This is a genomic window from Corynebacterium lehmanniae, from assembly GCF_043161975.1.
Lineage (GTDB): Bacteria > Actinomycetota > Actinomycetes > Mycobacteriales > Mycobacteriaceae > Corynebacterium > Corynebacterium lehmanniae.
The window spans coordinates 2489061-2546731 of record NZ_CP170998.1 but is presented as its reverse complement, the minus strand read 5'-3'; the positions used below and the strand labels follow the sequence as shown (position 1 = coordinate 2546731).

The following is a 57671-nucleotide window of genomic DNA, read 5'->3' as shown; positions in this document are numbered from 1 at the left end:
GGGCTTCGAAACTGCGGGGCATCTCCGATCCGGACAGGGCGGTCAGCGGGAACTGCCTGGTCACGACGGTCTGCGCGGGGTCGTCGCAACGCAGCTGCGCGGTGTAGCCCGCCTCGTCCGCGCCGACGAGGTAGCCGGAGTTGAACACCGCCAGACGCACCGGGGTGGTGCGCCGCTCCACCTTGTTCACGAAGTGGAGGTCCGCCGGCGCGGTTTCGCCCGGGTTGGGGGCGTAGCCGCGCACGACCTTCTGCTCCGGGGCGATGGTCAGCGCCTCCGGCACGTTGGCCGCATCCTGCTCGTTGAACGTGCACAACGACCCGGCGGGGACCTTCGCCTCGCCGGAGACGAACGCGCTGTTACTGAAGTCGCCCTTGCGGATGCTCGCCGGGATGACGTAGCCATCTGCCGGGCGCAGCTTCTCCGGGATGAAGGAGGTCTCGCCCACCGAGCTGGTCTGATAGCCGATCGCCTTGCACTGCAGCGCGAAGTTGAACGTGTAATCGTCCGGGATCTCGTCGAGGTTGCCCGCCGCTCCGGCGAGCTCCTTGCTCAGGCGCACCTCGGAGGTTTCGTACTCGTAATGGTTGTCCAGGCGGACGTGGTTCTTCGCCGGGTCGTCCACGGTGAGGAACACCGGCGACGTGGTCGTGTCGTTGTCCAGCTTCTGGTCCGGGTAGGCGTTACCGCCTTCGCGGTCCACAACCCAATCCACAAAGGCCGGGCGCAAGAACGCTTTCAGGTCGTCCTGCCCGTCGTTCATCGCCAGGGCGAGGGAGCCGAACTTGTCGCCGGTGAGTTGGCAGTCGGCGCCGACCGGGACGCCGTCGAAAAGCGCAGTGCCCTCACCCTTGATGGACTTCTGCTGCTCCTGCAGCACCGCGGTGTCACCCGTCTCCGGGTCGCGGCACACGAGGGTGAACGAGTGGTTGTACAGCGCGTCCTGCAGGTCCTTTCCGGCATTCGCGTACTGGGTGCGGATGCTGTCGGTGGGCAGGATCGCTTTCTTGTCCAGCTGAATCTGGGTGACTCGGCGGGAGTAGGTGTTGATGAACAGCAGCGTCGTGCCGCCGTCGCTGACGACGAAGTCGGCGGAGCCGCCGTTTACCTGCGCACCGTTGACCGCCATGGACTTGTCCAACGTGATGCCCACCGCGGTGGAGGTCTCCCCCTCGGTGGCAGTACAGCTGGAGCCGACCGCCGCTGTCGTGCCGCCGGGCGCCTGGCCCTGCTGCACCGTGGTGGACAGGCGCGGGCCTTCCGTGCCGTCTGGGTTGGTGCACGTCAAGGTCACCGGGAACACGCGGTTGGTCTTGATGTCCCGGCGCGGCTGCGAGATCAGGTTGTTCGGGTCGTTGAACCGCACTTCCTTGGTTCCCTGCACCGGCGCCTGGATCAGGTCGTACTCGTGGTGCACGTCCATGGTGGACTGCTTGCCGATGGTGAACTGCCCATTCGCCCCCACATCCTTGCTGCCACCAGCGTCAGCGGCGTAGAGATACTCGGACGTGCTGCTGATCGGGTACTGCCGCCCGTCCTTCGTTGTCCGGGTCGCGCTGTCGCCGCTTTCCGCGAGCGTGCATTGCGTGCCCTGCGGCACCTGCCCGGCAGTGAACTCGGCGCTTCCGCCGGGTGCGAGGTCAAAGCGGTCGGTGAAGCCATTGTCGCAGGTGAGCTCATAGCTTAACGACGATGGCGCCAGCGTCGTCCGACCACCAGTGCGCAAATTGACCGTCAACCCATTGCCCGCCGGAGCGAACGTGTTGGTCACCGTGGCAGTGGTGGTGTCCTGGGAGATCGTCGGGGTGATGCTCTGCGCGTCCGTGCTGAACAGGATCCCGCCCGCGACCTGCGGGGTCTCCTCCGTGAAGGTGCACGTGTTGCCGTAAGGCACTCCCATACTACCGCCGAGGTCGTTTGCCGCGGCGTCGTCCGCCTTCAGCGTGACGGTGCCGTTCGCCGCGACGGTGGCGCGGCCGGTGAGCTCCACGGAACGGGACTGCCCCGCCACGCCCGTGGCAACATTGCGCGTCCCGCAGCGGAACGAGAACGCGTACGTGCTGGGGAGCTTGCCCGTGACGGTGGAGTTGACCACCTTGTTCAGCTGCACCGTGCCCAGCTTCGGGTCGAAGGTGTTGATCACAGTGACCAGGTTGCGGTCCGTGCCGGAAACCGGCCGGATGGTGTAAATGGCCCGGTTCTTCGCCTCCGCGTTGGTCAACGTGGTCACTTGGTCGCCAGCGTTGGACGCGCTGACCTGCGCACCGACGAACTTCGTGTTCGCGGTTTCGCCGGGTTCGTCCTCCCACACCTTGCACGCGGCGCTGGCTGGCACGCCCTCGACAACCGCTTCACCGTCGGAGCCGGTTAGTGTGACGGTCCCTTCCTTCGCCGGGTGGCCGGCGACCTCGCACCGGTAGTGCACCGTGTAGGTCAGCTTGGCCACATCGGGGTCGCCAGCGGCGAGACCGTTGACCTGGTTCCGGATGTGCAGGGGGAACGTGAGGTAGGCGTAGCTCGTGGTGAAGTGGAGCTCCGGCGTCGTGCCTTCGTGGAGCGTGAAGTGGTATTCCGCGCCCGACGGGTTCAGCGGCGCGCCGGCGAGCTGGGAATCGCGGCCGGTGAACTCGATGGTCTTTCGCTGCTCCTCGGTGAGGTCCGTCAGCGGCGTGATCGAGCAGTCCCGCTCCACCGGGATGTTGTCCAAGGTGATGGAGTTGGACGGCTTCGCCTGGGTCAGATCCAGCGTGAATTCTCGGCTGATGTTGGTCCCGGCGCACGTCAGGTTGAAGCGGTAGGTCCCGCCAACCTTGCCGTCTGTGACCGGGTCGCCGACGATCGTCTTGCTGAAGACGAGCTTGCCCGGCGTGTACGTGTAGGAGTTGTTGGCGTTTGCCGAGCCGATAGCTGTGGGAGCAGCCGCCGTGGTTGGCAGCTGGACCGTCACCGGTGCCGAAGCGGACGGCGCAGCCGTGCCGTTCCACGACAGGGTGAGTTTCGTTCCGGCAGGCGGCGCCGGGACCTTCTCCGTGATGGTGCAGGTGCTGCCCTGGGGCAGGTTGTCCACGCTGGCGGAGCGCCCCTTTTCCACAACAACGTCGTCTTCGAGCTTGACGCTTGGATATGCAGTTTCGAACCCCGTGGGCACAGTGCACTTGTAGTGCAGCGTGTACTTCTGCAGGCTGTTTTCCGCGAAGTTTGCGGCATTGCCGTCAACCGTTTTGGCGAGGTTGAGCTTGGCTGGTTTGAACCGGGATTCCCAGGTGACCGAGCAGTTTGGCACTCGAGTTTCGGCCGCGGGGATCAACAGCGTGGACGTTCCGGTCTTCGGGTTTTCTGAGAGCGTGAAACCAGCGGGGACGGTTCCCTTTCGGATCAGATACGTGTCGCTTGTAGTTCCGCCCGAGGTGAGGGTGCACTTCCACACTGGGTCGTAGCGGTCGAACGCGCGGTCTGCCGGGTCGAGCGTGGAGGTGTAGCCCAGCTGGTCAAGTGGGACGCCGTCGGATCCGACGCGGCGAAGCGCCGTGGTCGAACCACCCGCCGGGGTGGATAACGTGGTGCGGTTGGAGCCGTCCTGCAAAAACGCCGAGTAGCTGGCAGTTCGCGCGGTGGGGTCCGCCACCTTTTCAAAGGCGTTCTGCACCGTGGCGGAGCCTTCTTTGTCGAAGGCGATGCGGCTCAGCGCGATGCCGATAGCCACGCCCTGCGTTCCGGTGCTGTTGGAACCCATGCTGACCTGCAGCGTCTTCGGGTTGTCAACGCCAACCACCCACGTGCCGTACGTGCCGCTTGAGCGGGAGAAGCACACGAACCCGCGGGAGCGGCCGTCGGACATGCTGCCCCAGTTTTTCGGCTCGTTCCCGGGACCGAACTGCGGGTCCCTGCCGCCGGTGCAGGCATCTTTCGCGTTCGGCGGGGTGAGACGGACCGCCTGCCCCACTGTTCCGCCGTCGACGCTGATCATCTCGCCGTCTCCGCCGGCACCGGTGGACTCGCCGTCCACCACGGCGAAGCGGTACGACGCGAGCGGATCGGCCACCCCGTTTCGCTTCACCACAATGTCCGACAGTGTGAAACGGGCGAACGGGTCACCCGCACCTTCCATCTGCAGAATGTCCTGCGACGTCGAGCTTGGGTACCGCTCGAAGAACCCGGTGTTCGTTTTAGCGAATGCCGTGCCGGACCAGCTGGGGTTGGAATTGGCGGTGAACCGGGTGCTGGTGTTTTTCGTTTCAATCCCGAGGTTGAAGGTGATGGTGTAATCGCCCACCCTCTTCGTCTTTGCGCCCGGTGTGGTCAAATCCGAAACATCCAGCCAGCACATCTGGTTGGCCCATGTCTCGGCAACTCCCGTACCTCTGCGGAACGAGCAGTCCCCAAAGTTCACGCCGTCATTTGAGGTAGTTTGGGCCTCCGCCTGCTGCACTCCCGGGGACACGACACCCGCGACAAGCGTCAGCGCGGCAAGAATCAGCGCTGCCCAAACCGCCACTGCGCCATGCTGGCGGCGGCTGGATGTGGGGTGGACAGTCTGGGACATGCATCCTCGGATCATTGTGAACCTATTTATTGCGTCATGGATGCTACGCGGTAAACGTCAGGATGAAAACACAGCGAAACCAGCGTTTAAAAGTTGGACACACTGCCTGCCCACAGCCTTTCCCCAGCCTTCGCGTTGTCCAACCCGTTTCCGCACGTTAAAAGATTATGCAACTCATGTCAGGGCCTTGGTGCGAAAGCGAAAAGCTCTCCGCACGCACCCTCGCCGCCAACGTGTTTTCCGTCACTACCCGCTGACCACACTGAAGATTTCGAGTTCCACCTTTCGAGGATCAGCCCAATTTCCATGGTTTTCGAAATCCGCTCTTCGAAACCTTTGGGCAGCCGCCCCCACGGATAGACAGCAAAACGCCCGGCTGACGGAATCAGCCGGGCGTCGAAAAGCGATAAGCCCCTAGTCGCCGATCTGGTCGCGGCCGCGCTTCACAATGAGCGGATCCGGCTCGCCGACAACCTCGTGGTCCTTGTTCGTGTACTCGAACTTGGACAAGATGTAGCGCATCGCGTTGAGGCGGGCGCGCTTCTTGTCGTTGGACTTAATGGTGATCCACGGCGACTCGTCCGTGTCGGTGTAGCGGAACTGCTCCTCCTTGGCGCGGGTGTAGTCCTCCCACTTATCCAGGGACGCCAGGTCCATCGGCGAGAGCTTCCACTGACGCACCGGGTCCACCTGGCGGATGGCGAAGCGGGTGCGCTGCTCCTTCTGGGTCACGGAGAACCAGAACTTGGTCAGGGAGATGCCGGAGCCGAGGATCATGTTCTCCAGCATCGGCACCTCGCGCAGGAACTCGGCGTGCTGGGACTCGGTGCAGAAGCCCATGACGCGCTCCACGCCGGAGCGGTTGTACCAGGAGCGGTCGAAGAAGACGATCTCTCCGGCGGCCGGGAAGTGCTCGATGTAACGCTGGAAGTACCAGGAGGTGGACTCCCGCGGCGACGGCTTCTCCAGCGCCACGGTGCGTGCACCGCGTGGGTTGAGGTGCTCGTTGAAGCGCTTGATGGTGCCGCCTTTGCCGGCCGCGTCACGGCCCTCGAAGAGGATGATGTGGCGCTGGCCGGTGTCCTTGGTCCAGTTCTGCCACTTCAGCAGCTCAATCTGCAGGGCGCGCTTTTCCTTCTCGTAGTCGTCGCGAGAAAGACGCTCGTCGTAGGGGTAATTCTCGCGCCATGTCTGAATGGCGGTGCCGTCCGGCATGAGCAGGACGGGATCGTCCTCGTCGGTGTCGTCGACGACCCAGCCCTCGGTCTCGGCGAGGTCGATCATCGGCAGTTCGTCGTCTTTATTGTCAGCCATGACTCTCAGTGTATTCGGCGCGGGCGAGGTCTGCTCAGGTATGCAGGAATACAAAAAGGCCCCGCCGCTTTGCGACGGGACCTTCGGCTATGCGCGTTACAGTTACGCGACCAGGCCGATCAGCTTGGAGACAGCCTCAGCCAGCTCGCCGAGGTTGCCCAGCAGCTCAACGAGAGCGCCCGGAACCTTGGTGATGCCGTTGGCGCCGGTGCCGGAGGACAGTGCAACCCAGTTGGTCAATGCTTCCATGATGATTCTCCTTTAGAAAAGTTTGTGTCGAGTGAGGTGAAGGCTTACTTAGCCGGCGCGACCTTGGTAGCGAAGTCCAGGAGGGTCTTCGGGGTCTTGGTGAAGAGCTTGGAGAGGTTCTTCGCGAAGGTTGCGAACTGGTCCAGAGCCTTCTTAGCGGACTTGAGATCGAAAGGCATTGATTTCCCCTTTTCGATAGGTGCCAGTGATTGTCTGGCAAAACTTGACAGGTACTGACACCCGGTGGGCGTCACAGGAGGAATTTTGCCACATCGACCAGCTACGTCAAGCGCATTCTCAAAATAGGATTTGCACCACACAGGCAGCTTTAAGCTGGTATGCGTTCACCGAAACGTAACCTTTTCGCGACCGGGCCGATAACCTGCCCCGACTGACGGTCGAAAGTTAACACCAATTGAATTGGTCGCGGAACGTGTAACTCATTCGGTTGCGAGGACGATCTGTACACGCCCAAAACCACCGTCCCCCTGTGACTTTTTACACCAATACGGGGGTGGGGCGGAGCTGACGTCGATAAGCATGAAAAAAGCGCGCCCCGAAGGACGCGCTTTCGAGCCTTAGGGCTGATTTACATCATGCCCATAGCTTCCGGGTCCATGCCCGGGTTCGCAGCACCAGCCGGCTCCGGCTTGTCGGCCACGACAGCCTCGGTGGTGAGGAACAGCGCGGCGATGGACGCGGCGTTCTGGAGCGCAGAACGGGTCACCTTGGCCGGATCGGCGATGCCGCTGGCCAGCATGTCCACGTACTCGCCGGTGGCGGCGTTGAGACCTTCGCCGTCTGGGAGGTTGGCAACCTTGTCGGCCACCACGCCCGGCTCCAGGCCGGCGTTCAGCGCGATCTGCTTCAGCGGGGCGGACAGGGCCTCGCGGACGATCTTCACGCCGGTGGCCTCGTCGCCCTCCAGGCCGAGGTCGTCGGCGAGCTCGTTGGCTGCCTGCAGCAGTGCTACGCCACCGCCGGCGACGATGCCTTCCTCAACGGCAGCCTTCGCGTTGCGCACAGCGTCCTCGATGCGCAGCTTCTGCTCCTTCAGCTCCACCTCGGTGGCGGCGCCGACCTTGATCACCGCAACGCCGCCGGCGAGCTTGGCCAGGCGCTCCTGCAGCTTCTCGCGGTCGTACTCGGAGTCGGAGTTGTCGATCTCGGCGCGGATCTGCTTCACGCGGCCGTCGATCTGCGCCTGGTCGCCAGCGCCCTGGACGATGGTGGTCTCGTCCTTGGTCACCACAACCTTGCGGGCCTGGCCGAGCAGCTCGATGCCGGCGGTCTCCAGCGACAGGCCGACCTCCTCGGAGATGACCTGGCCGCCGGTAAGGATTGCAAGGTCCTGCAGCATCGCCTTACGACGGTCACCGAAGCCCGGCGCCTTCACAGCCACAGACTTGAAGGTGCCGCGGATCTTGTTCACCACGAGGGTGGACAGGGCCTCGCCCTCGACATCCTCGGCGATGATCAGCAGCGGCTTGCCGGACTGCATGACCTGCTCCAGCACCGGCACGAGCTCCTTGACGTTGGAGATCTTGCCGGAGACCAGCAGGATGTACGGGTCCTCGAGCACGGCCTCGCCGCGCTCCATGTCGGTGGCGAAGTATGCGGAGATGAAGCCCTTGTCAAAGCGCATACCCTCGGTGACCTCGAGGTCCACGCCGAACGTGTTGGACTCCTCAACCGTGATCACGGATTCCTTGTTCACGCCACCGTTGCCCACGGCGTACATCGCCTCAGCGATCTTCTTGCCGATCTCCGGGTCAGACGCGGAAATACCGGCGGTGGAAGCGATCTCCTCCTGGGTCTCAACTTCCTTGGCCTGGTCCAGCAGGTATTTGGACACCTTGTCGGTGGCGGCCTGGATGCCGCGCTTGATGCCCATCGGGTTGGAGCCAGCAGCGACGTTGCGCAGACCCTCGCGCACGAGCGCCTGGGCGAGCACGGTAGCGGTGGTGGTGCCGTCGCCGGCGACGTCGTCAGTCTTCTTGGCAACTTCCTTGACCAGCTCGGCGCCGATCTTCTCGTACGGGTCCTCGAGGTCGATCTCCTTGGCGATGGTCACGCCATCGTTGGTGATGGTCGGGGCACCCCAGGACTTCTCCAGCACCACGTTGCGGCCCTTCGGGCCCAGCGTGACCTTCACGGCGTCAGCCAGGGTGTTCAGGCCGTTTTCGAGGCTGCGACGTGCTTCCTCGTCGAATGCAATCATCTTTGCCATGCGAGTGTGTCACTCCTTATATATAGGCGTTCATGGACGATCACTCAGGTCGTCGGTGCAAGCAGGCGCCCGCGACGGCACGGCTGACGAGTGGTCTCAGCCTCACCCGCTTTATCGGTTTGTTTGGCACTCGGTTTGCGTGAGTGCCAGCCACATTTTTAGCACTCGACGGGGTTGAGTGCAAGGAACGCAAGGGGTGTGGAGGATGCCGGGGCGAGGATGCTTACCGCTAGATGCTTACCGGCCCGAGGATGCTTACTGCAGGATGCTTACTTCTCGAGTAGCACGGGCGAGAACGCCGGGGGTTACTCGAACAGTAAGCATCCTGGGGTAAGCATCTAGCCCGGCACCGCCCAGAAATTCCGCCGAGCCGGCCCCGCCAACGCTGCTAGCGTGGTGCCATGACTGACAACACAGCAAACGCCTCGTACACCCCGCAACGCGACCGCATCTTCAACGACCTGTCCAAGCTGGTCTCCTTCAATTCGGTGCACTCCACGCCTGAGCTGGCGGACCAGCACGAGGATGCCTGCGCCTGGACGGTCAACGCCCTGGAGGATCTTGGTCTGGACGTGACTCGCTACCCGACGGTGGATGACGCTGACACGATCGTCGCCAAGCGTGAGCCCAAAAACGGCGCACCGACGGTGCTGCTGTACTCCCACTACGACGTGGTCCCCGCGAACAACCCGGACGCCTGGACGAACAGCCCGTTCGAGCTGACGGAGCGGAACGGCCGTTGGCACGGCCGCGGCGCCGCGGATTGCAAAGGCAACCTGGCCATGCACCTGGAGGCACTGCGCCTGCTGGAGGAAAACGGCGGCACTGACCTGGGCCTGAAGGTCGTGGTCGAGGGCTCGGAGGAGCTCGGCGGCAAGGATGGGCTGGGCAAGCTCATCGTGGAAAAGCCGGAGGTGTTCGAGGCGGACGCGATCCTCATCGCGGACTCCGGCAACGTCGCCGCAGGCGTGCCTACGCTGACCACCTCGCTGCGCGGCGGCGCGCAGGTGAAGGTCACCGTGGAGACGCTGGCGAACCAGGTCCACTCCGGCAGCTTCGGCGGCGGCGCCCCAGACGCCGCGCACGCGCTCGTGGTGATTGCGAATTCGCTTTTCGACGAGCACGGCCGCACCACCATCGACGGCGTCGACACCACATCGAAGTGGGACGGCGACCCTTACGACCGCGAGTCCTTCCGCGCCGACGCCACCGTGCTCGAGGGCGTGCAGCTGCTCGGCACCGCGGACGACGACCCCGCCGACCTGGTTTGGGCGCGCCCGGCGGTGACCATGATCGGGTTCACCTCCACCCCGGTGGCCGAAGCGATGAACGCGGTGAACTCGCGCGCGGAGGCCCAGTTCAACCTGCGCGTGCCGGCCGGCCAGAGTGCAGCCGAGATCGCGCAGAAGATGGAGGAACACATCAAGTCCCACACCCCGTGGGGCGCGAAGGTCGAGGTTGAGGTCAGCGGGGTCAACGAGCCCTTTGCGACGGATCCGTCGGCCGGCGCGGTGGCCGCACTCGGCGAGTGCCTCAAGGAGGCCTACGGCGCCGACAAGCTGTCCGTGGTCGGCTCCGGCGGCTCCATCCCGCTGACCATTACGCTGCAGAACACCTTCCCGGACGCGGAGATCGCACTCTACGGCGTGGAGGAGCCCATGTGCGGCATCCACGGCGTCGACGAATCGGTCGATCCGACAGAGATCGAGCGCATCGCGGTGGCGGAGGCGACTTTTCTTCAGCGCTACGGCAAGTAGCATCAAAAATCGCTACAGTGAATTTCTAACGGCCGCGCCACCGGTGTTGACGCGTAGATACCCAGTTGTCGCTGGAGTGAGTATTTTCTGTGTGAACTCAATGAGCTGCCCCGCTTGAGGCGCGGTGTGCCCTGCACGCACACGACCAGAGGAGGGCCGCGCACCCCGTGCTGAAACTGCTCATCGCGCTCACCGCCGCCACGCTGGCCGCCCCTGTGCTCCTCCGCACGGTGGGCCGCGCCGCGTTCGGCTTACTCGCGCTGGTGCCGCTGGGCGGGTTTATTTGGGTGGCGCGCCTGTTCGCCACCGGGGTATTCCGCGACGGCGGCGAGGTCAAGGCGGCGTTCACGTGGATGCCGTCCACAAACCTCAACTTGGAATTCCGCCTGGATGCGCTCGCGGGGCTGTTCAGTCTGATCATCCTGGGTATCGGCGCACTGGTGCTGTTTTATTGTTGGGGCTATTTCGACTCCAACCCGCGCCGCCTGGCCAAGTTCGGCTTCGAGCTGACGTTTTTCGCCACGGTCATGTACGGCCTGGTCATCGCCGACAACTTCCTGCTCATGTACGTGTTCTGGGAGTTGACGTCGGTGCTGTCCTACATGCTCGTGTCCTATTACGGCGAGCGCGCATCTTCTCGACGGGCCGCCATGCAGGCGCTGATGGTGACCACCCTCGGCGGGCTGGCCATGCTCGTGGGCATCAACCTGCTGGGCTTCAAGGCACAGATTTGGAAGCTGTCGGACATCCCCCAGATCACCGACATTGAAAACACGCCGGCGATCTCCGCCGCCATCGTGCTAATCATGCTGGGCGCGCTGACCAAGTCCGCCCAGTCTCCCTGGCACTTCTGGCTGCCCGGCGCGATGGCCGCACCCACCCCGGTGTCGGCCTACCTGCACTCCGCGGCCATGGTGAAGGCCGGCATTTACCTGGTGGCGCGTCTGGCGCCGGACCTGTCCGCGGTGAACACCTGGCACCTGGTGGTGCTGTCCACCGGCGGGTTCACCATGCTGCTGGGCGGCTGGATGGCGCTGAAGCAGCGGGACCTGAAACTGATCTTGGCGTACGGCACCGTCAGCCAACTGGGCTTTATCACCACCGTCATCGGCGTGGGCTCACGCGAGGCCACCATGGCGGGGTTGGCCATCACGTTCGCACACTCGCTGTTCAAGGCCACGCTGTTCATGGTCGTCGGCGCGATCGACCACACCACCGGCACCCGCGACATCCACGAGCTGTCCGGGCTGGGCCGAAAGCAGCCGCTTTTGGCCACGCTGGCGATCATCTCCGCCGCCTCCATGGCGGGCATCCCGCCGCTGTTCGGGTTCGTGGCGAAGGAGACGGCGCTGGACGCCATCCTGCACGAGGAACTGCTCACCGGCATGCCCGGCAAGATCACCCTCGTGGCGCTTGTGGCCGGCTCGATCCTCACCATGGCGTACTCCCTGTACTTCGTCTACGGCGCATTCGCCACCAAGAGCCAGCCGTGGGAGGACGGGCAATCCGAGGCGGTGCGCGAGATGCACGCCATCAGCCCAAAGCTGTGGCTCTCCCCCGCCGTGCTCACCGCCTGCACCGTGGCCTTCGGCGTGGCGCCGGCGGTGCTGTCGGCGCCGATCAACGAGTACCTCAACGTGCGCTTCCCGGATGTTGCAGGCGCGGACCTTGCGCTGTGGCACGGGTTCACGGTGCCGCTGGTGCTCTCCGGCGTGATCATCTTCGCCGGCGCCATCATGTTCTGGCAGCGCGACGTAGTGGCCAAGGCGCAGTTCGAGCGCCCCGCGCTCGGCGACGCCAACGCGGTGTGGGACACCATCATGAACACGCTGCGCCGCTGGTCGCTGAAGCTGACGGCGTCCACGCAGCGCGGCTCGCTGACCATCAACCTGGCCGTCATCTTCACCTTCCTGGCCGTGGTGCCGCTGGCCGCGCTGATCCTGGGCGATTCCAACAACATCCGGATGCAGGTGTGGGACAACGTCTGGCAGGGCCTGGCCGTCACCGTCATGGCGGGGCTGGCGTTTTTCGCCGCCGTGCAGCGCAACCGCCTCTCCGGCGTGATCCTGGTGGGCCTGACCGGCTACTTCATGGCGCTGATCTTCGTGCTGCACGGCGCGCCGGACCTGGCGCTGACGCAGGCGCTGGTGGAGACCATCGTGATGGTGGTGTTCATGCTGGTGCTGCGCAAGATGCCCACGGAAACGGAGCAGCGCAACGAGGACAACCGCCTGCGCGCCTGGCTGGCCATCGGCACCGGTGTTTCCGTGGTCACGGTGGCGATGACGGCCATGTCCGCGCGCGTCGCCGAGCCGATTTCCAAGTACATGCCGGAGCTGGCCTACGAGATCGGCCACGGCCGCAACACCGTCAACGTGCTGCTGGTGGACCTGCGCGCGGCCGACACGTTCGGTGAGACGCTGGTGCTGGTGGTTGCCGCCACCGGCATCGCCAGCCTGATCTTCGGCACCTTCCGTTTCGACCCGGAGTCGCGCCGGCCCACCCTGTCCACCACTAAGGCGCGCTGGCTCGCCTCCGGCGTGGAGACGGAGACCGCTCAGAACCGCTCCATCCTGGTGGATGTGGTCACGCACCTGCTCTTCCCTTCGATGATGCTGCTGTCGGCCTACTTCTTCTTCTCCGGCCACAACGCCCCGGGCGGCGGGTTCGCCGGCGGGCTCGTCGCCGCGCTTGCGCTGACGCTGCGGTACCTAGCGGGAGGACGTCGAGAAGCAGAAGAAACGCTTCCGGTGCACCCGGGCAAGGTGCTGGGCATCGGCATCATGTTCACCACCGCGGCCGCGGTCGCCCCGATGTTCTTCGGGATGCCGCCGCTGACCTCCTCGTACGCCGAGTTCGACGTGCCGCTGATCGGCGACGTGACGGTGCCGTCCGCGCTGATTTTCGACGCGGGCGTCTACATCATCGTCGTCGGGCTGATCATGCACGTGCTGGCCTCCATGGGCGCCTACCTGGACCGCGAGGAGGACACTCGAAAGCAGCGCGCCCGCGACCGCGCGCGCAAGCTGCAGGCCAAAAACGAGCAACGCCGCAGGCTCATGTCCAGGAACCGCAGAGCCCGTTACAACGAGCGCAGGGCGGCGGCGGCCAGCGGATCGTCCATAAGCAAACGCGAAAGGAGAGGCGAGTAAATGGAAGCGAACCTGTTCCTGCTCATCGGCTCCGGCGTGCTGATCGCGTGCGGCGTGTATCTGATGCTGGACAAGTCCATGACCCGCATGATCATGGGCGTGACCCTGATCGGCAACGGCGCCAACCTGCTGCTTCTGCAGTCCGGCGGGCCCGCCGGCTCCCCGCCGATCATCGGGCGCGACTCCAAAGCGGCCGCCGACAGCGCGGACCCGCTGGCGCAGGCGATGATCCTGACCGCGATTGTGATCTCCATGGCCATGGTCGGGTTCATGCTCGCCCTGGCCTACCGCCAGTACCGCTACCGCACCGACGACATCGTGGAGCGGGACGAGGAGGATCGCGCAATTGCCGCGCGGCCGAAGTCCGCCTCCCCGGACCGCGACAAGTCCGACGACGCGCAGACCGGCAAGGCCAGCCCCTCCGGCGACGAGTTCGGCCCCAAGCCGTTCGAGGACCCGGTGAAGGAAGTCAAGGGAGGCCACGATGCGAAATAGTTTCATGGCCTTCGCCGACTGGGTGCTGCCCGCGATGCCGTACATGATCGTTATGCCGATCATCCTGCCCGCGTTCGCCGCCGGGCTGATCGTGCTGTTCCGCGGCGTGAACCTGCAACGCTTCATCGCCCTGGGGACCCTGGCGGCGCTGACCGTGATCGCCGCGGTGATGATCATCGTCGCCGACACCCACGGCATCCAGACCGTGCAGATGGGCGGCTGGGACGCGCCGGTGGGCATCACGATGGTGGCGGACCGGCTGAGCTCGATCATGCTGTTCGTCTCCTCCATCGTGCTGTTCGCGGTGATGTGGTACGGCATCTCGCAGGGGCTTCGCGACGGCGACGACGACGACCCAGTCGCCGTCTTCCTGCCCACCTACATGCTGCTCAGCATGGGCGTGAACCTGTCCTTCCTCGCCGGCGACCTGTTCAACCTCTACGTCGGCTTCGAGGTGTTCCTGGTGGCCTCCTACGTGCTGCTCACCCTGGGCGCGTCCCCGCAGCGCGTGCGCGCCGGCATCGGCTACGTCATGGTCTCCATGGCGTCGTCCATGGTCTTCCTGTTCGCCCTCGCGCTGGTGTACGCGTCGGTGGGCACCGTGAACATGGCGCAGGCCGGCATCCGCATGGAGGAGCTGCCCAACGGCACCCGCGCCGCCATCTTCGCCACCTTCATCGTGGCCTTCGGCATCAAAGCGGCGATCTTCCCGCTGGACGCGTGGCTGCCGGACTCCTACCCCACCGCTGCCTCCATCGTCACCGCCGTGTTCGCCGGGCTGTTGACCAAGGTGGGCGTCTACGCGTTTATCCGCGTGCGCTCCACCGTGTTCACCGACGGCGCCCTGGATTCCACGCTGATGGTCATTGCGCTTTTGACCATGATCGTGGGTGTGATGGGCGCGATCGCCCAAAACGACATCAAACGTCTGATGTCCTTTACCCTGGTCAGCCACATCGGCTACATGATCTTCGGCATCGCCCTCGGCTCCGTGGCTGGCCTGTCCGGAGCCATCTTCTATGCGGTTCACCACATCCTGGTGCAGACCTCCCTGTTCCTGGTGGTGGGCCTGGTGGAGCGGCAGGCGGGCTCCGCGCAGCTGCGCCGCCTCGGCTCGCTGCTCTACACCGCGCCCGTGATTGCGGTGCTCTACTTTATCCCCGCGCTCAACCTGGGCGGCATCCCGCCACTGTCGGGCTTCCTGGGCAAAGTCATGCTCATCCAGGCCGGCGCGGAGGACGGCTCCTGGCTGGCGTGGGTGCTCATCGGCGGCGCGGTGATCACCTCGCTGCTCACCCTGTACGCCATGATGAACGTCTGGTCCAAGGGGTTCTTGCGCGACCGGGCCGACGCCCCCGAAGGCGACGTCGTCCTGGCGCGCCCCGCGAATCTGGCCGCGCGCGACGAAACCGTCTCCTCCGGCGACCGCGACGACGTCGGCCGCGTGCCCACCGGCATGCTTTTGTCGACCGCGTTCTTGGTGCTTGCGTCGACAAGCATCACGTTCCTCGCTGGCCCGATCTCCAACATCACGGACCGCGCCGCGCAATCCGCCCAGGATCTGTCCATCTACAGAAGCGCCGTGCTTATCGACGACCCTTCGGCCCCCACACGCAACCTCGACGCCTTCCGCGAACAGACCGGCGCCGGCGGCGGCCGGGACTCTCTGGAACACAGGGACTCGTCCCGCCCCGCCGGGCCCACCAGCACCGGTGTGACCACCGAGGTCGTGCCGGAGCCCGTGGACGCTGAATCGAACGAGGTGACCCGCTAATGCTCCAAGGAGTCGCCCACCGCTTCCGCCCGCTGACCGTGGCGTGGCTGACGTTCATGTGGATCCTGCTGATGGGCCAGCTCAGCTGGGGCAACCTCGTCGCCGGGCTGGGCCTGGGGTTGCTCATCGTGCTGGCGCTGCCGCTGCCGCCGGTGCCGCGCAGCGGCAACCGGGTGAACTGGCTGAAGCTCGCCGCGTTCATGGTCGAGTGGTTCTTCGACCTGCTCGTGGCGTCCGCGAAGGTGGCGTGGCTGTCGCTGCGCCGCGCGCCGCAGCCGCGCAACGCCGTGCTGCGCGTGCCCATGCGCCTGAGCAACGAGCTGGTGTTGTACCTGGCCACCTGCGCCTACAACCTGCAGCCCGGCGGCACCGTCACCGACATCGACCTGGCCAACCGCGAATGGACCATCCACGTCCTCGACGCCGAAGGCGACGCCGCCATCGCCCGCGAAATCGCCAACGTGCAGAAACTGGAGCGCCAAATGATCGCCATCTTCGAAGGAGGCCGCTGACATGCACAGCACCGCCTACACCGTCTGCCTCACCGTGGCCGCCGTGTTCCTGGTCGCCGGGTTCTTCATCTTCGCCTGGCGCGCCATCGTCGGCCCCGACTCCATGGACCGCATGCTGGCCAACGACGGCATCACCGCCTCCCTCCAGTGCGCCCTGGCCCTGTACATCTGCTGGACGCTGGACACCACGGTGGTCAACGTCATGATCGTCATCGCCCTGCTCGGCTTCATCGCCACCCTGTCCGTGGCCCGCTTCCGCAAGAGGGACGGTTCCCTATGATTTCCGACATCATCTCGCTGGTGTTCATCCTCCCCGGCGCGTTCATGGTCTTCTCCGCCGCCGTGGGCACCGCCCGGTTCAACTCCACCCTGGCGCGCGTGCACGCCATCACCAAACCCCAAACCACCGGCCTGGTGCTGATGATCACCGGCACCATCATCCGCGTGGTCACCGCCGAGGAATTCAGCGTGCACGAACGCGGCGACATCGGCATGATGGTGCTGCTCGTGATTTTCGCCCTGATGACCAGCCCCGTTACCGCGCAGCGTCTCAGCCGCATCGCGCGACGCGAAGGCCTCTACGGCGACGACGAGCAGCTCACCCGCAACGACCGCCCCGCCAGCTACCACCCGCGGCGCGTCAACCCTAAAGGCTGAGCTCCCACATCTCCGCGCAGGTTGCGTCCACGACGTCCTTCCAATCCCCGGTGCGCTGGTAGATCGCGCGCTGGCGCTCATAGCCAGCGCCGCGCTCGATGATCTCGCGGACCAAGTTCAGCTCGTCGACGCAATCGAGGTCGGCGGCGACGGGCGTGAGCTCGTCGATAAGCAACTGCAACTCGTTTTTGATCCAGTCCTCGTCGGTGTCGCGACTCGTGATCACCAGGGCGTCCATGCCGTAGCGGGCGCCGCGCCACTTGTTCTCCGCGACGTGCCACTGCTGCAGCGTGGGCAACTTCTCGCCGCGCTCGAGCATGCGGTCGTAGTGGACGACCAGGCAATGCGTCAGCGCCACGACGGCCGCGAGCTCGCGTAGGTTACTCGTGGCGTCCGAGATGCGCACCTCGACGGTGCCCCACTTCGCGGCCGGGCGGACGTCGAAATGCATGGAGCCCGTGTGGTTGATCACGCCCGACGTCTGCTGGTCGCGCATGAAACCGACCCACTCGTCCCAGCTCTGGAATTGATACGGCATGCCCGCGGTGGGAAGCTGCTGGTACAGCATCGTGCGGTTCGACGCGTAAGACGTGTCGATGCCGTCCCACCCCGGGCTCGACGCGGAAATGGCCAGCAGGTGCGGGTACTTGGTCATCACCGCGTTGATGATCGGCCACACCTTGTCCTCGTGACTGATGCCGACGTGGCAGTGGATGCCCCACAGCAGCATGTGCTGGCCCCAGTACTGCGTGCGGTTGACGATCTCCTCGTACGTGTGCTTCGGACTCAGCGGATTCGTGCGGAAATCCGAAAACGGGTGGCCGCCACTTGCCCAGAGTTTCAGGCCCATCTCGTCGGCGACCTCCTTGACCGCGTTGAGGTCTTTTTGCAGGGCCTGCACCGCTTCCTTAGTGTTGGTGCAGATCGGCGTGACCAGCTCGATGGTGTTCTGCAGGAACTCCGGCTCGAGATGGACGTCCGGGTGGCGGGCCTGCACCTTTTCAATCACTTCGGCGGCGCAGGGCACCAAGTCGCGCGTGACCGGGTCGACGAGGCAAATCTCCCACTCGACGCCGAGGGTGGGGCCGTCGGACCTGGCAAAATCGCGGAATGGATCCATAATGGACGAGCCTATCCTCTGCGGCGGCTGGGGCGGGTGCCGGAGGCGGGTTTATATGCGCGGGGTGGGTTGGGCTTTCGGTGCGCTGGCTTGCGGGGGCGCGCCGCCCCAACCCGCCAATGCGCCGAAACCGGCTACCTAGAACCGGTTACCCGCTTGATTGGGAGCGCGGACAAAAAGTTGGAGTGTTGGGGGCTGGAAGGTATTCCGATGCCCGCAGGTTTTCCATCTGATATCCGCGTTGGTGCGGTTGAGAGGTTTTTGGCTGGGTCGTCTGCCCGTGAGGTCTGCGACTGGGCTGAACACGCGTGTGGTCGCCGACCGTCGGTGGCCACGGTCGGCAACTGGGTTGCGGCCAAGCGTCGTGGCCAGAGCTTGGACGGTACGCGACGCGCCTACGACGCTGAGACCATCGCAAAAGTTGTCGCACGCAGATTGACCTCGCAGGCGACAGTGCGTGACATTGCCGTGGAGTTCGATGTCCACGACACCGCGGCACTGACCTGGACGAAGCGGTTTTGGCCCGACGATGACGAACGCGATTCGGCAGCGTCGATGACTTTCGACGAGGCCTATGCGGCGACAATGGAACGCGTGAGCAAACACCGCAAAGTCCAACGCAACCATCAGCAGCAGCGAGTCGATGAGGCAGCCAATGCGAAGAAACCACCCCGGCCAGTCAACGAGTGGCTGCCAGGGCCTGGGCCGATAGACGATATCGCTGATTTACCCAGTGACATGGACGAGCTGAAAAAACTCGTTGTTGAGATGCGCGACCGGGAAACGGTCAAAGACGCCATTATCCACGTGCTCATGAGCGATGGTGAGCCACGGGGAAAAGACAACGTCCGCGACGGTGAGTCGCGGGGAAAAGACGACGTCCGTGACGGTGAGCTGTCCACCGCGGCGAAAGCCGCAGTGGTGGTTGCCCTCACGGACGCCCACGAGTTTTCCATCGCTCGAGCATGCGCGGTCGTTGGGATTGCGCAGTCGACGTTTTACTACCACCGACACAAACACACGCAGGTAGTGCAACAGCGCGAACAGCGCCACGCTGCACTCAAACCGCTGATCTTGCAGGCAGCCGCCGAATCCGGGCAAAGCTACGGCTACCGGCGCATCCACGCCTGGTTAAAGATCATGGGGCATACAGTGTCGGAAAAGATCGTGCGCACCCTCATGAAAGAGCTTGGGTGCCGCCCGCCGGCGAAGGCGTCGGGCAAGTACTCCTCCTACACCGGTGAAACCGACCACAAACCGGCAAACCTGCTGCTGATCACCCCACCCGACAGCAGCGACGGGGATGCGGATTCGGATGCGGCCCGGCCGGTTGTTGCACCGTCGCAGTATTTCATCGACCACGCCGACACTCAGGGGCTGACCCACGATTTCCACGCGGATGCCCCGTGGGAGAAAATCGGCACCGACGTCACCGAAATCCACTGCCCAGACGGGAAGTTGTTCCTGTCGGCAGCGATCGATTTCTACGACGGGATGCCGATTGCGGTCACCATGTCGACGTCGCCGAATCACGACTTGGTCGCCGAGATGATCGCGCGAATCGACGAGGTAAAACCCGACGGTGCGCAACCGATTATCCATTCCGACCGTGGCGGGCTCTACCGCAGTGAACGCTGGGTCAGCCTGATCACCGACCACACCCACAACATCCTGGATTGCCCCGACTGCCAGGCCGATGCGTGGTGCGACACCCGGTGGCGATACATCCCGTCACTGTCACGCAAAGCCACCAGCGGCGACAACGCGCGCACCGAAGGGTTCTTCGGCACGATGAAACAAGAACTGCTCAAAGGCAGGCCTGTGGTGTCAACGATGACGGTGGAGCAAATGCGCGACTATATTGACACCTACATCGACTTCTACATTCACAGACGATTGAAGTCGACACTCGGCGACGGCTACACCACCATCGCCGAACACCGACAAGCACTGAGTGCATAACAACGAGACAAAGTCCCCCAAATGCACTCCAAGAATTTGTCCGCATCCCCTAAAACGCCTGGTAGCCGGTTGTAGGTAGCCGGTTTAGCGGTGGGGGCGAGGAGGCGGAGGCGGCCGGGCCGGGGCACCACCGCGCACCACCGCGCACCACCGCGCACCGCGACCCCTACTGCAGCGCCGACGTCAGCTTCATCACGTTGTCCACGTACCGCCGGTACCAGGGCCTGCGCGCCCACCGCTCCAGCGTCAGCTCTCGCGAGACGGCCTGGTAGTTCGCGCCCAGCTGCTCCAGCGCCGGCAGCAAAGCGCCGGACGCGACGAGCAGGGAGGATTCGTAGTTCAGCGAGAACGAGCGGATGTCCATGTTGGAGGACCCGAGCACGCCGACGGCGCCCTCGCGCCCGGGATCGGCAAGCACGAACTTTGTGTGCAGCACGTACGGGGCGGGGAATTCCCAGATGCGCACCCCGGCTTCCAGCAGCGCCTCGTAGTACGCGGACTGCGCGTGCTGCACCATGAACTGGTCGGCCTTTTCGCCGACGAAGAGGTCCACGCGCACGCCGCGGTAGCACGCGGAGGTGATGGCCTCCAGCAGCGATTCCTCGGGCACGAAGTACGGCGAGCACAGCGTGAGCTGCTCTTTCGCGTTGTGGACGATGGAGTTGAACATGCGCAGGTTCGGCTCGGTGAGGTATCCGGGCCCGGAGGGGACAAGCTGGAGCACATCGCCTGTCGACGGCTCCGCCACCCCCTCACCAGCCCCAGCACCGGAACCAGCCACCACGTCGAGCGTCTCGCCGGATTCGGTGTACCAGTCCACGGCGAACATGGACTCGACGGACTCCACGATCGGCCCCTCCAGCTCCACGAAAGCGTCGACCCACTGGCGCCCGGCCTTCACATGGCCGGGCATGAGGTAGCCGCGGTCGATGAGGTTGAACGAGCCGACGAACGCCACCTCAGAGTCGATGACCACCACTTTGCGGTGGTTGCGCAGGTCGGGGCGGCGCCAGCGGCCGCGCAAGGGAGCTAGGGGCAGCATCATGTGCCAGTCCACGCCGATGTCGGTAAGCCGCTTCTTCAAAGCCCGGAAGCCGGGGTATTTGGCGGAGCCGATGTGGTCGAAAAGCAGCCGCACGTGCACTCCCCGCGCGACGGCGCGCTGCAGCGCCCGGAACACCACGTCCGTTGTGTCGTCCCAGGCGACGGCATAGATTTCGATGGAGATGGTGGCGGATGCTTCGTCGATAAGCTTGGCTATCCGCAGCATCGTTTTGCGGTAGTCCGCCCACAGCGCGCGCACCTCGCCGCGGACGGCGGGGTAGCCGGTGAGTTCGCGGTTGAGGCGCACCAGCGAGGCGGTTTCGGGCGGCAGGTGGGCGATGGTGTCGTCGGGGCCCGCCCACGCGCCGTCGAGCGCGCGGCGCGCCTGGACTTGGATGCGGTGGCGGCGGCGCGAGACGAATGTGGAGCCGAACAGCAGGTACAGCGGCAGGCCCACTACCGGCAGCAGCAGGATCAAAAGCAGCCAGGCGTTGGCGGAGGAGGGTTTGCGCCCGCCGGGGACCACGCCGATCATCACGAACTTGATGGCGTAATCCACCACCATGGCGGCGAACTGCCACCAGGACAAATCCAGGCTCATCGCACCTCGTCGTAGGCCAGGCCGCGGGTGTCGTAGTCCACGATCACGGGCGCGTGGTCGGACGCGCCCTTGCCCTTGCGCTCCTCCACGTCAACGAACGCGCGTTGGACCCGGTCGAACATGGGCTTGGTGGCCAGCTGGAAGTCGATGAGCATGCCCTCGTTCTTCTGAAAGCGCATGGCTTTGTAGTCCCAGAACGTGTACTGCTGCTCGTGCGTGACCTCGTGCAGCCCGGCCTCCAGCAGTATCTGGAACGCGGCGCGCTCCGGCTCCGTCACGTGCGTTTTGCCCTCGAACCAGGCGACGTCCCACACGTCCTCGTCGCGGGGTGCGACGTTGAAGTCGCCCATGTACACCTGCAGCTCCCCGGGGTCGACCTGGTCCGCCAGGGACCACAAAAACTGCAGCTTGTAGTCGTAGTGCGGGTCGCCGATGTCGCGGCCGTTGGGCACGTACAGGCTCCACACGTCCACCCCGCCGCACACCGCACCCACCGCGCGCGCCTCCACCGACGGGTCGCCCTTTTTGGCAAACGCGGGCTGGCGGGTGAAGCTGTCGCGGACGTTGTCCAGCCCCACGCGCGAGGCGATCGCCACGCCGTTCCACTGGCTGACCCCCACGTGCGCGACTTCGTAGCCTGCGGCTTCGAAGGTGGCGTAGGGGAACTTGTCGTCCGCGGTTTTGGTTTCCTGCATCGCCAGCACGTCCACGTCCTCGCGTTCGAGGAAGGCGGCGATCCGCTCGGCGCGGGTGCGCACCGAGTTGACGTTCCATGTGGCGATTCGCATGCGGCCTAGCCTAGCGCCAGCCGCCTACGGTGGTGCTCCAGCGCCCCTTCGGGCACTTCGCCTATCGACGCCACGCCAAAGGCCTCCCCCGCAACCCAGACAACCTGCTCGTCCCGGAGCTCCCATGCGTGATCGAGCACCTTCAGCGCCGGTTTGCCGATCCGCTCCGGGATGACCAGCCGCACCGGCAGGTCGCGCTGGTCGTAGAAGGACCGGATGGCGTCGATAGGCAAGGGCTCGAAGCCCGCCGAGGGGCCGAGCGGGACCGCGGAGTTGGCCTCCTCGGTGTCGCCGACGCGCATGAGCCAGCCGCCGGCCCACGCGGATTCGCGCACGTCGAGGCGGTCTGCGAGGCATTTTTCCAGCCCGCGGATCTCCGAGTTGCGCACGGTACGTGGGGAGAGCTTCTTGATGATGTGCAGGTCCGTGACCTCGATCGCCTCCTTGGAGGAGGGGAAGCCGCCGACCTCCTGCGGGCGTATCACCAGCGGGTCGAGGCTGAGGACGTGCCCGATGATGTCGCTGGCGTGCTCGCCGCGGCGCTGGCGCACCACGACGCGATCGCCCACCGCGACGTCGTCTGAGCGGAAAATCCGGGACACGCCTACTTGCGGGCCCCGCGCGGGCGGATCGCGCCGGTCAGCACCAGGGCAGCGCCGATCATCAGCGAGAGCATGCCGATGGCGATCAGGGCGCGCATCGGGGTGCCGGTGTCGGCGAGGTCGTCGTCGCGTTCGTCATCGTCCTCGGTCGTGGTGGCCGACGACGTCTTCGACGTGGTGGACGAGGATGAGGTGGGTGTGGTCGAGCTGGACGTCGCCGACGTGGTGCGGTTTTCCAGCACCGTGCGGCTGCTCGACGTGGTGGTCGAGGACGCGGTGGTGGTTGCGGAGGTGTCCGTGGTGGTGGACGAGGAAGAGCTGGTCGACGAGTCCGTGGTGGTGGACGAGGTCTCCGTCGTCGTGGTGTCCGTGGTGGTGGTTTCGTCGGTGGAGGTTTCGGTGTCCTGGAGACGCTCCACGCTGTGCGTCACCTCGGGGCCGAACGCGGGGGAGGTGCTGCTTTCGGTGCTGGCCGGCGCGCTGGTGGCCGGCGTAGTGACGACAGCCGGGGACGTCGACGGGGTGGTCGGCTCCTCGACCACCGTCGGTGTGGTCGCCTCCTCCGCATCGCGCGTCCGCTCCGCGCCGGGGATGCCGAACACGATCGGGGCGTCGCCGGTTTCGGAGCGCTCGAACGCGTCGATCGCGGTGGTGCCCAGGATCCCGCCGAGGCCCTCGATGGGGGCGGGCACGACCACGGGTTCGTCGTCAGGCAGAAGCTCCGCGCGCAGCTGGCGCACGCCGGCGCGCTCGCGCTTCAGCGTCTTCGCAGCCTCGTCGAAGGTGGCCTCCTCTTCCTCGGTCAGGCCGTCCTCGGTGGCGTCCTCGCGCAGCTCGGCCAGCTCGTCGGAGGCCGCGATGAGCTCCTTGCGCCAGGCGATGAGCACGTCTCGCACCTCGTCGTCGGTCTCTGCGCTGTTGATGGCGGTGATGGAGGTCTCGTGGGTGGCGGAGACGTCGTCAAGCAATTGCTCGACTGGCTCCGCGGGCGTCGCCGGAGCGAGGGTGAGCGACGCGGCGGCGATGGCGGCGGGGATACGCATGGCGATATCTTAGCGCGTTAGTCGTCGTGGCCGAACGGATCTTCGTCCGTGCCCGGAAGCCAAGTGTGGCCGGCTTCCTTCCAGCCGTTGTCGCGGATCACGCGCTTGGCCTCCTTCTTGTAGCGGCCCGTGAGCACGTCCGTGTACAAAAAGCCGTCCAGGTGACCCGTTTCGTGCTGCAGGCAGCGGGCGAAAAAGCCGGTGCCCTCGATCTCAATCTCGTTGCCGTTTTCGTCCAGGCCGGTCACTTTCGCCCAGTCCGCGCGGCCGGTGGGCCAGCCGTAGCCCGGCACGGACAGGCAGCCTTCGTCGTCCTCGCCGGTGTCGGCGGGCATGGTCTTGGGGATCTCGGAGGTCTCCAGCACCGGGTTGATCACGGTGCCGCGGCGCATCTGATCGCCGTCCGGGCAGTGGTAGACGAAGATGCGCAGCGGCACGCCGATCTGGTTGGCGGCCAGGCCCACGCCGTGGGCGGCGTCCATGGTTTCGTGCATGTCGGCGATGAGCTCCTGCAGCTCCTCGACGGGCTGCGTGACTTCCTTGGTCGGCTCATGCAGCACCGGGTCGCCGTGGATAACGATGGGTCGGATGGTCATGCCAATATATTAGGCATGCTTACCGAGACCGACCTTTCCGTGCTCCGCTTCGCCGCGCGCGCCCCCAGGTCGATCGGCGCGCGCGAGGATGCGGTGCGCGCTGAGCTGGGCATGCAGCCCATCCGCTACTACCAGCATCTCAACCGGTTGCTCGACTCGCCCGATGCGCTCGCGGCCGAGCCCCAGCTGGTGCGGCGTTTGCAAAGGCTTCGCGACGACCAAAGGTCCCCCAACCTCTAGTTCAGCTTTACGGTGTGTTGCGCCTGGATTCCGAGGCGGTGTGGTTAGAGTTGCCGATGTGACTAACGACAACTATGGCAACAACCGTCCCGACTTCGAGTTCGAGCCGGGCTCCGGCTCCACGCGCTACACCGGCAACTCCGACTCGTTTGGCGGCGCGTACGACGAGGCGTACGACGGCTCGTACGATGCCGAGCCGATCGACGCCGAAATCGTCGACGACACCGAGTACCGCGGCGCCCACCGCCGCGACGACGACTCCGAGTACATCGAGGACGTTGATTACGGTGCCGGTTACGGTGCTGGCCAGGCCGGGTACGCCGACGACACCCGCCACCTCCCCGGCGCAGGCGCCGCCGCGGCGGGCGCAGCTGGTGCAGGTGCCGGTGCCGCCGGCGCGCGCCGCCGCTCCCGCAACGCCGACGACGCGATTTACGACGAGCCCTACGACGGCGCCTACGAGGAGGATTACGACGGCGAGCCGAAGGGACGTCGTAAGGCAGCTGCTGCTGGCGGCGCCGCGGAAGGCGGCCTGCCGAAGCGCGGCCTGGCGATGATCCTGATCGCCGTGGCGGCGCTGCTGGCGCTGTGGGGGATTTGGAAGATGACGCAGGACGACAAGGGCGGCGACGGCGAAGGCGCCGCCCCGGCCTCGTCGACCGTGGTGGGCTCCTCCGCAGCCGCCCCCGCCGGCGACGGGGCTGGTCAGAACGGCCAGGGCGCTGACGGCGCTGGCCAGGGTGCCGAGGGCCAGGGCGGCGCAGCAACGGGCGCCGATCAAAACACCCAGACCACCGACGGCCAGCCGGCCCAGGATCCGAACGCGCAGGACCCGAACGCCCAGCGTCCGGAGGGCGCCGAGGGCCAGGGCGAGAACGGCCAGCCCGCACCGGCGCCGGCCCCGGCACCGGCGGGCGCGGGCCTCGACAACGCGTCGGCCCAGGTGTACGTCTACAACAACTCCGGCACCCCGGACCTGGCCAGCCGCACCGCGGACCAGCTGAAGGGCCAGTACAACGTCGCCAACAGCTCCCCCGACGCCGCGGTGATGAACATGCCGGAGCAGGTCTACGGCGTCTTCCCGGAGACCTACGTCTTCTTCGACCCGGCCGTCCCGGGCGCTGAGCAGGTGGCGGCAGACATCGCCCGCCGCGTCGGCGGCGCCGCCCGCGCGAAGGGCGACCTCCCCGAGGGTGCGACGAGCATCCCGGAGCAGGCCGCGAACAACAGCGCCGCCGTGGCGGTGGTCCTGGCGGGCTAGTCCCGCGCGCCCAGAGCGCCCCCTCCCAAAAACCGGCTACCTAGAACCGGCTACCAAGCGAAAATGGGGATGCGGACAAATTCTTGGAGTGCATTTGGGGGACTTTGTCTCGTTGTTATGCACTCAGTGCTTGTCGGTGTTCGGCGATGGTGGTGTAGCCGTCGCCGAGTGTCGACTTCAATCGTCTGTGAATGTAGAAGTCGATGTAGGTGTCAATATAGTCGCGCATTTGCTCCACCGTCATCGTTGACACCACAGGCCTGCCTTTGAGCAGTTCTTGTTTCATCGTGCCGAAGAACCCTTCGGTGCGCGCGTTGTCGCCGCTGGTGGCTTTGCGTGACAGTGACGGGATGTATCGCCACCGGGTGTCGCACCACGCATCGGCCTGGCAGTCGGGGCAATCCAGGATGTTGTGGGTGTGGTCGGTGATCAGGCTGACCCAGCGTTCACTGCGGTAGAGCCCGCCACGGTCGGAATGGATAATCGGTTGCGCACCGTCGGGTTTTACCTCGTCGATTCGCGCGATCATCTCGGCGACCAAGTCGTGATTCGGCGACGTCGACATGGTGACCGCAATCGGCATCCCGTCGTAGAAATCGATCGCTGCCGACAGGAACAACTTCCCGTCTGGGCAGTGGATTTCGGTGACGTCGGTGCCGATTTTCTCCCACGGGGCATCCGCGTGGAAATCGTGGGTCAGCCCCTGAGTGTCGGCGTGGTCGATGAAATACTGCGACGGTGCAACAACCGGCCGGGCCGCATCCGAATCCGCATCCCCGTCGCTGCTGTCGGGTGGGGTGATCAGCAGCAGGTTTGCCGGTTTGTGGTCGGTTTCACCGGTGTAGGAGGAGTACTTGCCCGACGCCTTCGCCGGCGGGCGGCACCCAAGCTCTTTCATGAGGGTGCGCACGATCTTTTCCGACACTGTATGCCCCATGATCTTTAACCAGGCGTGGATGCGCCGGTAGCCGTAGCTTTGCCCGGATTCGGCGGCTGCCTGCAAGATCAGCGGTTTGAGTGCAGCGTGGCGCTGTTCGCGCTGTTGCACTACCTGCGTGTGTTTGTGTCGGTGGTAGTAAAACGTCGACTGCGCAATCCCAACGACCGCGCATGCTCGAGCGATGGAAAACTCGTGGGCGTCCGTGAGGGCAACCACCACTGCGGCTTTCGCCGCGGTGGACAGCTCACCGTCACGGACGTCGTCTTTTCCCCGCGACTCACCGTCGCGGACGTTGTCTTTTCCCCGTGGCTCACCATCGCTCATGAGCACGTGGATAATGGCGTCTTTGACCGTTTCCCGGTCGCGCATCTCAACAACGAGTTTTTTCAGCTCGTCCATGTCACTGGGTAAATCAGCGATATCGTCTATCGGCCCAGGCCCTGGCAGCCACTCGTTGACTGGCCGGGGTGGTTTCTTCGCATTGGCTGCCTCATCGACTCGCTGCTGCTGATGGTTGCGTTGGACTTTGCGGTGTTTGCTCACGCGTTCCATTGTCGCCGCATAGGCCTCGTCGAAAGTCATCGACGCTGCCGAATCGCGTTCGTCATCGTCGGGCCAAAACCGCTTCGTCCAGGTCAGTGCCGCGGTGTCGTGGACATCGAACTCCACGGCAATGTCACGCACTGTCGCCTGCGAGGTCAATCTGCGTGCGACAACTTTTGCGATGGTCTCAGCGTCGTAGGCGCGTCGCGTACCGTCCAAGCTCTGGCCACGACGCTTGGCCGCAACCCAGTTGCCGACCGTGGCCACCGACGGTCGGCGACCACACGCGTGTTCAGCCCAGTCGCAGACCTCACGGGCAGACGACCCAGCCAAAAACCTCTCAACCGCACCAACGCGGATATCAGATGGAAAACCTGCGGGCATCGGAATACCTTCCAGCCCCCAACACTCCAACTTTTTGTCCGCGCTCCCAAATCGCCTGGTAGCCGGTTGTAGGTAGCCGGTTTGGGATGCACTGAGAGGCGCAGAACCCCCTACGCGTCGCGGGTCTCCAGCAGCACCACGCCGATGATCCACGCCGCCACGGCCCACACCGCGAAGATCAGAAGCGACACGGGCAGCGTCCAGTTCGCGGGACTGTTGGTCATAAACGCCATGAGGTTGCCAAACGGCAGGAACTTGGCCACGTCGGCGCCGTAGCGCGGGATGAACCCGACGATGGATTCGATCAGCAGCATCATGCCCATGCCGGTGACCACGGCGCCGGCGGTGTTGCGCGTGATCCAGCCGACGCCCTGCTGGAACAGGGTGATCAGGGCCATGCCGAGGGGGATGGCCCACAGGGCGCGTCGGGAGGCGGTGTTGCTCACCCAGTTCGCGGGCACGGGCGCGGTGAGGTCGCCGACCGTAAACGCGACGGCAAGCCCCAGGAAGGTCGCCAGCGCAGCCAAAACAGCCCCGAGCACAAGCTTTGCGACGGCCACCTGCCACCGCTTCGGCGCAACCCTGAAGTTCGTCGGCGGGATGCCGAACCGGTACTCGGTGGTCACGGCCATGGAGGCCTGCACGATCACGACGATCGCGGTGATCAGCGCCATCGTGGCGGCGACGGTCAGGGGCGCGTACGGCATGCCGCCGAGTTTGGAGGCGAAACCGAACAGAGCACCGAAGAAGGCGCCGAAGACGAGGATCAGCGCGGAGTTCCACCAGAAGGAGGCGGTGGAGCGCAGTTTGGTCCACTCGGCGGGGAACAGGTTAAGCATTACTACCTCCGGAGACGTACTGGGCGTGGCCCTCGGTGGATTGCATGTAGGCATCTTCGAGGGAGGCGCGGCGCTCGGACAGCTCGGACAGGGCGATGCCGGCGGCGAAGGCGACGCGGCCGACGTCGTCGGAGGTGCGGTCCGGGACCTCGAACACGGCGCGTCCGTCCCCATCGACCGCGCGCTTGAACGGCATGGCCACATCGGCGTGCTGCAGCGCGGCGGCCAACGCGGCCGCGGCGTCCTCGGTGGGGGTGCGCACGATGGTGGTCACACCGGAGTTTTCGCGGATGAACTCGGCCACGGACGTGTTGGCCACCAGGCGGCCGCGGCCGATGATGATCAGGTCTTCGGCGGTCTGCGCCATCTCGGCGAGCAGGTGGGAGGACACGAGCACGGTGCGCCCCTCCGCCGCCAGGGACTGCAGCAGCTCGCGCACCCAGCGGATGCCGGCGGGGTCGAGGCCGTTGACGGGCTCGTCCAGGATCAGGTACTCCGGGTCGCCGAGCAGCGCCGCCGCGATGCCGAGGCGCTGCCCCATGCCCAGGGAGAATCCGCCGACGTTCTTGCCAGCCACATCCGTCAACCCCACCAGCTCGAGCACCTCGTCGACGCGGGTGCGCGGCAGCCCGGCGGCTTGCGCTTGCCAGAGCAGGCTGGCGCGGGCGGAGCGGTTGGGGTGGACACCTTTGGCGTCGAGAAGCGCGCCCACTGTGCGCGACGGATTTTGCAGCGAGCGGTAGGGCACGCCGTTAATGTGCGCGGTGCCGGATGTTGGGCGGTCCAGCCCCAGGATCATGCGCATGGTGGTGGATTTCCCTGCGCCGTTGGGGCCGAGGAAGCCGGTGACGACGCCGGGTTTGACGGTGAACGTGAGGTCGTCAACCGCTTGGACGGCGCCGTACCGTTTGGTCAGGCCTTGCACTTCAATCATGCGGTTCAGTATGCACCATGGCTTTGGCGAGCACATTGCTTAGCGACGCCGCAAAGCCCGGGTGCAGCTCAAACCCCGAAACCTCCGCCAGGGGCACCCAGCGCAGTTCCTCCGACTCCTCGTTGGCGGTCACGGCCAGCGGTGCCTCGCACAGCGCGATGACGGTGGTGTAGCTCCACTCCGGCAGGTCCGTGGTGACCAGCTCTTCGACCACGTCGATGCGGCCCGGGTCGATGGCGCACTCCTCCACGGACTCGCGAACGGCCGCCTGCGCTGGGGTTTCGTGGCTGTCGCGGGCGCCGCCGGGGATGCCCCAGGTGCCGCCCTGGGCGGTCCAGCCGGCGCGGTGCTGCAGCAGCACTTTCGCGTCCGCTCCGTTACCGGCGACGAGGAAGAGGCCGGCGGCGCCGAAGCGCCCCCAGAGTCGTGTGCCGTCGGGTGTGGTGACCCAGCCGTTTCCGTCGCCAAGCATGGCCCCCACTGTAGGCGCGAACAGTTATTATTGCGGAATGGTGACGCAAAGCAGGCCGAGCGACGACGCGTGGCTCGACGAGCTTGAAGCGCGCCCTGCGCACCCGCGCCTGCACGGCGTCCTCCACGGCCCGCTGGCCGGTCCCGTTCGCATGGGCCGGCGCGGCCACGCGTTCGCGCGGACCACCCCCGGCAAGCTCATCGTGGTGATGGTGCTGCTGACCGCCATGCTGCTGGCGGCGGGGCTGTCCATGAGCCAGTCCATGGCCGGCCGCAACCAGGCGCTGGACACGGTGCGCGAGGCGACGGAGCCGATGAGCGCGGCTGCCCACCTGCTGTCCACCTCCCTGCTGCGCGCGGACACCATCGCAGCGGGCGGGTTTGTCCAGCCCGGGCCGCTGTCGCACGAGGACGTGCAGGCCTACTCCGCAGCACTGGACACGGCGGTCAGCTCCGCCGGCGAGATTTACAAGGGCGCGGTGGAGGCCGACACGGCCACCAGCGAGCGCATCGAGGAGCTGGTCAGCGACATCCAGCGGGACCTGCCAGTCTACGCCGGCCTGAACGAGCGCGCACGCGTGAACCAGCGCATGGGCAACCCTGTGGGCGTGGCCTACATGTCGGAGGCGTCCAGCATTATGCGCACCCGTTTGCTGGTGTCCGCCTCCGAGATCAACGCGCTGACCCGCGAGGACGTGGCCAAGGAGATGCGGCGCCTCTCCGAGCCGCAGTGGGTGCCGCTGTCCGGCCTCGTGGCGGCGCTCGGTTTCCTCGTGCTCACCCAGTGGTGGCTGTGGCGGGTATTCCGCCGCCGCCTGAACAAGGGCTTTATCGCCGGCACGCTCGCGGTGGTGGTGGCGCTGAGCTGGGCCGCGGTGTCGAACTACCAGTCCTGGCGCAACGGCTCCGTGGAGTACGAGCGCGCGGCGAAGCCGTGGGAGGAGCTCACCGCCGCCCGCTTCGACGCACTGGAGACGCGCACGGACGAGACGTTCGCGCTGCTGCGCCGCCAGTCCGTGGTGCATTCGTCGCGGGCGTTCGACGGCACGTATGCGTCGGTAAGCGCGGCGCTCGAGACCGCAGAGGAGTACGGCGGGGAGCAGCAACTTATCGACGACGCACGCGACGCCCTGCGCACCTGGGCCTACGAGCACAACGAACTCGTCGGCGCGCTGAACACGGGCAGCTACGAGCAGGCGGCGGCGCTGTTGGCCTCCGGCGGCGGGGCGGGCGAGGCGCCGTTCAGGGAGCTGGACGCGACGCTGTCCAAGCTCATCGCGTCGTCGAGGGAGGGCACGCAGGCCTACATCGACGCCTCGCTGGACGCGACGCGGCAGGTCTCCGCGTGGGTGGCGCTGCTGTCCGTTTTAGCCGTGGTCTGCACGTGGCTGGGCATCCGCAGAAGGCTGGGTGAGTACCTGTGAGAAGGACATGGACCGCGTGCGCGGCGGTGCTGGCGCTGGGGCTTTCGGGGTGCTCGGAGGAGCCGACCCCGGTGCGCGCCACCATCGCCCCAGAGCACGAAACCTCCACCACGCGCGAGCTCTTGCCGCTGCCGCCCGGCGCGGCCCTCGAGGACGCGCAAGGGGTGCCGGCGGAGCCGTACGTGCCGGCGAAGCTGGACTGGGAGGGCTCGCTGAACCCCCGCACCGCTGAAGACGACACCCCGAACGTGGACCGCATCACGCGCCGCGGCCGACTGGTGGTGGGCATCGACCAGTCCCTCTACCTGCTGGCGTTCCGCGACACCGCCAGCGGCGAGCTGCGCGGGCTGGAGGTGGATCTCGCCCGCGCGATCGCCGACGACATCTTCGGCGAGGAAACTGCCGGGGTCAACCGCCTGGACCTGCGGTTTGTGGACTCGGCGGCGCGCGCCGAGGCGCTGAACCACGGCGAGGTGGACATCGTCATCCGCACCATGTCCATCACGCCGGAGCGCACGGAGGCGATCGACTTTTCTACCCCGTACCTGACCTCGCGCGTGCGCGTTCTGGTGCCGCGGGACCGGGGCGTGGAGGACATCAACCAGCTCGGCGGCAAAACGGTGTGCATCGTCGACGGCACGAACCTGACCCAGATCGCGCGCACGTACACCCCACACTCGAACATTCTGCGCACCCGCTCCTGGTCCGACTGTTTGATGGCCACCCAACAGTTCCAGGCGGACGCGATCGTGGCGGACGATTCCATCCTGGCGGGCCTGTCCGCGCAGGACCCGTACGCGACGATCCTGCCGGGCACGCTGGCGACGCAGTACTACGGCGTGGGCATCCCGAAGGGCCAGACGGACCTGGTGCGGCAGGTCAATTCGACGCTGGAGCGGATGCGTAACGACGGCACGTGGTACGAGCTCTACTCCACCTGGCTCGGGGGCTCCATCGCGGAGTCCTCCCCGCCGCCGCTGATGTACCGGAAGGAGGAGCAGTGAGCACTGAGCAGGATTCGCAGGACCCGCTGGAGCAGCGCACCGAGGCGGTCGCGTTCGACCCGTTCGCGGATGATGAGGAGGAGGACAATCCGGGCACCGAGGCCGTCGCGTTCGACCCCTTCGCAGACGACGATGACGACGACGGCTGGGACTCCGACGGCGAAACCGACTACTCCGCCATGGGCGAGATGGCCGGCCTGCTCAAAGACTTGGACAAGCTGCGCAAGGGCGGCAACCGCGAGGACCCCTCGCAGCGCTCGCGCCGGCTCGCCCTGGACACGTTCCGCGAGCGCCGCGGCACCCGCCGCGCCACCCGTGTCGTCGCCGACGGCATGGTGGAGCTGCCCTGGGTGGAGCCCACCGAGCCGAAGGAAGCGCTGATCGACCCGGAGCCGGCCGTGGTGAAAAAGGGCATCGCCCCGCCGGTGCTCAACCCGGGCGACGTGGTGGCCAGCCAGTACGAGATCATGGGCGTGATCGCCCACGGCGGCATGGGCTGGATCTACCTGGCCCAGGACCACCACGTGGCGGGCCGCGTGGTGGTGCTCAAGGGCCTGCACTCCACGGACAACCCGGACGAGGCGGCCGCCGCCGCTGCCGAGCGCGAGTTCCTGGCGGAGATGACCCATCCCGGCATCGTGCAGATCTACAACTTCATCGACGACCCGCGCGTGCCCGGCGGGTTCACCGTCATGGAGTACGTGGGCGGGCCGAGTTTACGGGCATGGCGGAATGCGTCGACAAGCAAAGTGCTCCAACCCGACATCGCCATCGCCTACATGCTCGAAGTCCTGCCGGCGCTGGACTACCTGCACTCGCGCGGGGTGGTGTACAACGACCTGAAGCCCGACAACATCATCGTCACCGAAGACCAAGTCAAGCTGATTGACATGGGCGCGGTCTCCGGCATCGGCGCCTTCGGGTTCATCTACGGCACGAAGGGGTTCCAGGCGCCGGAGGTGGCCACCGAAGGGCCATCCGTCGCCTCCGACGTGTACACCGTGGGCCGCACCTTGGCGTCGCTGGTGGTGGACCTGCCGCAAACCGACGGCGTGTACGACCTAGGCATCCCCTCCCCCGCCGACGAGCCGCTGTTCCGCCAGTACACCTCCCTGTACCGGCTGATCACGCGCTGCTGCAACGAGGACCCCGCGCAGCGCTTCACCAGCCTCACCGAGCTGGAGGCGCAGATGCTCGGCGTGCTGCGCGAGATCGTCGCCGTGCGCGACGGGCGCACCTACCCCGCGCAGCACTCCCTGTTCTCCCCTCAGCGTACGACGTTCGGCACCAAACACCTGGTGTTCCGCACCGACCAGCTCATCGACGGCATCGCCCGCAGCGTGGACATCACCCCGCAAGAGGTCGTCGCCGCGCTACCGTCGCCGCTGGTCAACCGCGACGATGTCGGCGCCGCCATGCTCCAGGGCTCCTCGTATGCCGAACCACGCGAAACGCTGGAGACGCTGCGCCAGGCCATGACCACCCCGCAGTACGAGCACTCCATCGAAATCCCCTTCGGCGTCGTGCGCACCATGATCGACCTCGGCCTGACCACCCAGGCGCGCACCTGGCTGCGCTCGCTTTCGGAGCGCTTCGGCGACAACTGGCGCTACTCCTGGTACGCGGGCGTGGTGGAGACGCTGCTTGGAGACTTCGCCTCCGCGAAGGGTTCGTTTTCCCAGGTGCTCAACCAGCTACCCGGCGAGGCCGCCCCCAAACTCGCGCTCGCCGCAGTCAGCGAGCTCATCCTGCAGGAGGGCGGGTATCAATCGAGCGCACTGCTTCACGACGAGCTCTCGCCCGCCGCCGCCGGCCTCACCCACCACCTCCGCGACGTGCCGGACGCCGTGTTCGAGCGCATGGCCGCCGACGGAGCCACAGACAACACGTGGTCGCTGACCGTGACCGCCCCCGGAGGCCTGCGCTTCCACGCCACCCGCCTCTACGCCCTGGTGTGGATGACCAACCCCACCACCGTCTCCTCCGCGTTCGGCCTGGCTCGGATGCTCATGTGCGAAGGCGAAGTGGAGTTGGCGATCAAGGCCCTGGACAAGGTGCCCAACGCGTCGCGCCACTACCGGATGGCGCAGCTGACCGCCATTTTGTGCCTGGTTGCCGAGGGCGCCACCGAAGACCACATCCGGCTCGCCGCCCGCCGCCTCGAGCAGATCCCCTCCACCGAGCCGCGCTTCTTGCAGATCAAGGTCGCCGTCATCGAGGCCGGCCTGACGTACCTGCGCGCCCACCAGGCCTCCACCAACGTGGCGCTGTTCGAGTACCCCTTCACCATCCGGGGCCTGCGCCGCGGCCTGGCCCAGACGTTGCGGGACCAGGCCCGGGTGGCGCCGTACCCGAAACACCGGTACGCGCTGGTGGACCTGGCCAACAAGGTCCGCCCCGCCACCTGGTTTTAGGGGTTTGGGTTCGGGGGTTTGGGCGGCGGAGACCGAACGGAGCGGAGGCCCGCCGACACATCGCGGCGGAATCTGTCAGGCGGGCCTTATCGTCCCTGGTCATCGCAAACGGCCGCCGTAATCTGTCAGGATTACGGCGGCCGTTTCGGCGGGGGTGCTTAGATGAAGCCGCCCATCGCGGCTGCGGCGCCGCCGAGGCCGACGACCGCCAGGATCGCGATGATGATGCCCACGATCGCGCCGGTGCTGCCGCCGGATGCCTTGCCGCCCTTACCGGTCTCTCCGGTCTGGTTGTTCGGGGCCGGCTCGTTCCGGCTCGGGTTCTGCGTCGGGTTCGTGCCCGGCTTCGGCTTCGGCGCAGGCTGGGTTGCGCCGTTGAGCTCGGTCACGGCCGGGCGTCGATTGCCAGTCCGCACAGGCTGGTTGTTCTTGGTGGGCACCGGTGCCGGTTTGGCCAGGGTCGGCTTCGCCGGGTCCTTTTTGCCCACGGTGTCGCGCGCGGCCTGGAGGTGCTTGGAGTTCTTCTTCTCCAGGTCCTTGACCAGCTGGTCCATCTGCTCGGTGGTGTAGTTGAGCACGGAGAACTCGTTGGTCTCCTCGGCTACCAGGCGGCCGTCGGCGTTGAAGACGCGGAACTTCACCGGCATGGAGGAATCCTTGTAGCCGGCGGTGTTGGCAATCGGCACCTCGACGTTGTACTTGCCGTGCTCCTTGAGCACGCCTTCCACCGGGTAGGTCTTGCGGAACTTGCCGCCCGGGTAGTCCACCTGGAGGGTGAACTCGTGCAGGTCGATGCCCAGGTTGGACAGCTCCAGGTACACCTTGGAGTCGGAGCGGTTGGCGATGATGACGTTCTTCACGCCCTCGCGCTCGCCAAGCACGCGGATGCCGGCCTTGCCGTTGTTTTCCTCCGCTGCCATGAGCACGAGCTCATCCACTTGCGGGTGGCTGTGTCCGGACTCGGACGGGTCCTCGGACACGCCGGTGGAGCCGGTGGCCTTGGCGATCTCGCCGTTGACGATGTCCAGGTTCTGCCAGTCCGGTGCGATGTCGTAGCTGCCGGTGAAGCACTTGGCGGTGCCGTCGTAACAGGCCTGCGGAATGCTGGTGTTGTCGTTGTCTGTGGAGTTCTTGTCCGAGTAGTCGAAGTGGCTGAACTGGTACAGGTAGTTCATCACGGACTTGTACTTGGGCACGTAGGAGCTGTTCGGCTTGTCCACGTTGGACGCGCCAGAGTGGGTCAGGCCCAGGTTGTGGCCGAATTCGTGGAGGATGGTGTTGCGCATCTGCTCCTGGGACGTCATCAGGTAGTTCTTGGCCACGTAGAACGCGCCGTCGGAGATCAGGCCGTTGCCGGAGGACAGGTTGCCCGCCTCCTGCTGGTCGCCGATGATGCCCACGCGGAAGACGGACTGGCGTGCCCGAGCAGGTTCTTGCGGTCCTTGACCAGGCGCACACCGGGCACCTCTGCGCGGCCGTTGCCGTCCTTGAAGTAGATCGGCGCGTACGGGATCGTGTCGCCGCCCTGCGGCGTGATGCCCGGGATGTTGCTGTAGTAGTCGCCGGCGTCGATGTGCAAGTTGTAGCCGCGGCGGTCGAACAGGTCCACCAGGTCGTTGAGGATCTTGCGCGACGGGCGGTAGACGTTCACGTTCGCGTCGGCGCACTCCAGGAACTCGCCGAAGTCCTTCTCCGTTGCCGCGTATTCGCGCTTCTCGGAGCAGCCCTTGGTCTCCCACTCGGACTGCATCCAGTTCAGCTGCAGGAACAGGTCCGGCTTGTTCGGGTCTGCGCCCCAGCGGTGCAGCGGGAACTCGTTGCCGTCGGCGTCGGTGTAGCCGTTGATCTCCCAGTCGTCGGGCAGGCCGTCGCCGTCGGAGTCCTTCAGCGCTTCGTTGGCGTCGCCGGCGATGGTCATGCGTGCGCTGAGCCTATTGTCGTGGCGCTGCCACACGCCCGCGTAGTAGCGGTCGCCGTCGTTCCTGCCGGCTTCTGCGGCCTGCTGGCTTTCACCGGTGCCGGTGGTGTCGGCGCCCTCGAACTTGGTGTTCAGCTTGTAGCGGCTGCCCACGTCGATGGTGTACTCGTTCGGGTCGGCTTCCTCGGAGCTGAACGGGTAGTCGTAGGACATCAGCCCGTCCGTAAGCACCAGCTTCAGGTCCCGCTTGCTGTCGCTTTTCAGCTCCACCCGCACGTCCACATTTGCGGGGGTGACGGTGAAGGTGCGCACGAGCTCCACGCCGAGGTTCGGGTCGGTGTGGGTGAGGGTGACCACGTCGCCCTCACTGTTGGAGGCGGGCTCCACCTTGGTCTTCTCGCCCGCGAACTCGACCTTCTGGCCGTCCGCGTAGGCGTCCAAGTAGAAAGCGGTGGGCATCAGGCCGTAGGTGAGGCTGTTGTACATCAGCCAGGACACTCGGCCCTTGTTCACGTCCACGTTCTGGAAGCCCTCGGCGGCGCCGGTGGTGACGCCGACCTGGTAGCTCTTGGACAGATCCACGGCCGCATCGGCCTGGACCGGCAGCGTGACGCCGGCGGTGAGGCCTAGCGCGACAACAGCCGCGATTGCTCTTTTACCTGTGTGCATCATGTGTCCCTACACCCACTGCTCTAAAAAGTGTTGAAATTTATCGCAATTATCGTACAGAACCTTGCCAGCTGTACCCAACAAACCGAGCACCGCCAGCGCCCACACCCACGGCGAGGGCTTCGAGGAGCCATTGCTTTGCGACGACCCTCCGGCCGCAACGCCATCCACTTCCACCGTCACATTGAACTGGCCCGTGGAGCCGTCGGCGAAGCGCACGTTCACCGGGATCTGCTTGACCTGGCCGGCGGCGTCGGCCGGGACGCGGAACTCGAGCACGCCGCGGGCACGGTCCAACGAGACTTCCCAGCCCTCCGCGTCGAACTCGCCCAAGCTGAACGGATAGTCCGCGGCCTTCTTGGGCACCGGCAGCGTGACTCGTGTGGTGAAGTCGGGGCGGCCGACAGCGGAGACGTCGTCAAGCAATGTGCTCTCGGCGAGCGTGCTCATGCCGGACTTGGTGCGGACCTCAACCCGCGCCGAGGTGATCGTGCTCGAGGAATCCTCGAACGTGACCTGGACCGGAATGTCGCGCGGGCCCGGGACGGTGCCGTCGTAGCTGACGACGGTGAGCTCGCCCGTCACCGGATCGATCTGCGTGCGCAGCCCCGGGATCGGCTTGACCAGGGAGAACGACGCCCCCGCGACGCTCGGCCGCAAAATTGCGGTCTGGCCAGCGTTGATGACCACACGCGGGTACTCCACATTCGCCACCGCCGCGGTGCCGCGCACGGTCGTTGCCGGCACCTCGACGACGCGCTGCGAACCGTCCGCGAACGTCACCACAACCGGAATCAGCGCCGCCTGCGGGTCGTCCTCGTCGCCGTTGCGGGCGACCGTGATCTCGCCCGTCTTCGGATCAACAGACACCTGCCAGCCCTGCGCGTCGAAGGACGCGGCCAGCGCGTAGGTCGTGCCCGCCGGGGCCTGGCTCGGCGCCACCGTGACCGGGGTGCCGGCCTCGGTGACCTTGACCGGACGCCAGGACACCACCTGGTTTGCGGCCTCCGACTTAGTGGACACCGGCACCGTGATCTCCTGCGCGGAGCCGTCCGGAAGCGTCAGCTTCAACGGGATGTCAAAGTTCGCGCCAACCGGAGCATCCTCCGACACCTTCACGGTGATCGCGCCCGTTTCCGGATCAACCTCCACCGGCAGCGCCGTCAGGCCGGTCTGCTCGAAGGTCGCACCCGGGGGCATCGAGCCCGTGGGGAACATGCGGATGTTGCCGTCCGCGTCGAAGAACGGCTTGCCGTAGCCCGCGGCCTCGGTGGAGTCCGCCAACGACTGCCCCTTAAGCGCCGCGATGCGGGCGAAAACGGTGGGCTCGTTGTCCTTGTCCGAGACCGTGCCGTCGGAGTACAGCACCGTCACCGGGACAGTAATCTGCTCCGGGTGCTCCTCCGGGGCGGTGGCGTAGATGTTGCCGGTGTCCGGGTCGATGCTGATATCCCAGCCGTTGTAGGCCTTGTCCGCGCCGAGCTCGTTGCCCTTGTCGTCGAACACCGGGGCCAGCGCGTACTGGCCGATGTTCTGGCCGTCCTTGTTGACGGGGAACGTGCCGTCGAGAAGCGGCACCACAACAGTCTTGCCCGGCTGCGCGCCGAGACCCTCCTGGTAGGCGGGCTTGTAGGCCTCGTTCTGCGCGCCGACGTCGACGTGGAAGACCGCGGTGGCCTTGCCCGTCGTGCCGTCCGGGTAGGTGAAGTCGACCGGGACCTCGATGGTCTCGCCCGCCGGAGTGCGCAGCGGCGCCTTCACAGTGACGACGCCGGTGTCCGGGTCAACGGTTCCCTCGGCACTCTTGGTGGAGAACTTCGTGCCGGCCGGAAGCGGCTGACTCTTGTACTCGATGCCGTCGCGGTCAATGGTGGCGATCGGCTGGCGGCTGGAGTTCGTCTTTCCCGCCTGGACGTAGGAGTCCTTGTACTTCACGCCGCTGATGCGGTCGGCGTCGCTCACCGGAGCGGTGACGTTGACCGTGATGATGTCGCGCTCCCCCGCTCCGGAAACCACGTCGACCGTGTACTCGCCCGGCTTGACGTCGCGGCCCGGATCGGCCAACACCTGACCATCCGACGCCACGGACAGCCACTCCGGCGCATCGCCGTCGACGCGCACGTTGACGGTTTCGGACGGCTTGCGGGAAGGCACGGTCACCTTGGTGGTGCCCGCCTGCACGGTCAGCTTGTCCCAGGCGAAGTCGTCGACCGACGGGGCCGGCTGCGCACTGGTCGTCGGTTGCGGTGCGGGCGTAGTGGGTCGCGCCGAGGTCGGCTTGGTGGTTGTCGGCTGGTCGGAGGTCGGCTGCGCCGCGGTTGTCTGGCCCGAGGTCGGCTTGGTGGTTGTCGGCTGCGGCTGAGTCGTCAGCTGCCCAGAGGTCGGCGTCGCTGCGGTCGGCTCAGAGGTAGCCGGGGCAGACGGCTCCGGCGCGGACGTGGTCCGGCCCGAGGTCGGCTGAGCTGTAGTCGGCTGGCCCGAAGTCGGCTGGCCCGAAGTCGGCTGACCGGACGTTGGCTGCGCAGTAGTTGACGTCGGCTCCGGCTGAGTCGTCAACTGCTCGGAGGTCGGCGTCGCAGAGGTCGGCTCAGAAGCAACCGGGACAGACGGCTCCGGTGCGGACGTGGTCTGGTCGGAGGTCGGCTGGTCGGAGGTCGGCCGCGCCGTGGTCGACTGACCGGACGTTGGCTGCGCAGTAGTTGACGTCGGCTCCGGCTGCGTGGGCACCCAACCAGACGTCGGGGTCGTCGAGGTCGGCTCGGAAGAACCCGGCGTGGACGGTTTTGTCGTCGGCTCCGGCGCGGACGTGGTCTGGTCGGCGGTTGTCGGCTGGTCGGAGGTCGGCCGCGCCGTGGTCGACTGACCGGACGTTGGCTGCGCAGTAGTTGACGTCGGCTGCGCAGAAGTTGACGTCGGCTGCGGCTGAGTCGTCAGCTGCCCAGAGGTCGGCGTCGCTGCGGTCGGCTCAGAGGTAGCCGGGGCAGACGGCTCCGGTGCGGACGTGGTCCGGCCCGAGGTCGGCTGAGCTGTAGTCGTCTGGCCCGAAGTCGGCTGGCCCGAAGTCGGCTGACCGGACGTTGGCTGCGCAGTAGTTGACGTCGGCTCCGGCTGTGTCGGCACCCAACCAGACGTCGGGGTCGTCGAAGTCGGCTCAGAGGTAGCCGGGGCAGACGGCTCTGGCGCGGACGTGGTCTGGTCGGTGGTTGTCGGCTGATCGGAGGTCGGCCGCGCCGTGGTCGGCTGGCCCGAGGTCGGCTGACCGGACGTTGGCTGCGCGGTAGTTGGCGTCGGCTGCGGCTGAGTCGTCAACTGCCCGGAGGTCGGCGTCGCAGAGGTCGGCTCAGAAGTAACCGGGACAGACGGCTCCGGTGCGGACGTGGTCTGGTCGGAGGTCGGCTCCGGCGTCGAGTCTTCAGGCGTCGTCGTTGCCGGTGTCGTCGATCCGCCTGCCTCCTCCACCTGGATGTCGATGGTGTCGGTGATCACCTTGGCGTCGTTAGTAATGATGTCGATTCTCGCCGTGCCCGACGTCGTCGGCTTACCGGTGATCTTGCTGTTTTCCTGGTCATAGGTCAAGCCTTCCGGCAGGTCAGTGACCTCGACGGACGATGCGTTCTCTGTGGGAATGGCGATGTTGACCTCCTCACCGGGCTTCACCGGTGCCGGATCGTCAACGATGTTTTGTGCGACCGGAGCCGGCAAATCTGCAGAGTCTTTCACCGTGATCGTGAAGGTCTGCTCGAGTGGCCCGTCGGCGCCGGCAACAACGCTTCCGCCCTCCACCAGCTGGGTTTTCACCGTGAAAGTGCCGGTTTCAGTCGGGGTGCCCTTCAGGAAGATGTGCTTGATATTGCCGAAGTTACGCAGCGTGGCGGTGACACCTGGTGGCAGCGTGGACTCATCGATGGTGAGCGCCGAACTCCGGGGAGCTTTGTTCACCCGGATGTCGATAGCGTTGATTGCTTTCCCAGTCCAGAACACCTTGTCGCTCTGGTCTACGTATTCCGGGTCGGGTTGCACGCTAACGGCGGCGTCGACGGTCTTGGTGGAGCCATCTTTGAACGTGAATTGAACTTCGATCTTGTCGCTCTCTCCAAGATCGGCGTCCGGGTCCGGAGTGATTGAAATTTCTCCGGACTCTGGGTCGATTGTGGCCCCCCAGCCCGGGTTAACGCTGTCGGCGAGCTTGTATCCGTTCGGTGGGTAGACAGTCAGACGGTTAACGTTCGGGCTGATTTTGGTTGTCTCACCGTAGTTCACGCTTGTGGAGGTTGGGTACCTCACCAACGACTTTTGCGCATCGGTCAGCAGCTGCGCCGACGCCTGCGAAGCGGTCTGCGGGGCTGCAACCGGCTGGACACCCGTCACCACAAGCGACAGGCCGAGCGCGCACGCGGCTACCGATGTCCCGCGCCGGCACGCAATCGCGCGGTCATGCTTTCCAGTCATTGCAAGACCCCTTTTCTGAATCTTTTTATCTACCGCCGACTCAATCAACAGCCAACAATACGGTTTTCTGCTTCTGTAAATCTATAGCGCGCAATCCCATGAAAACAACACAATTATGCTTTCGGGAGTTGCAAGACGCTCCGCCCGAGGTCAACGCAGACCTCTACCCTGCTACGCCCGAGTTCAAGAGAACTTTTGTGCAATCCATCACAGGGCTGGCAATCGTCATATTTTTAACCAAGGCGCGGTCGACGCGAAAACAGACCAGCCCACCAGTCGCAGATCGTCTAGTAGCCGCCTCGTCCTGCTATACGATCCGGCACCCCGCTACGCATTTCCCCAGGTGTTGATGGCATTGAGTTTCAGTATGGGGCTGATCGTCTAGCAGCACCGCACAACCTGCTAGACGATCAGATAAAAGCGCAGCAGAAAGCCCCGGCACCAGAACTCGCGAACCGGTGCCGGGGCTGAAAAGCCGCACTACCCCACGCGGGCGGCGACGGCGGCGGCCTTCTGCGCGATGGCCAGCTCCTCGTTGGTGGGCACGACCAGGACCTTCACCTTGGAGTCGTCGGTGGAGATGATGCGCGGGCCGTCGTTGGGCAGGGCGTTCTTCTCCGGGTCGACTTCGATGCCGTACATCTTCAGGTTGTCCAGGGCGTCCATGCGCACGTGCTGGTCGTTCTCGCCGACGCCGGCGGTGAACGTGATGGCGTCCACGCGCCCCAGCGCGATCATGTAGGAACCGATGAAGCGGCGCAGCTGGTTCAGGTAGACCATGTAGGCCAGCCAGGCGTTTTCGTTTTCTTCCTCGATCATGGAGCGCAGCTCGCGGAAGTCGTTCACGCCGGACAGGCCCTTCACACCGGACTGGCGGTTGAGCAGGTTGTCAATCTCGTCGATGGACATGCCGCCCTGGCGCACCAGGTGGAAGATGATGCCGGGGTCGATGTCGCCGGAGCGGGTGCCCATGGCCAGGCCGGCCAGCGGGGTCAGGCCCATCGAGGTGTCAATCGGATGACCGTTGGCCACGGCCGACGCGGAGGCGCCGTTGCCCAGGTGCAGCACGATCTGGCGGGTGTGGTTCGGATCGCGGCCGATCAGCTCCGGCACCTGCGCGGAGACGAACTCGTGGGAGGTGCCGTGGAAGCCGTAGCGGCGGATCAGGTTCTGCTCCGCCACCTCGGCGTTAATCGCGTACAGGGCGGCGGCCGGGGGCAGGTCGCGGAAGAAGCCGGTGTCGAACACCGCCACGTGCGGGATGTCCGGCAGCAGGGCGCGGGCGACCTCGATGCCGTCGATGTTGGCCGGGTTGTGCAGCGGCGCCAGCGGGATCAGGTCGCGGATCATGTCCACCACCGGGTCCAGGATCAGCTCCGGCTCGGAGAAGACCATGCCGCCGTGCACGACGCGGTGGCCTGCGGCGACGATGTCGAGTTGCGTCGGGCCGATGCCTTTGGCGTCGAGAAGCTTGAAGGTTTCCTGCAGGCCGTCGGCATGGGTGGGCACTGCCTTTTGCACGACGAACTTCTGGCCCTCGTACTTGATGGTGATGCGGCCCTGCGGCTCGCCGATCTGCTCGACCAGGCCAGAGACGAACGGGTCCGCGGACGCGTCCGAGGTCGGGTCGACGATCTGGAACTTGATGGAGGAAGAACCGGAGTTAATGACGAGTACGTAGGACATTTACTTCGCCCCCGCCTGGATCGCCGTGATGGCCACGGTGTTGACAATGTCCGGCACGGTCGCGCCGCGGGACAGGTCGTTGACCGGCTTGTTCAGGCCCTGCAGCACCGGGCCGACCGCGAGCGCGCCGCCGGTGCGCTGGGCGATCTTGTAGCCCGCGTTGCCCGCCTCCAGGTCGGGGAAGATGAACACGTTGGCCTGGCCGGCGACCGGGGAATCCGGGGCCTTCTTCTTACCGACGCCCGGGTCGCAGGCGGCGTCGAACTGCAGCGGGCCGTCGATGGCCACATCCGGCGCGAGCTCCTTGGCCTTCGCGGTTGCCTCCACGGCGCGGTCCACGTCCGGGCCGGAGCCGGAGGTGCCGGTGGAGTAGGACAGGATGGCCACCTTCGGGTCGATGCCGAACTGCGCGGCGGTCTGAGCCGACACGGCGGCGATCTCGCCGATCTGCTCCGCGGTCGGGTTAGGGTTCACGGCGCAATCGCCGAACGCCCACAGGCGGTCCTGCATGACCATGAGAAAGACCGAGGACACCACGGACGCGCCCGGGGCGGTCTTGATGATCTGGAACGACGGCTTAATAGTGTGCGCGGTGGTGTGCGCGGCGCCGGAGACCATGCCGTCGGCAAGCCCCTTGTGCACCATCATGGTGCCGAAGTAGGAGACGTCCTTCATGGTCTCGCGCGCCTCTTCGATGGTCACACCCTTCTTTTTGCGCAGCTCCGCGAACTCGGCGGCGAACTCCTCGGCGAGCTCGGATTCGAGGTGGTTGACCAGGTTCGCGCCGGTGAGGTCCAGGCCCAAATCGGCTGCGCGGCGGTTCATGTCGTCCACGTCGCCGAGGATGGTCAGCTCGGCCACGCCCTGCTTGAGCAGCTGGTCTGCGGCCTGCAGGATGCGGTCGTCCTCGCCCTCCGGCAGCACCACGTGCTTGCGGTTGGCGCGCGCCTGCTCGATCAGCTGGCGCTCGAACACCACGGGGCTCATCACCTGCTGGGCCTCGACGGGCTCAACGTTGTCAAAATCGCCATTGCTTATCGACGCCACGGTCGCCCCCAACTCCCCAATCCTCGCTTCCGCGAGCTTGGCAGCCGTTTCGTCGCCTGCGGCGAGCAGCACCGGGGCGCCGAGGGCTGCGGCGAGCTGAGCGTCGAAGTTGTAGTCGCCGGTGCCCGCGTACAGCGCCGGCTCTTCGGTGATCTGCTCGGAGTTGAAGATTTCTGCCACGCTGTCACCCGAAAGCCGCACCAGGGGCAACTCCAGACGGCTTGCAAGCTGCTGCAGATCCAGTCCGTCGAAGGTGCGGTTTGCGAGGGTTACCAGCAATGATTGGCGTTGAGACATGGCTTCACCTTTCGTCGTGGGCAAACATGCAACAGTTTACCGGTGAGAGCGCCACCAAGACGAACCGAAAGGTGTGATCTAATTCTCGCCGGGTTTGCCGTCGACCCTGTAGATCTCCCGGACGGCCTCGTCAGTGCGTTGGCGGGCCTCCGCCGCGGAATCGGCCGTGGCGAGGACCAGGGTGCCGTCGCCAAGCATTCGCACCGTGACCTCCTCCACCGCCATGGCCGCGGCGAGCGCGGCCTGCGACGGGTGGCCCTCAAGGAAGCGGACCGCACCCGGGCTGATCAGCGTCGAATCAATGGGCAGCCGCTGCGTGGCGTGTGCCTGCAGGTCGAACTGGTTGATGCGCTGGGTAACAAATGTGACCAGGCCGTCGCGGCTCGGGCGCGGTGTGACCTGGGAGAAGTACACGTCGTCGCCCGAGACGAACATCTCCACCGAGAAGATGCCGCAGCTGGCCAGCGCGCCGGTGATGCGCGCCGCGATCGAGCGGGCGTTATCCATCGCCGCCTCAGGCAGCGGCGCGGGCTGCCAACTTTCGACGAGCCGGCCTTCCCTGTGGCGGGTGCCAATCGGCTCGCAGAACCACGTGGCCAACTCGCCCGTGCTCGGGTCGATGGAGCGCGCCGCGAGGATGGTGACCTCGAAGTCGAAGTCGATGAAGCGCTCCACCACCGCGCCCTGCCCCAGGCCTCGGTCGGCGGCGCGCCACGCGTCCGCGAGGTCCGCGTCGCTGTGCACGAAGCTGAAACCCTCGCCGTCCTTGCTGGTCGGCGCCTTGACCACGCACGGGTAGCCAATGCGCTCCACCGCGTCGTGCATCTCCTGCGGAGTCGCGGCGAACTCGTAATCCAGGACGGGGAGGCCCAGCTCCTCGTTGGCCTGCTTGCGCACCGCCATGCGGTCCGCGGTGTGGCGGCACGCCTCCACCGACGGCGCCACCACCGCACCGACGCGCTCCGAGACCTCCTGAACCGTCTCGATCGTGTCCTCAGCGTCGCCGGAGGTGACGATGATGCCCGGGTAAAACGCCTCCGCAATACTCGCGGCGCCGATGCGGGTGTCAAAGCCCATGCGCTTGTAGGCCTGCTCTAGGTCCAGCGCCATCGCGGACTCGCCCAAGATCAGCGCGCGGCGCGGCATCTCCGCCGGTTCCTCGCTGGCAGCGGGTGCAGCGGGGACGGTGGGGATAGCGCCCGTGTCGTCGGCGGAGTGGTCGGTGGGGTGCTCTGCAGAGTGCGGAACAGTCATGGGAACGAATTATCCCACAGTTATGGATGCAGGCTGGTACGCAAACGCGTGAGCTGGGTAAATACCCCTCTAGTCCTGAGCCGGCGTCAACGCTCCCACAAGGTCAGACACCTGCTGTCGACGCCGGCGGAACGGGAGGGGGCGCTCGCCCTGCACCGTCAAGTTTTCTGCGAATCTATCCAGCTCGCTATTCGTCTCTTCCTCAAACCGATCTGCCAAAAACGCCGCAGCGGATGGACCGAGCAGCTGCCGGACCTTGCGCCCCAGTACAGCTGCCGCCATTCGGTCCGTTTCGCCGATTAGATCTTCATCTTCTACCTCGTCGAAATTGTCCCAGAGAAATTCATCCTCAGCTTCATACCAAGCAAGCACTAAAGCTAGGTCAGTCGCATCTTTGAAGACCCCACCTGAATGCCTGTCCAACCAGGCGTGAAGCTTCAACGCAGCAAACCCTGGCACGGTCGGAATACCAATCTTCATACCGTTGGAAAGAGAAAAGAACTCCCGAGCGTCAAAAGCTTCTTGGAAACCGGAAACGTTCATCTCCATACCGTCCCCCGCAGCAACCGTCCCTGGCGGCCGTTCCACCGCCCCAAAAGGAACAACGTCAACTGGAAGAGAACCAATGGTGAGCTTCTGCCAGGCATTCGACTTAGACGGAAAGAGTTCCCGCAATGTTTCAAACGGCTTCCATCCATCTTCGGCGAGAGCGAGATCCACATCCTCGGTAGTTCTCGCCGGCAAAGTGTCGCGGTACCTCAGCTGGTGTATGTCACGACATTTAGCACCAATGAGCATCACGGCTTCTAAATCGACATGTTCGTTCAGTTCTTCAAACAAGACGCACAACTCTGCGTCTTCAAACTTCGTCACCAGTTCCCCCGATCGTTCATGCGCTGCCGAATCTCCTGAGCAATTTCAGCCAAACGCGGATCCCCCGCTGTCCACAGATCCGCATACAGCAGCGCAAGCGGGACCTGAGGCCGCCCACCTAAACTAGCGGATTCTTGCGCCACTACTAACGCTTGCTGCTGGACTACATCAAGATCCCAGAATGCCTGTCGTAGCGTAATAGTGCCTTCCGGGGAAGAACGGATCCTGCATGCACGTATGATTCGTGCAGCGTCATCCGGGTCTTCGAGGTACAGCTGCACTGATTCTCCGCCGCGAACCAGTTCCGGCACCGCCGCCTCGCCGCTTACCCAGACACCACCAAACTCTTCCTTCAAACGATGAATATCGCCGAACCCGCGGTAGATCTCGATATTCTTTCCTAACCCGGCCGGGAATGCGTCAGCCCACGACTCTGCAAAAGCGTCGAACCGATGACCGGCGAGGGCAAGCTCGGAACCGCGTGCGACCAAGTACCCAGTTTCCGCAAAGAGATTCAAAGCGTTGACAGTGGTTCCGAAAGAGACTCCGGATGCCTTTGCAATATCCCGCACCGACATCGACAACACTTCCGGATAGGACAATATGAGCGCGGCCACCTGCGCACGCTTGGGTGCAAACAGATTTACCGCACGTGTGGACCGGTTTGCTGTCTTCTTTCGGTCCGGCATTTCAGTGCGCCCACGAACATCGATCACCACCTGCCCTTCCCGAAAAAAACAATTCCCTCGGACATCGGCGAAAGCAGTTCCCGAACGCCTTAGGCGTTCTGCAACGGACGGCTGGATCTTCTCCGCAAGCACCATAAACCCGTCTCGCTCCAGGCGAGGCTGCTGCCGTGGACTAAATCCGCCCGTCATCACAAATACGGGCAATTCAAAGGTCGACGAACCACCTTCCGTATCAACCGCGACGAGCGCATGTCCACACTGGCCACCTTCACAGGGGAAGGTTCTCAGCTTGGAAATACTCAACGGCAGTCTCTGACGCTCTAAAGCTTCGTTAATACGATGCCTCATATCCATATTGAGCAGCATACTTCACAAATAATGATCGATCATTAAAAGTGATCACACGGATCGGGGCGAGGAACTGCGGCGGCCCAACGACGAAGCGCCCCCGCCTCCCAGTGCGGGAAGCGGGGGCGCTCGGCTCGGCTAGGGACCGGGCCCTACTCGGTTACTTCTTCTCGGAAGAACCGGCGTAGGTCTTGCCGGTGGAGCCCTTCAGCTCGAGGTCCTGCACGGAGCTGCCAATGCCGCCGGGGGTGCAGTTGTCGTAGATGACCGTGCCGGTGAGGATGCCGGCGGCGATCAGTGCGAGGCCTGCGCCCACGGTTGCCACGTCCAGGCCGAACTGGCGCAGCTGCTTATTAATCACCTCGACCTGCAGCGCAATCTCCGGATTGAACACGCCCAGCTCCTGCTGGATCCGGGCGTTAGCCAGGCGGATCTGCTCGGAGTACTGCTCCACCACAGGGCTCAGGCCCGGGATGGCGGTCTGGGTGGCCAGGCCGATCGGGATCAGCGCCAGCAGCGGCAGACCGAAGCCGACGGAGGTGGCGATGCAGCGCTTGCGCTCGTCGTCGGTCAGGCCCGGCTTCTCCGGCTCCGGAGCCGGCTTCTCCGGCGCATCCTGGCCCTCGGACGGCGTGGAGTCCGCGTCGAACGGGTCGGACTTGCCCTCGATCTCGTCGCGGTTGGACACGCCGTCGCCGTCGAAGTCGCCGTTCGGGTCCAGGATGGAGCGGCCGTCCTGGCCCACCAGCTCGAACTTCGCCTCGCCGGTCAGCGGATCCTTCACGCCGTCGAGCGTGATGGTGCCGGTCGCGGACGGGTTGGCGATGCCGTCGAACTGCTTCACAAAGTCGTCCCAGGTGGTCTTGCCGTTCGGGAACTTCTCGGTGAAGGAATCCTGGAGCTGCTCGTTCGTCGGGGCCTGGCCGGTGATCACGCCGGAGGTGCCGTCGATAGTAAAGCTCCAGTTGTCCGCGCCCTTGGAGCCTTCGACCTCGGCGCCCACCACTGCGGCGGTGAGGTCCTGGCCCGCGAACGGATCCTTGGACGTGCCCTTCTCGCCCGGCTTCACCGCGGTGGCGTCGCCGTAGTTCGGGGCGACGATGTTGACGCGCAGGTCGTAGCCGTCCTTGTCGGTGACGCGTTTGCCGTCCTTGTCGCGCACGGCCACGAAGGCCTCGCGCGGGTCGGTGCCGGCCGGCACGGTCACCTTGATCTCGCCGGTCTCCGGGTCAATCTCGACGACGCCGCCCTCGATCTCCTTGCCAGAGCGGTCCACGAGCTTGCCGGTGTAGCCGCCGTCCTTGTCCGGGTTGTCCACGCGGCCGACAACGTGCGCGTTGCCGTCCGCCGGGACGTCCGGGGTGGTCACGGACGCGGTGTCGGAATCGTTGTCGTCACGGTTCTTCTCGTGGCCGTCCACCGGCACCTCGGCCTCGACTGCGCCGTTGGGCAGGTTCGGGTCGGTGACCGTGATCGGGCCGTCGACATCGGTACCAGGCGTCACATAAAGCAGTAGCCCCTGCCCTCCCATAAAGGGAGAACAGGGGCTACTTAGCCGGGCTACGCGAAACTACTACTTCTTGTCAGCAGCCTTCTCGCCAGCCTTGTCCTCCTTCTTCGAAGAACCAGCGTAGGTCTTACCGGAAGAACCCTTCAGCTCCAGATCCTTCACAGAGCTGCCGCCACCATTCGGGGAGCAGTTGTCATAGATCAGGGTGCCAGCCAGGATGCCGGCCGCGATCAGCGCCAGACCACCGGCAACGGTGCCGATGTCAGTGCCGAACTGCGCCAGCTGACGGTTCGCCGCATCAACCTGCGCGGCAATCTCCGGGTTGAACAGACCCAGCTGCTGCTGGATGCGGGTGTTCGCAGCCTGCAGCTGAGCGTTCGCGTCAGCCACAACGTTGGACAGACCCGGAATCTCCATCTGCGACGCCAGACCCAGCGGGATCAACGCCAGCAGCGGCAGACCAAACCCGAGGGACGTAGCAACACACTTACCGGTGTCAATACCAACCTGAGCCGGGGTCTTGTTACCAGCACCGTCGGAAACGATCACCTTGTCGCCCGGCTTGAGCTCAACACCAGCTGGAACATCAATGGTCCACTTGCCGTCCTTGTCGGTCTTGGTCTCGACCTTCTTGCCACCCGGCAGCTCAACGATGATGTCCTCGTTCGGACGATCACCCGTACCGGAGATGGTCTTATCACCCGGCTTGATCGGGTTCACGGTCGGCGGAGTGGTGTCCTTGACATCGTCGCCCTCAGAAGGCTTGGAGTCCTTGTCAGCCGGGTTGGTGCCCTTCTCGATCTCGTCCTTGTTGGTGTGGCCGTCGCCGTCGAAGTCGCCATTCGGATCCAGCAGGGACTTACCGTCCTTGCCAAGCAGGTCGAAGTTCGCGTCGACGCCTTCGTCCTTCGAGTCATCCTCGTAGGTGAAGTCCACCGTCACGGTCGGGCGAGCGTACGGGGTGAAGGTCTCAACGAACTTCTCCCAGCTCTTGTCAATGGTGGGCAGCTGCTCGCCGACAGCCTCGCCAACCTCAGCCATCGTCGGTGCGGTGGCCACGATGACACCGTTTTCCTGCATCTGGAACTCCCAATCCTGGGAGCCGTCCGATGCCTTGGAATCGATGTTCTTCAGCGGCGCATCTTCCCCGCCGAACGGGTTGTTGGTTGCCTTGTCACCGTCGACCGTTACCTGGGTGAGCTCCTCGTAGTTCGGGTCGAAGGTCTCGGCCTGGGTGGCATCCGGATCGGTGACCGTCACCGTGACGGTGTCGATGACCTTGCCCTCCGGATCCTTCACATCAACGACAATCTTGTCGCCCGGCTTCGCCTCATCAGACGGAGTCACCGTGATCTTACCGTTGTCATCAATCTCAGCGGTGCCCGGGCCATCAGTGACCTCAACCGTCGAACCCGGCGTGAAATCACCGGAGTTCGGATCCTTCTCGATCTCGACCGGCTCACCCGGAGTAGTGGTTTCGTCGTTCCAATCCGGGGTCTTTGCCGGCTCGTCGACGGTGACGGTGACATCAACAGTGTCCTTCGTGCCATCCGGGTAGGTCACATCCACCGGAACCGTGATCTTGTCACCCGGCTTCGCGTCCTGCGGCACCTTCACGGTGATCTCACCAGTGTTCTCATCAACGGTCACACCCTCCGGAGCACCCTCACCCGGAGTGAACTTCGTGCCGTCCGGAGCAGTGGTCTCCTTGCCGTCCTTATCCGTAAACGTCGGAGCCGGAACCGTCACATCCTCGCCCGGCTTACCAGAACCATCCTCGTACCCAGGCTGGTACTTTTCATTGTCCTTCTCGGCCGGAGCCGGAACATCCGGCTCATCGACGGTGACAGTGACATCAACAGTGTCCTTCGTGCCATCCGGGTAGGTCACATCCACCGGAACCGTGATCTTGTCACCCGGCTTCGCGTCCTCCGGCACCGGAACAGTGATCTCACCAGTGTTCTCATCAACCGTCACACCATCCGGAGCACCCTCCCCCGGAGTGAACTTCGTGCCATCCGGAGCAGTGGTCTCCTTGCCGTCCTTATCCGTAAACGTCGGAGCCGGAACCGTCACATCCTCGCCCGGCTTACCAGAACCATCCTCGTACCCAGGCTGGTACTTTTCATTGTCCTTCTCGGCCGGAGCCGGAACATCCGGCTCATCGACGGTGACAGTGACATCAACAGTGTCCTTCGTGCCATCCGGGTAGGTCACATCCACCGGAACCGTGATCTTGTCACCCGGCTTCGCGTCCTCCGGCACCTTCACGGTGATCTCACCAGTGTTCTCATCAACCGTCACACCATCCGGAGCACCCTCCCCCGGAGTGAACTTCGTGCCATCCGGAGCAGTGGTCTCCTTGCCGTCCTTATCCGTAAACGTCGGAGCCGGAACCGTCACATCCTCGCCCGGCTTACCAGAACCATCCTCGTACCCAGGCTGGTACTTTTCATTGTCCTTCTCGGCCGGAGCCGGAACATCCGGCTCATCGACGGTGACAGTGACATCAACAGTGTCCTTCGTGCCATCCGGGTAGGTCACATCCACCGGAACCGTGATCTTGTCACCCGGCTTCGCGTCCTCCGGCACCGGAACAGTGATCTCACCGGTGTTCGGATCAACCTCGACGCTCTCCGGAGCACCCTCCCCCGGAGTGAACTTCGTACCATCCGGAGCAGTGGTCTCCTTGCCGTCCTTATCCGTAAACGTCGGAGCCGGAACCGTCACATCCTCGCCCGGCTTACCAGAACCATCCTCGTACCCAGGCTGGTACTTTTCATTGTCCTTCTCGGCCGGAGCCGGAACATCCGGCTCATCGACGGTGACAGTGACATCAACAGTGTCCTTCGTGCCATCCGGGTAGGTCACATCCACCGGAACCGTGATCTTGTCACCCGGCTTCGCGTCCTCCGGCACCGGAACAGTGATCTCACCAGTGTTCTCATCAACCGTCACACCATCCGGAGCACCCTCCCCCGGAGTGAACTTCGTGCCATCCGGAGCAGTGGTCTCCTTGCCGTCCTTATCCGTAAACGTCGGAGCCGGAACCGTCACATCCTCGCCCGGCTTACCAGAACCATCCTCATACTCAGGCTCGAAGTCCAGGTTCTGGTTCGGAGCCTTCGGGTTGGTGCCGTCTTCCTTCTCCTGGTCATCCGGAATGCCGTCACCGTCATCGTCGGTGTCTTCATTATCCGGTTTGCCGTCACCATCGGTGTCCAGCTTGAACTTCGCTTTAACCTCTTTGTCCGTGGAACCATCCGGGTACGTCACCGTCACCGGGACATCGAACTCCTCAACGGTATCCGCGTTCAGCTTGGACTTATCCGGGAACGTCACCGTGATCTCGCCGGTGTTCTCATCAATCGCGACCTCGTAGCCCTCCGGAGCCTTAAAGTCCCCCGGAATCGCGAACTTCGAACCCTCAGGAGCCTCGACCTTTTCTTCAGTCGGGTTACCTTCCTCGTCCACCTTGGTGAAAATCGGCGTGGACTTCGTCTCCTCACCCGGGACAACAAACTTGTCCTCGTACGCAGGCGTGTATTCGTCCGAGTCCTTGGTGACCAGGACGGTCCACGCGGAAACGTCGTTGCCACCAGAAACCAGGACTACGTTGAAGTAATCGCCCTTTTCTGCATCCTCCGGGATGTCAAAGGTACAAGCTGCAACTTGAGCCTTAATGCCCTTGGACTGGTCAAGCTCGCAGGTCTTGAGAACCTTGCCCTGCTGGTCACGCCACTCAACCTGCGAGGGCAGCGTAGAGAGGTCACCACTGAACTCTGGGGTCACCGTAGTGCCCGGTGCCGCCGGCTTATCAGTGGCGTTGTAGTCAGCAACGATCGAAACCGGGGTGTACGGCATGAGTGCGTAGTTGACGTTGTAGATCGAATTGACCTGCTTGCCGTAGCGTGGCTTCCCCTGGTCTTCAACCCGGGAAGTAACAGTTCTGTTCCTGGCCGGGATTGCCGATGCACGGAAGTTTCCACCATCGTTGTACTTCTGGAAGACAGGAGTGTGGAAACCGGTGTAGCCGTTCTGAACCACACCATCCTCGTTCTCCACCCACACGAACACGTTGTCCTTGTTGAGGGAATCTTCGTTGGTCTGATTTGCATCAGTCAGCTCCCCGAACCGCAGCGAGTAGTACCCGTCTGGATCGGTCTTGCCGTAGACGGTCTTGAGGATGTACTCAGGGTTATCCTCAAGCATCTTCTTGGTCGCATCCGCCAGCTTGTTCGGGTCGTCCTTGAACTGCTCGTGCAGTTTCTGGTTTGCTGCGGCGCCGTCCTTGGTCAGCGTCGATGCGTACACCGTGTAACCGTCAGCGGGTTCGTCGATGGAGTTCATCGCAGGGCCAGTTGCCACAATGCCCTTATCCGGGCCACCAGTTTCAAGCCAAACACGGCCGGAAAGCACGTTGGATTCATTCAGCTGCGTAGCCGGTGCGTCGATCGGACCCTCCGGATCCTCAACGAGCTTGTCACCCTTGGCTGCCATCCAGCTGGTTTCGTGGTTCGGCGGAACCTCTTGGTAGAACGCGGCCGTCAACTGGATGTTGCCATCCGCAGCGGCGAACGAACCAAGGGGACCTTCAACGAGACCATTGAAGGAACCCGGGACGAAGCCGTTTGCCTGACGGAACATTACGACCTTGTTTCCACGGTCGTTGGTGTACGGCTCAACCCAGATGCGGTGCTTTTGATCCGTACGAGCAGCCCATGTGTGCTCAACGCCCAGCTTGTCGGTCCAAGTAATGCCCTTATCCTCGGTTCCGAAAGCGAACGTGCCTTTACCGCCGTTACCACCGACCACATTTGGCAGGGTGTGGGTCTTAGCGGAGAAAATCGGCGAGTAGGAGCCATCCTTGTCCTGGAACTGCGCGTAGACCGTGACACCATCGAGCGGAATGTTGCCGTTGTCAATGGTCGATCCCGGATTACCCTTCGGCCCCGTCATATACACGTGGCCCGAGATAAGCCCCTTACCGACGCCCTGCGCATCAGTAAGGTTTGCTGCCTTAGTAACACGCCCGCTTGCGATGGCGTCAGCATCAATAGTTTCGCTCTGATCGGCTGCTGAGGAAGCGTCGGCAGTCTGGTCAGCAACAGCAGCAGGAGTTTCCTGAGCAACAGCCACCGACTGCGCAAACGGCGCAACCAACGCAAACGACAGTGCCGCTGCAGCCACGGAGGTTCCACGGCGACGAGCGATGTAGTTCTTCTTCATAAAAGTCCCTTTCGAGGAATCTCTGAAACAACAGAACGCTGAGCCCGAGACATGTGTACAGCTAGGCAACTGTCCATAAGGGGCCAACATGGGCAAGCGTACGGACGCTCCAAGGACACTGCAATGACGTTTTTATGCATGTTTACGCATGTCAACCCACGTCCGCGGTTGACTAAATTGACATATGTCGAGCACAGCCCAACCAAATGTCGACGGTCACCCCGACGAAAAAATCAAAGCATTACAAGTTGGTCAACGTCCGGAAAACGCCGTTCTTAACAGACTGCTGAGGGGCGGCAATGGCGCATATATCCCGTCCGACCAAGCCGGGCAAACCCTCCACATACAGAACCGCAGCTAGAAAGTTCGGGACACAAAACTTCCTGGAAGGCAACTGTGCGCGCGCAGATCCTGGAGGCACTTGCAGGTGATGCGGAACGAGACGGTTCTTAATTTCGAGTAAGAATGTGACGCAGCGCTGCGTTTTTCACCCTTATGGGGGTGGCCGGAGGGGCGTCGATAGGCAAAGGCCCCCACCCTCCCTCGCGGGAGCGCGGGGGCCAACCTGGGCTTAGCCGAGGCTACTTCTTCTCAGAAGAACCCTGCTTCGCCGCCTTCTCCTCCTTCTTGGAGGAACCGGCGTAGGTCTTGCCGGAGGAACCCTCGAGGCGCAGCTCGTTCACGGAGCTCTGGGAGCCCTCCGGAGCACACGCGTCGTAGATGATCGTGCCAGCGAGGATGCCAGCCGCGATCAGAGCCAGTGCGCCAGCGACGGTACCGAGATCGGTGCCGTACTGAGCCAGCTGCTGGTTAATCACATCCACCTGGACTGCAACCTCCGGGTTGAACAGGCCGATCTGCTGCTGCAGCTGGGCGTTGACGTCGCCGACCATGTTGGAGAGACCCGGGAGCTCAACCCCAAGGAGTTGCTGAGACTTTTGCAACTACCGCCAACGGCGCTGAACCCCACTACCGCTGCATCACATCGTGGCGCACGATGGTCTGGTCGCGGCCCGGGCCGACGCCGATGTAGGAGATCGGCGCGCCGGAGAGCTCTTCCAAGCGCAGCACGTAGTCCTGCGCCTTCTGCGGCAGGTCTTCAAACTCCCGACACTCGGTGATGTCCTCGTCCCAGGCCGGCATGGTCTCGTAGATCGGCTCGGCGTGGTGGAAGTCGGTCTGCGTCAGCGGCATTTCGTCGAAACGCTTGCCGTCCACGTCGTAGGCCACACAGATGGGGATCTCCCCGATGCCGGTGAGCACGTCCAGCTTGGTCAAGAACAAGTCGGTGAAGCCGTTGACGCGAGAGGCGTAGCGGGCGATCACGCTGTCGTACCAGCCGGTGCGGCGCACGCGACCGGTGTTCACACCCACCTCGCCGCCGGTGACCTGGAGGAACTCGCCCCACTTATCAAACAGCTCCGTGGGGAAGGGGCCTGCGCCGACGCGGGTGGTGTACGCCTTAATAATGCCAAGCACACCGGTGATGCGGGTCGGGCCGATGCCGGAACCCACACAGGCGCCGCCGGCGGTGGGGTTGGAGGAGGTCACAAACGGGTAAGTGCCGTGGTCCACATCCAGCATCGTGGCTTGGCCGCCTTCCATGAGGACGTGCTCGCCGCGTGAGAGGGCGTCGTTAAGCACACGCTCCGCATCCACCACCATGGGCGCGAGACGCTCGGCGTAGCGGCCGAAGTAGTCCATGGTCTCGTCCACGGAGATCGCGCGGCGGTTGTACATCTTCACCAGCATCTGGTTCTTCACGTCCAGGGCGGACTCGATCTTCTGGCGCAGGATGGACTCGTCAAAGACGTCCTGCACGCGCAGGCCCACGCGCGCGACCTTGTCGGCGTAGGTGGGGCCGATTCCGCGGCCGGTAGTGCCGATGGCGCGCTTGCCCAGGAAGCGCTCCTGCACGCGGTCCAGCTGCTGGTGGTACGGGGCCACCAGGTGGGCGTTGGCGGAGACCTTCAGGCGGGACGCGTTGGCGCCGCGGGCCTCCAGGCCGTCGATCTCCTCGAACAGCGCCTCCAGGTTCACCACCACACCGTTGCCCAGGATCGGGGTGGCGTTCTCGCTGAGCACGCCGGCGGGCAACAGCTTCAGCTCGTACTTCTCCCCGCCCACCACAACGGTGTGGCCCGCGTTGTTGCCGCCGTTGGGTTTAACCACGTAATCAACCTTGCCGCCGAGGATGTCGGTCGCTTTGCCTTTGCCTTCGTCGCCCCATTGGGCGCCCACAATGATGATGGCGGACATCGCACACTCCTTATATATGGCGCAATAACGGCCATATTGTAGCGTGAGCGCCATGCGGCTCATCCACTGCGCGTGCGGCGACGCGCCCGTCATCCCCGGCGCCCAGCGCTTCGACCTTCCGCAGCACCCCAGCCAGCGTGACCTGAAGTTTTTGGTGGACATCGCGCGCGAGGTGATGCCGGAGGACCCCACGCCGTCCCTGGACGAGATCCAGGCCAGCCCCAACGTCTCCCACCTGGGCGAACCGTCGTTTGCGCCGCAGCAGCCCTCCGAGCCCGTGCGCGTGGTGGTCTCCGGCGACGACCGCGCCTTGGGGCTCGTCCTCACCCGCCTGATGCGCGCGGATGTGATGTGGGTGGAGGTCGGGTACGTGCCCGTCGATAGGCAATCGCCCGCGGCTGTGATGTGGGGCGCCGGCGATGCGGCGCTCGCGGTCGAGGGGGCGGTGCGGCCGATGCCCTGCATACGCACGGATTTCGGCGAGGTGGTCGCGGGTTCCGCCGAGCTATTTACTGGCGACGGCTCCGCGCCGTACGTGGGCGAAGTTGTG

41 protein-coding genes (2 of these 41 cut by a window edge) are annotated in these 57671 nt (G+C 64.8%); 14 read left to right on the top strand and 27 right to left on the bottom strand.

Going from position 1 to position 57671, the window contains the following annotated elements; translation table 11 throughout:
* The 5 genes from ACF3NP_RS12040 to groL all read right to left on the bottom strand — a co-directional run.
* Window positions 1-4543: the 5' portion of a DUF5979 domain-containing protein gene (locus ACF3NP_RS12040; protein ID WP_181889113.1), read on the bottom strand. It extends 1232 nt beyond the left edge of the window; the window shows 4543 of its 5775 coding nt (coding positions 1-4543); the start codon lies at window positions 4541-4543; the stop codon falls past the left edge of the window.
* Between the two features lie 414 nt (window positions 4544-4957).
* Window positions 4958-5857 (bottom strand): polyphosphate kinase 2, encoded by a 900-nt coding sequence (gene ppk2, locus ACF3NP_RS12035; protein ID WP_181889114.1) that lies wholly within the window; start codon window positions 5855-5857, stop codon window positions 4958-4960.
* A 102-nt stretch (window positions 5858-5959) separates the two neighbouring features.
* Window positions 5960-6106 (bottom strand): hypothetical protein, encoded by a 147-nt coding sequence (locus tag ACF3NP_RS12030; protein WP_181889115.1) that lies wholly within the window; start codon window positions 6104-6106, stop codon window positions 5960-5962.
* A 44-nt stretch (window positions 6107-6150) separates the two neighbouring features.
* Window positions 6151-6285: a hypothetical protein gene (locus tag ACF3NP_RS12025; RefSeq protein ID WP_269511991.1), complete on the bottom strand. Its 135-nt coding sequence runs from the start codon at window positions 6283-6285 to the stop codon at window positions 6151-6153.
* Window positions 6286-6695: 410 nt separating this feature from the next.
* Window positions 6696-8336 carry a chaperonin GroEL gene (gene groL, locus ACF3NP_RS12020; protein WP_181889116.1) on the bottom strand — a complete coding sequence of 547 codons (1641 nt, stop codon included), beginning with the start codon at window positions 8334-8336 and terminating at the stop codon, window positions 6696-6698.
* Between the two features lie 401 nt (window positions 8337-8737).
* Between groL and ACF3NP_RS12015 the strand changes: the two genes are divergently transcribed.
* The 7 genes from ACF3NP_RS12015 to ACF3NP_RS11985 all read left to right on the top strand — a co-directional run bounded on the left by ACF3NP_RS12015 (window position 8738) and on the right by ACF3NP_RS11985 (window position 16683).
* A complete protein-coding gene (locus ACF3NP_RS12015; protein WP_181889117.1) occupies window positions 8738-10093 on the top strand; it encodes a dipeptidase in 1356 nt (451 codons plus the stop codon).
* 167 nt (window positions 10094-10260) lie between these two features.
* Window positions 10261-13245 (top strand): Na+/H+ antiporter subunit A, encoded by a 2985-nt coding sequence (locus ACF3NP_RS12010; protein WP_181889118.1) that lies wholly within the window; start codon window positions 10261-10263, stop codon window positions 13243-13245.
* Complete coding sequence (locus ACF3NP_RS12005; RefSeq protein ID WP_181889119.1) at window positions 13246-13740, top strand: Na(+)/H(+) antiporter subunit C; 495 nt, start codon at window positions 13246-13248, stop codon at window positions 13738-13740.
* On the top strand, window positions 13730-15514 hold the full coding sequence (locus ACF3NP_RS12000) for a Na+/H+ antiporter subunit D (RefSeq protein ID WP_181889120.1): 1785 nt from the start codon (window positions 13730-13732) through the stop codon (window positions 15512-15514). The genes ACF3NP_RS12005 and ACF3NP_RS12000 overlap by 11 nt, the downstream gene beginning before the upstream one ends.
* Window positions 15514-16026, top strand: coding sequence for a Na+/H+ antiporter subunit E (locus tag ACF3NP_RS11995; protein ID WP_181889121.1), 513 nt, complete (start codon window positions 15514-15516; stop codon window positions 16024-16026). The genes ACF3NP_RS12000 and ACF3NP_RS11995 overlap by 1 nt, the downstream gene beginning before the upstream one ends.
* A gap of 1 nt (window position 16027) precedes the next feature.
* On the top strand, window positions 16028-16306 hold the full coding sequence (locus ACF3NP_RS11990; protein WP_070474753.1) for a monovalent cation/H+ antiporter complex subunit F: 279 nt from the start codon (window positions 16028-16030) through the stop codon (window positions 16304-16306).
* On the top strand, window positions 16303-16683 hold the full coding sequence (locus ACF3NP_RS11985; protein ID WP_181889122.1) for a monovalent cation/H(+) antiporter subunit G: 381 nt from the start codon (window positions 16303-16305) through the stop codon (window positions 16681-16683). Before ACF3NP_RS11990 ends, ACF3NP_RS11985 begins: the two co-directional genes overlap by 4 nt.
* On the opposite strand, the gene ACF3NP_RS11980 is transcribed toward ACF3NP_RS11985, so the two are convergent.
* Window positions 16673-17803 (bottom strand): glutamate--cysteine ligase, encoded by a 1131-nt coding sequence (locus tag ACF3NP_RS11980; RefSeq protein WP_181889123.1) that lies wholly within the window; start codon window positions 17801-17803, stop codon window positions 16673-16675. The genes ACF3NP_RS11985 and ACF3NP_RS11980 overlap by 11 nt on opposite strands.
* A 327-nt stretch (window positions 17804-18130) precedes the next feature.
* On the opposite strand from ACF3NP_RS11980, the gene ACF3NP_RS11975 reads away from it, so the two are divergent.
* Window positions 18131-19765, top strand: coding sequence for an IS3 family transposase (locus ACF3NP_RS11975; protein ID WP_181889013.1), 1635 nt, complete (start codon window positions 18131-18133; stop codon window positions 19763-19765).
* 166 nt (window positions 19766-19931) lie between these two features.
* On the opposite strand, the gene ACF3NP_RS11970 is transcribed toward ACF3NP_RS11975, so the two are convergent.
* Genes ACF3NP_RS11970 through ACF3NP_RS11950 form a run of 5 tightly spaced genes read right to left on the bottom strand, consistent with a single transcriptional unit; the run spans window position 19932 to window position 24439 of the window.
* A complete protein-coding gene (locus ACF3NP_RS11970) occupies window positions 19932-21410 on the bottom strand; it encodes a phospholipase D-like domain-containing protein (RefSeq protein WP_181889124.1) in 1479 nt (492 codons plus the stop codon).
* Window positions 21407-22198, bottom strand: a complete 792-nt coding sequence (locus ACF3NP_RS11965) for an exodeoxyribonuclease III (RefSeq protein ID WP_181889125.1) — start codon at window positions 22196-22198, stop codon at window positions 21407-21409. The genes ACF3NP_RS11970 and ACF3NP_RS11965 overlap by 4 nt, the downstream gene beginning before the upstream one ends.
* Window positions 22199-22203: 5 nt before the next feature.
* Window positions 22204-22800: a GNAT family N-acetyltransferase, cg3035/Rv0428c family gene (locus tag ACF3NP_RS11960; RefSeq protein ID WP_181889126.1), complete on the bottom strand. Its 597-nt coding sequence runs from the start codon at window positions 22798-22800 to the stop codon at window positions 22204-22206.
* A 2-nt stretch (window positions 22801-22802) separates the two neighbouring features.
* A complete protein-coding gene (locus tag ACF3NP_RS11955; RefSeq protein ID WP_181889127.1) occupies window positions 22803-23843 on the bottom strand; it encodes a hypothetical protein in 1041 nt (346 codons plus the stop codon).
* Window positions 23844-23860: 17 nt separating this feature from the next.
* Window positions 23861-24439: a peptide deformylase gene (locus ACF3NP_RS11950; RefSeq protein WP_392398740.1), complete on the bottom strand. Its 579-nt coding sequence runs from the start codon at window positions 24437-24439 to the stop codon at window positions 23861-23863.
* A gap of 15 nt (window positions 24440-24454) precedes the next feature.
* Here ACF3NP_RS11950 and ACF3NP_RS11945 point away from each other — a divergent pair, with 15 nt between their 5' ends.
* The gene (locus tag ACF3NP_RS11945; protein ID WP_181889129.1) at window positions 24455-24679 is read left to right on the top strand and encodes a DUF3263 domain-containing protein; all 225 of its coding nucleotides are present in this window, start codon (window positions 24455-24457) and stop codon (window positions 24677-24679) included.
* A gap of 58 nt (window positions 24680-24737) precedes the next feature.
* Entirely contained in the window at window positions 24738-25940 is a 1203-nt protein-coding gene (locus ACF3NP_RS11940; protein ID WP_181889130.1) for a LytR C-terminal domain-containing protein, read from the top strand.
* 115 nt (window positions 25941-26055) lie between these two features.
* Here ACF3NP_RS11940 and ACF3NP_RS11935 read toward each other — a convergent pair whose 3' ends face one another.
* From ACF3NP_RS11935 to ACF3NP_RS11920, 4 genes are all read right to left on the bottom strand, one after another.
* Window positions 26056-27690, bottom strand: a complete 1635-nt coding sequence (locus tag ACF3NP_RS11935) for an IS3 family transposase (protein WP_181889013.1) — start codon at window positions 27688-27690, stop codon at window positions 26056-26058.
* Window positions 27691-27917: 227 nt separating this feature from the next.
* Entirely contained in the window at window positions 27918-28646 is a 729-nt protein-coding gene (locus ACF3NP_RS11930; protein ID WP_392398739.1) for an ABC transporter permease, read from the bottom strand.
* Entirely contained in the window at window positions 28639-29580 is a 942-nt protein-coding gene (locus ACF3NP_RS11925; RefSeq protein ID WP_392398738.1) for an ABC transporter ATP-binding protein, read from the bottom strand. The genes ACF3NP_RS11930 and ACF3NP_RS11925 overlap by 8 nt, the downstream gene beginning before the upstream one ends.
* Window positions 29573-30052, bottom strand: a complete 480-nt coding sequence (locus tag ACF3NP_RS11920; protein WP_181889134.1) for an NUDIX hydrolase — start codon at window positions 30050-30052, stop codon at window positions 29573-29575. Before ACF3NP_RS11920 ends, ACF3NP_RS11925 begins: the two co-directional genes overlap by 8 nt.
* A 37-nt stretch (window positions 30053-30089) precedes the next feature.
* Here ACF3NP_RS11920 and ACF3NP_RS11915 point away from each other — a divergent pair, with 37 nt between their 5' ends.
* The 3 genes from ACF3NP_RS11915 to ACF3NP_RS11905 are packed head-to-tail and all read left to right on the top strand — an operon-like array spanning window position 30090 to window position 34893.
* Window positions 30090-31475: a hypothetical protein gene (locus ACF3NP_RS11915; protein ID WP_392398737.1), complete on the top strand. Its 1386-nt coding sequence runs from the start codon at window positions 30090-30092 to the stop codon at window positions 31473-31475.
* The gene (locus ACF3NP_RS11910; RefSeq protein ID WP_181889136.1) at window positions 31472-32479 is read left to right on the top strand and encodes a transporter substrate-binding domain-containing protein; all 1008 of its coding nucleotides are present in this window, start codon (window positions 31472-31474) and stop codon (window positions 32477-32479) included. Before ACF3NP_RS11915 ends, ACF3NP_RS11910 begins: the two co-directional genes overlap by 4 nt.
* On the top strand, window positions 32476-34893 hold the full coding sequence (locus ACF3NP_RS11905; RefSeq protein WP_181889137.1) for a tetratricopeptide repeat protein: 2418 nt from the start codon (window positions 32476-32478) through the stop codon (window positions 34891-34893). Before ACF3NP_RS11910 ends, ACF3NP_RS11905 begins: the two co-directional genes overlap by 4 nt.
* Window positions 34894-35051: 158 nt before the next feature.
* On the opposite strand, the gene ACF3NP_RS11900 is transcribed toward ACF3NP_RS11905, so the two are convergent.
* The 12 genes from ACF3NP_RS11900 to ACF3NP_RS11845 form a co-directional block, all read right to left on the bottom strand.
* On the bottom strand, window positions 35052-36293 hold the full coding sequence (locus tag ACF3NP_RS11900) for a zinc metalloprotease (protein ID WP_392398736.1): 1242 nt from the start codon (window positions 36291-36293) through the stop codon (window positions 35052-35054).
* Window positions 36236-37483, bottom strand: coding sequence for a hypothetical protein (locus tag ACF3NP_RS11895; protein ID WP_392398735.1), 1248 nt, complete (start codon window positions 37481-37483; stop codon window positions 36236-36238). Before ACF3NP_RS11895 ends, ACF3NP_RS11900 begins: the two co-directional genes overlap by 58 nt.
* Before the next feature lie 6 nt (window positions 37484-37489).
* Entirely contained in the window at window positions 37490-41929 is a 4440-nt protein-coding gene (locus ACF3NP_RS11890) for a Rib/alpha-like domain-containing protein (protein ID WP_181889139.1), read from the bottom strand.
* 480 nt (window positions 41930-42409) lie between these two features.
* Window positions 42410-43615 (bottom strand): acetate kinase, encoded by a 1206-nt coding sequence (locus tag ACF3NP_RS11885; protein WP_181889140.1) that lies wholly within the window; start codon window positions 43613-43615, stop codon window positions 42410-42412.
* Entirely contained in the window at window positions 43616-44959 is a 1344-nt protein-coding gene (pta, locus tag ACF3NP_RS11880) for a phosphate acetyltransferase (protein WP_181889141.1), read from the bottom strand.
* A gap of 78 nt (window positions 44960-45037) precedes the next feature.
* On the bottom strand, window positions 45038-46213 hold the full coding sequence (locus ACF3NP_RS11875) for an ATP-grasp domain-containing protein (RefSeq protein ID WP_392398734.1): 1176 nt from the start codon (window positions 46211-46213) through the stop codon (window positions 45038-45040).
* 69 nt (window positions 46214-46282) lie between these two features.
* Complete coding sequence (locus tag ACF3NP_RS11870; RefSeq protein WP_392398733.1) at window positions 46283-47086, bottom strand: nucleotidyl transferase AbiEii/AbiGii toxin family protein; 804 nt, start codon at window positions 47084-47086, stop codon at window positions 46283-46285.
* Window positions 47083-48129, bottom strand: a complete 1047-nt coding sequence (locus tag ACF3NP_RS11865) for a type IV toxin-antitoxin system AbiEi family antitoxin (RefSeq protein WP_392398732.1) — start codon at window positions 48127-48129, stop codon at window positions 47083-47085. Before ACF3NP_RS11865 ends, ACF3NP_RS11870 begins: the two co-directional genes overlap by 4 nt.
* A 154-nt stretch (window positions 48130-48283) precedes the next feature.
* The gene (locus tag ACF3NP_RS11860; RefSeq protein ID WP_181889144.1) at window positions 48284-49627 is read right to left on the bottom strand and encodes a hypothetical protein; all 1344 of its coding nucleotides are present in this window, start codon (window positions 49625-49627) and stop codon (window positions 48284-48286) included.
* Window positions 49628-49696: 69 nt separating this feature from the next.
* Window positions 49697-54862 (bottom strand): YPDG domain-containing protein, encoded by a 5166-nt coding sequence (locus tag ACF3NP_RS11855; RefSeq protein ID WP_392398731.1) that lies wholly within the window; start codon window positions 54860-54862, stop codon window positions 49697-49699.
* A gap of 581 nt (window positions 54863-55443) precedes the next feature.
* Window positions 55444-55806 (bottom strand): hypothetical protein, encoded by a 363-nt coding sequence (locus ACF3NP_RS11850; RefSeq protein WP_181889146.1) that lies wholly within the window; start codon window positions 55804-55806, stop codon window positions 55444-55446.
* 25 nt (window positions 55807-55831) lie between these two features.
* The gene (locus ACF3NP_RS11845) at window positions 55832-57121 is read right to left on the bottom strand and encodes an adenylosuccinate synthase (RefSeq protein ID WP_181889147.1); all 1290 of its coding nucleotides are present in this window, start codon (window positions 57119-57121) and stop codon (window positions 55832-55834) included.
* Window positions 57122-57173: 52 nt separating this feature from the next.
* Here ACF3NP_RS11845 and ACF3NP_RS11840 point away from each other — a divergent pair, with 52 nt between their 5' ends.
* Window positions 57174-57671: the 5' portion of a hypothetical protein gene (locus tag ACF3NP_RS11840; RefSeq protein ID WP_181889148.1), read on the top strand. The gene runs 297 nt beyond the window's last position; 498 of the gene's 795 nt are visible here — the first part of the coding sequence; its start codon is at window positions 57174-57176; its stop codon lies off the right edge, out of view.

What these genes read in the sequence shown, in the direction of transcription:
- ppk2 (WP_181889114.1), bottom strand. Translation starts at nt 5,857, where the DNA reads ATGGCTGACAATAAAGACGACGAACTGCCGATGATCGACCTCGCCGAG.
- ACF3NP_RS12030 (WP_181889115.1), bottom strand. Translation starts at nt 6,106, where the DNA reads ATGGAAGCATTGACCAACTGGGTTGCACTGTCCTCCGGCACCGGCGCC.
- ACF3NP_RS12025 (WP_269511991.1), bottom strand. Translation starts at nt 6,285, where the DNA reads ATGCCTTTCGATCTCAAGTCCGCTAAGAAGGCTCTGGACCAGTTCGCA.
- groL (WP_181889116.1), bottom strand. Translation starts at nt 8,336, where the DNA reads ATGGCAAAGATGATTGCATTCGACGAGGAAGCACGTCGCAGCCTCGAA.
- ACF3NP_RS12015 (WP_181889117.1), top strand. Translation starts at nt 8,738, where the DNA reads ATGACTGACAACACAGCAAACGCCTCGTACACCCCGCAACGCGACCGC.
- ACF3NP_RS12005 (WP_181889119.1), top strand. Translation starts at nt 13,246, where the DNA reads ATGGAAGCGAACCTGTTCCTGCTCATCGGCTCCGGCGTGCTGATCGCG.
- ACF3NP_RS12000 (WP_181889120.1), top strand. Translation starts at nt 13,730, where the DNA reads ATGCGAAATAGTTTCATGGCCTTCGCCGACTGGGTGCTGCCCGCGATG.
- ACF3NP_RS11995 (WP_181889121.1), top strand. Translation starts at nt 15,514, where the DNA reads ATGCTCCAAGGAGTCGCCCACCGCTTCCGCCCGCTGACCGTGGCGTGG.
- ACF3NP_RS11990 (WP_070474753.1), top strand. Translation starts at nt 16,028, where the DNA reads ATGCACAGCACCGCCTACACCGTCTGCCTCACCGTGGCCGCCGTGTTC.
- ACF3NP_RS11985 (WP_181889122.1), top strand. Translation starts at nt 16,303, where the DNA reads ATGATTTCCGACATCATCTCGCTGGTGTTCATCCTCCCCGGCGCGTTC.
- ACF3NP_RS11980 (WP_181889123.1), bottom strand. Translation starts at nt 17,803, where the DNA reads ATGGATCCATTCCGCGATTTTGCCAGGTCCGACGGCCCCACCCTCGGC.
- ACF3NP_RS11970 (WP_181889124.1), bottom strand. Translation starts at nt 21,410, where the DNA reads ATGAGCCTGGATTTGTCCTGGTGGCAGTTCGCCGCCATGGTGGTGGAT.
- ACF3NP_RS11965 (WP_181889125.1), bottom strand. Translation starts at nt 22,198, where the DNA reads ATGCGAATCGCCACATGGAACGTCAACTCGGTGCGCACCCGCGCCGAG.
- ACF3NP_RS11955 (WP_181889127.1), bottom strand. Translation starts at nt 23,843, where the DNA reads ATGCGTATCCCCGCCGCCATCGCCGCCGCGTCGCTCACCCTCGCTCCG.
- ACF3NP_RS11950 (WP_392398740.1), bottom strand. Translation starts at nt 24,439, where the DNA reads ATGACCATCCGACCCATCGTTATCCACGGCGACCCGGTGCTGCATGAG.
- ACF3NP_RS11945 (WP_181889129.1), top strand. Translation starts at nt 24,455, where the DNA reads ATGCTTACCGAGACCGACCTTTCCGTGCTCCGCTTCGCCGCGCGCGCC.
- ACF3NP_RS11930 (WP_392398739.1), bottom strand. Translation starts at nt 28,646, where the DNA reads ATGCTTAACCTGTTCCCCGCCGAGTGGACCAAACTGCGCTCCACCGCC.
- ACF3NP_RS11925 (WP_392398738.1), bottom strand. Translation starts at nt 29,580, where the DNA reads ATGATTGAAGTGCAAGGCCTGACCAAACGGTACGGCGCCGTCCAAGCG.
- ACF3NP_RS11920 (WP_181889134.1), bottom strand. Translation starts at nt 30,052, where the DNA reads ATGCTTGGCGACGGAAACGGCTGGGTCACCACACCCGACGGCACACGA.
- ACF3NP_RS11915 (WP_392398737.1), top strand. Translation starts at nt 30,090, where the DNA reads ATGGTGACGCAAAGCAGGCCGAGCGACGACGCGTGGCTCGACGAGCTT.
- ACF3NP_RS11895 (WP_392398735.1), bottom strand. Translation starts at nt 37,483, where the DNA reads ATGATGCACACAGGTAAAAGAGCAATCGCGGCTGTTGTCGCGCTAGGC.
- ACF3NP_RS11890 (WP_181889139.1), bottom strand. Translation starts at nt 41,929, where the DNA reads ATGACTGGAAAGCATGACCGCGCGATTGCGTGCCGGCGCGGGACATCG.
- ACF3NP_RS11885 (WP_181889140.1), bottom strand. Translation starts at nt 43,615, where the DNA reads ATGTCCTACGTACTCGTCATTAACTCCGGTTCTTCCTCCATCAAGTTC.
- pta (WP_181889141.1), bottom strand. Translation starts at nt 44,959, where the DNA reads ATGTCTCAACGCCAATCATTGCTGGTAACCCTCGCAAACCGCACCTTC.
- ACF3NP_RS11875 (WP_392398734.1), bottom strand. Translation starts at nt 46,213, where the DNA reads ATGACTGTTCCGCACTCTGCAGAGCACCCCACCGACCACTCCGCCGAC.
- ACF3NP_RS11865 (WP_392398732.1), bottom strand. Translation starts at nt 48,129, where the DNA reads ATGGATATGAGGCATCGTATTAACGAAGCTTTAGAGCGTCAGAGACTG.
- ACF3NP_RS11855 (WP_392398731.1), bottom strand. Translation starts at nt 54,862, where the DNA reads ATGAAGAAGAACTACATCGCTCGTCGCCGTGGAACCTCCGTGGCTGCA.
- ACF3NP_RS11845 (WP_181889147.1), bottom strand. Translation starts at nt 57,121, where the DNA reads ATGTCCGCCATCATCATTGTGGGCGCCCAATGGGGCGACGAAGGCAAA.